Here is a 56,192-nt window from a genome sequence, read left to right on the forward strand (position 1 = left end):
GCTCCGGGCTACCGAAGAGACGATCGTACGCGAGCCGATGTTGTCGCGCGACCATACCGAACGGTTGTTGCCGTTGTTCGGTGGGAACGTCACGATCGGAGAAGAGAATGGCGTTCGCCTCATCCGGGTCATGCCGTCACAGCTCACGGGCACGGCGGTGACGATTCCGGCGGACCCATCATCGGCCGCATTCTTGTGGGCCGGGGCCGCGATTATCGCGAACAGCCGGGTGACGACGACCGACGTCTGTTTGAACGAGACGAGAATCGGGTTCTTGCGGACGCTTGAGAAAATGGGGGCGAAAGTTGAGATCGACCGCGTCCGGCCACTCGGGGAAGAGACGGTGGCGGACGTGACCGTATCGACGAGCGACCTTCATGGTGTCGAGTTGTCAGGCGCTGCCATCCCGCATCAAATCGATGAGCTGCCGTTATTTGCGCTCGTCGCCTCCCAGGCGTCGAGCCCGTCGGTCGTTCGTGACGCAGCCGAGCTTCGGGTGAAAGAGACCGATCGCATCGTGACGGTCGTGACGGAATTACGGGCGCTCGGGATCGACATTCACGAAACAGAGGACGGCTTTATCGTCAACCCTAGTCAAGTCCGAGGTGGCCGCGTGATGGCCCACGGCGACCACAGGCTGTCGATGATGTTGCAAGTGGCCGCCCTCTTGACCGAGGAGACGGTCGAAATTGAAGGAATGGAAGTATCGGACGTCAGCTACCCGCATTTCCGTGACGATTTACAACGGCTCGACCGTGAGATAGAATAACGTCAATAGCAGTTGTCGGTAGGAGGAAGATAGGATGTTAGATGAAACAGAATTAAACCATATCATTAAGATGCTTGAGACAGGCGAGACCGAACACGCCCTCATGCACCTCGAGGCGCTCGAGAAAGACGGTTCGGATGAGGACCGGTTCGCCATCGCCGACTTGTATCTCGAGCTCGGCCTCGCCGATCGTGCCGTGAACGTGCTCGCGGCGCTTTACGTCGATTATGCGGGCAACCCGCATGTCGCTTTGTCGCTCGCGGAAGCGTACCTCGATAGTGACCGTGAGGAAGAAGCAATCGCCGTGCTTGAGAAGATCGAAGCGACGGACAAGGAAGCTCACGTCCGAAGCCTCGTCTTGCTCGCCGACTTATATCAATCCCAAGGACTCGATGAAGTCGCCGTCAAAAAATTGATGGAGGCGCTCGAGGCGAACCCGGACGAGCCGCTGCTCGTCTACGGACTTGCCGAACTGTACGCCTCGATCGGCTCATTCGAACAGGCGGTCCCGCTGTATGCGCGCTTGCCGCATTTGAGACTGCCGGAAGAGATCGACTATCAAGCCGACTACGCCGAGGCGCTCACGATGATCGGCTCGTTCGAAGAGGCGCTCGATGAGTTCGAGAAGACGAAAGACCGCAACTTGAACACGGTGTTCGGGCACGCCATGACGGCGCATCGAATCGGCCGTGACGAAGTGGCTGTCAAGCAGTTCGAGGAACTACGGACGATGGACCCTGACTTCACGTCGCTCTATTTGCCGTATACAGAAGCGCTCGAGTCGCTCGGTCGAATCGACGAGGCGCTCGAGATGATTGGGCAAGGCATCGATCGTGACGATTATAACGACGAGTTGCGGACGGTGAAAGCGAAGCTGTACCTACGCCAAAGTCGAGTCGACGAAGCGGTCACGGAGTTGCGCGAAGCGCTCGCATTGAACCCGGAATCGCTTGAAGCGACGGAACTGCTCTTGTCGGTGTTATTTGAAGCGGGCGACATGGAAGCGGTCATCGAGACGATCGATGCGCTCGAGGATCATTCGACGTCGCCGCTCATGACATGGTATAAAGCGAAAGCGGCCTATGAGCTTGAAGTGTATGACCAAGCCGTCATGTTATATACGTCGATTGAAGACGTTTATAAAGAGGACGTGTCATTTGCGATGGAATGGGCTACACTGTTAGTAGAAGAAGGACAGCGAGACAAGGCACAACGAGTGCTCGAGCAAACGCTTGCGCTCTCCGTCGACGTGGACGACCGCCAAGTGCTTGAAGAGCGGCTCGATCAATTGACGGACCGTGATTAATCGATATAAAGGAGATGGGGTCATATGGTGGAGCGGAAAAAGAATTTCTTGAAGCGATTTCTCGCTCATCATACGCTTCGTAAACGAGAGGCCAAATGGATTATCGATTACTGGCTCAGACATCCGGAGAAACTCGGTAACGTCCACTTCGTGACGAACGCCTCGGTGTCCCCAAGGAGTCTCGTCATGACGGCTTATGGATTCGATGGGGAGCCGTTCCGATACCGGCGCGGCGATCTCGTCACCGTCAATCCGGAGAAGGCGTATCATGACATCCGGCTTCATGACGGGGCGATCTACGTCGAACTCAACTTTCAAGGCATGATGATCGATGAGAGTTGGGTCGACATCGTCGAGCCGAACCCGTTCGAACCGGTCGCCGAAGTGAGGGACGAAGTGTCGACATCGGCCCAGACCGTCATTCGTGCTTCTGTCGCCCAGTTTGAAGAAGAGCGGTTGCTCGTTGAGATCGACGAGGCGCTCGACCGTCGCGACGAGAAGTTGTTTCGGAATTTGACGAGCAAGCTCCATCAAGTCAGGGCTTCAAAATTATTTTAGAAAAAACAAGCGCTTCCGTTATGGGTTGCGCTTGTTTTTTGGTATATTAATGACGTAGGAATACACAATAATTTCACATTTCGTTCATAAGTTTGAACAAGCAATGAACGAAGGTGCGATACAATAGACATGATGAATCATGTCTAGAGAGGAGGGTGAGGATGAGGTTCGATAGTCAAGATGCGAAACGTTCATTGACTGAGCGTCAATACGTCGATACGCTCATCGTTCCACTCGCAGAATTGGCGTTTGATGACGAGATGATCCGCAAGGCCGAAAGTTATGAGGTCGTCCAGGCGGTAGCGCTCGAGACCGAACGACAGCTCTCTGGACGGACGATGCTCAGCCCGACGATCAGTTACGTGGACGTAGAGGCCGGTCATTCGTTAAGCCAGGCGGTCCACGACAAGGCGACGGCGTCGGGGTTCACACACGTGTTGTTCATCTCTTCAGACGTTCGCTTCAAAGCGTTCGAGTTACCGATCATCTTCGTGCCGCCGCTTGCTTTAAAAGGCATGTCGGCCGAGCAGTCGCATACGATGGTTCAAAATTTTGCGACGCAAGTCATCACCGAGCTTTCGGGCCGTTGGATGGCGACATGAAGCGGTTGACGTAGAGGTTTTATTGATATACTATTTTGTTGAGTGAGAAATTTTTGTGAAGAATGCATAAAGAATTATGGGGTTATGCACACGAATGAGGGGGGAACGAAATGGCTCAAAAAGGGTCAAAAGTCACACGCCGTCAGTTCTTAACGTACACGCTGACTGGAGTAGGTGGCTTTATGGCGGCAACATTGATCAGTCCGATGGTCAACTTTGCGATCGATCCGGTACTCAAAAAAACGGATGCGGGCGACAAAGTGCGAGTTATGAGTCTCGATGACATCACGACTGAGCCGCAACGTGTCGACTTTAAAAAACAAACGCAAGACGCTTGGTATGAATTTGAAGAAACGCTTTCGGCATGGGTCTTCAAAGATGAGAGTGGAGAGGTTATTGCCCTATCTCCAATCTGTACGCACTTAGGCTGTCAAGTAGGTTACGGCGGCGATCCGACGCGCCCGACAGAATTCTTCTGCCCGTGTCATTTCGGACGTTATACGAAAGACGGGACGAACATTCCAGGTACGCCTCCGACATCACCACTTGCCCGTTATGAAAAAGAAGAAAAAGAGGGCTTCCTATACTTGGGCAGTCCAGTCACACAGTTGTGAGAGGGGGAATAGTCGATGTTACAAAAGATTTATGATTGGGTCGATGAACGCGTCGACATCACGCCGTTATGGCGCGACATCGCTGACCATGAAGTTCCAGAACACGTCAACCCTGCCCATCACTTTTCAGCATTTGTTTATTGCTTCGGCGGTTTGACATTCTTCACGATCGTCATTCAAATCCTGTCAGGGATGTTTTTGACGATGTACTACGTTCCAGATATCATCAACGCGCACGCGTCGGTGTATTACTTGCAAAATGAGATCGCACACGGTCAAATCGTCCGTGGGATGCACCATTGGGGTGCGTCGGTCGCCATCGTCATGCTGTTCTTACATACGCTCCGCGTATTCTTTACCGGATCGTATAAGAAGCCGCGCGAGCTCAACTGGGTCGTCGGCGTCCTATTGTTCTTCGTCGTCTTGGCGCTCGGTCTCACAGGTTACTTGTTACCATGGGACATGAAAGCGTTGTTCGCGACGAAAGTTACGCTTCAGATTGCAGAGAGTGTCCCGGTCATCGGTGGCATCGCTAAGACGCTTCTCGCCGGTGGCGAGATTGTCGGTGCGCGGACGCTCACGAACTTCTTCGCCGTTCACGTCTTCTTCTTGCCGGCGGCCTTGTTCGGACTTCTCGGAGCTCACTTCTTGATGATTCGTAAACAAGGAATTTCTGGACCGCTTTAAGCCGGTACGAGGAAAAAAGGGGGAGAAACGATATGCATCGCGGTAAAGGGATGAAATTTGTGACCGACTCTCGAGTGGGAATCTCGAATCGGAAACAAAATATTGCAAAAGACTATTCAGAATACCCAGGACGCACCGAAGCGTTCTGGCCGAACTTCTTGCTGAAGGAGTGGATGGTCGGATCGGTCTTCTTGATCGGATTCATCGCTTTGACAATCGTCGAGGCACCACCGCTCCAAAATATCGCCGATCCAACGAACACGTCATACATTCCGCTTCCGGACTGGTATTTCTTGTTCTTGTATCAATTGCTCAAATATCAATTCGCAGCAGGAGATTGGATCTTGCTCGGGACGGTCATCATGCCGGGCGTCGCGTTCACCGCGCTTTTGATCGCGCCATGGCTTGACCAAGGACTTGAACGTCGCCCGGCGAAACGTCCGGTCGCGGTCAGTTTCATGTTGCTCGGTGTCCTCTCGATCGTCTACTTGACGTGGGAATCGGTACAAACGACGCACTGGGACCAAGTCCATGAGCAAGGAATCCTCGTCGTACCGGGTGAAGGTCCGGAAATCGACACGGCGGCGCCAGGTTATGAGATTTACTCGGCCCAGTCTTGTGTCAACTGTCACGGTCAAAACCTTGAAGGTGGCGCAGCAGCTCCACCGCTCGTCGGTACAGCGTATACGGCTGAAGAAATCGCTGAAATCTCGGTCAACGGGATCGGGGCGATGCCAGCCGGACAATGGGACGGTTCGGACGAAGATCTTCAAGCTATGTCTGAATTTATCGCTTCGTACGGTGAAGGCGGAGAGAACAACGAATAACGTAAGCCTAGAAGTGTAGCCCCGTCAAACGGGTTACACTTCTTTTACTTTTTTCGTCCACGCACGCTACAATAGAGAAAAAAGGATGGAACACTCGAATGATACATATGTTGCGACCACTTCTCACTCATCGCATCGTCTTAATGACGCTGTTCGTCATCAACCTGCTCGGGACGATCTACGGATACGTCTGGTACGAGCCACAACTACGTGACACGCCGCTCCTTTATTGGCCGTTCGTCCCCGACAGCCCGACAGCGTCACTGTTCTTCACGATCGTGCTCGGACTTTGGATTGCCGGGAAGAAGTCGCCGCTCATGGAGACGCTCGCGTTCATCACGCTAGTCAAGTACGGTCTATGGGCCGTCGTCATGAACGTCTTGTTCCTGCGGACGCTCGGGAGTGATGCCGATACGGTCACGGTGCTCATGGCTGTCATGCTCATGGTGTCACACGGGGCGATGGCGTTTCAGGCCATCTTGTACGCCCCGTTCATGAAGTGGACGGTCCGTTCGTTCGTCTTGACGCTCGTCTGGGTCGTCCACAACGACGTCGTCGACTATGTGCTCGGTCAATGGCCGCGTTACCCGTCACTCGCCGAACACATCATGTGGATCGGTTACGGCTCGTTCTGGCTGACAGGAATGTGTTTTTTTGTGGGATACAAGCTCATCCTACGCAGTTCGCTTGATAATAAGGTCATAAGAATGTAAAATCGAAGTATCAAATATACGCAGAGGTGATATAGAAAATGTCATTAGGTGGCTATATTTTCTATCTTGCACTGATCATGCTCATCCCGTTATGGGCTCAGATGCGAGTGAAAAGTACGTATAAAAAATTTTTACAACAACGTCTCCAAAGTGGGGTCACCGGCGCTCAAGTCGCAGACTTCATCATGAAACAGAACGGCGTGCACAACGTACGCATCGAGATGGTCGACGGATTGATGAGTGACCATTACGACCCGGTCAACAAAGTCGTCCGTTTGTCTCGGGAAGTGTACCAAGGCTCGACGATCTCATCTGCTGCGATCGCGGCCCATGAGATCGGGCACGTCATCCAAGACGCGACCGACTACAAGATGATGCGTGTTCGTCATCGCCTCGTTCCGGTCGTGAACATCACGTCGAACTTGTCGTTCCCGCTCCTCCTCGGTGGTTTCCTCCTTGGAGCGATGGGTCTCGCCCAACTCGGTGTCATCATGATGCTCGGTGCGGTCATGTTCCAGCTCGTCACCCTCCCGGTCGAATTCGACGCTTCGAAGCGGGCGATGGCGGAATTGACGAGCCACGGCATCGTGACGGCGACGGAAGAATCAGGTGCACGAAAAGTGCTCAATGCGGCAGCTTGGACGTACGTCGCGGCGACACTCGTCGCAGTCGCCGAACTCATCCGTTTGGCGCTCATCGTGTTCATGCCACGCAACGAATAGAATCAAGTGTCCCGTCCAGCGACGGGACTTTTTTGTATCGCTTTTTGAAAGGAGCAGGAGATGCCAAAACCACAGTTAACGAAGGAAGGCCGTGACCGCCTGAGCGCCCAACTCGCGAGTTTGACACATGAACGGACCGAGGCACGCGAGCGCATCAAGACGGCGCGGAAGTTTTGTGACTTTCGAGAAGACGTGACGTACGCCGAAGCGGTGGACGCTTACGATCGGATTGAAGTGAAGATTGCCGATCTCGAGCGCACGCTCGCCGAAGCCGTCATCGTCGACAGAGGTCGACTTGACGTCGTCGCGTTTGGGAGTCAGGTCGTCATTCGCGAAACACCGGATGGGGAAGAAGAGACGTATCGCCTCGTCGGTGAACTCGAGGCCGACTTGGCGAACGGGACGATTTCCGCGTCATCACCGCTCGGAACCGGGTTGATGGGAGGCGTCGTCGGTCAAAACGTCACGATCGATACACCAGGCGGTACGCTCGACTTTGAGATTGTCCGCATCGAACGATAAAGTAACGCCCCGTTCACTCGAACGGGGCGTTTTGTGTCGTGGTTTATTTTAAAGGAATTCGGTTTTCATCGAACGTGAACCCTTCACCGCCGACCTCATACACGTGGTGGAACGTGACGAAAGCGTGCGGGTCGATTTGTTTGACGATCGTCTTCAGACGGTTCACTTCATTGCGTCCGACGACGACGTAAAGCACTTCGAGTTCCTTGTTCGAATAACCGCCTTTGGCGATGAGACGTGTCGTCCCGCGGTTCATCGTCGCATGGATACCGTCGGCGATCGCCGTCCGGTGGTCGCTGATGATCATCGCGGCCTTACCGGCGTACGTCCCTTCCTGCATCGAGTCGATGACACGGGCACCGACGTAGACGGCGAGCAACGTGTACATCGCCTCACGGATGTCGAGATACGTCAAACTGAGCACGATGACGAAAAAGTCGAAGACGAGGAACGTCTTCCCGATCGACCAGCCGACGTAACGTTGGACGAGACGGGCGATAATGTCGACGCCTCCGGTCGTGCCGCCATTGTTAAAGATGATGCCGAGACCGACGCCGATGAACAGTCCGGCGAACAGGCTCGCGAGCACCATGTCATCGGTCAAGTCGATGACGAGGTTCGAATATTTGGCGACGAGCGCATACCAAATCGAAAAGCTGAACGTCCCGATGAGCGTATAGATGAACGTCGTCCGCCCGAGCAGCTTGTAGCTGACGAAGAAGAGCGGGATGTTGAGCGCCAAGTTTGTGATGGATGGCGACCAGTCGAACAAGCCGCGCAGAATCAACGTGATCCCCGTGAAACCACCTTCGGCCAAATTGTTTTGCACGTTGAAGTGATATACCCCGAACGCAAAAATGAATGAACCAATCAAGATAAAGATAATATTGCGAAAACGAATCGGTAACTGTACCGTCATTTCGTTCACCTCCCATCTAGTAGCGTACTCGAAAAACCTCTCAGTTGACTACCCTCTACATATGACATTCGTGGTTGAGTCCGATATACTTTTCACAGAAGAGGTGATTTTATGAAAATAGTAGCAATCGGGGCCCATCCGGACGATATCGAGATCGGCATCGCCGGGATGACGGCCCAATGGACACGCGACGGCATCGAGGTCGTCTACGTCGATTTGACCCGGGCCGAGCTGTCCTCGAACGGGGACGTCGACACCCGCGCCGTCGAGGCGGGACGCGCCGACGACGTGCTCGGGGTTCGTCGCCTCAACCTCGGTTTCCCGGACCGGGGACTGACCGGGGACGAGACGCAAATCGAGACGCTCGTCCGCTTGATTCGGACCGAGCGTCCGACGCATGTGTTGTATCCGTACGGCGTCGACCGCCATCCCGACCATCGGGCCTGTGCCCGGCTCGTCGAGGAGGCGCTCTTTAACGCCGGGATTCGGAAGTTCATGCAAGACGTGCCGGCATATCGACCGGACAGCGTCTATCAATATATGATTAACGCGCTCGAGACGCCTGACGTCTGCATCGACATCAGCGAGACGATGGAGACGAAGCTGCGTGCCTTGTCTGCTTATGAGAGCCAGTTCATGCCCGTGGACGGCGTCCGGACCCCGCTCACGGATGAATATATCGAACGCGTGCGGGCGCGGGAACGACATTTTGGCAGTTTGATTGGGACGACGTACGCCGAGGGCTTGATGACCGTCAAGCCGTACGCCGTCAAGAAAGCGGGGGAGCTCGCATGAAGCTACGGATCGGTGTCCTCTGTTATCCATCGGTCGGGGGTTCTGGCATTCTCGCCACGGAGCTCGGCATGAAGCTCGCCGACCGCGGCCACGACGTCCACTTCATCACGTCGAGCATCCCATTCCGATTGAATGCGTATCATCCGAACATCACGTTCCATCAGGTCGAGATCAACCAATATTCGGTGTTCCGGTATCCACCGTACGACATCACGCTCGCCTCGAAAATCGCAAGTGTGATCCAAGCGTTCGGTCTCGACGTCATCCATGCGCATTACGCCGTGCCCCATGCCGTCTGTGCCGCGCTCGGGCGTGAGATGGCCGGGACGAACATCCCGATCGTCTCGACGTTGCACGGGACCGATATCACCGTGCTCGGGGAGGATGAGGAGCTGAAGCCCGCCATCCTGTACGGGCTCCGGAAGTCGAACGCCATCACGGCCGTATCCGACAGCCTGCGGCAAGAGACGCTCGAACGGATCGGGTCCGACTTGTCCATCGACGTCATCCATAACTTCATCGACGAGACGGTGTACCGTCCGCTCGACGACTCGTCACTCCGGGAACGTTACGGCTTGACCGAGTCGGACAACGTCGTCATCCACGTCTCGAACTTCCGGCATGTGAAGCGGATCGACCTCGTCCTCGAGGCGTTCGCCCGGATGAACGTGCCGGATAAAAAACTGCTCCTCGTCGGGGACGGGCCGCTCATGGGGGCGATGCGCCGTCAAGTGAGCGAGTTGTCGCTCGAGCAAGACGTCATCTTCGCCGGGAAACAAGAACAAGTCGCCGAACTGTTATCGATCAGTGACGTGCACGTCCTTTTATCGGACAAAGAAGCGTTCGGTCTCGTCGCGCTCGAGGCAATGGCGACGGGTATCCCATCGGTCGTCTCGGATGCCGGCGGGTTGCCGGAAGTGATCACCGACGGGGCGGAAGGGTTCGTCGTCGCCCGCGGTGACGTCGCCGGGGCGACGAAGGCGCTCGAGAACATCTTACTCGACAAGGCGCTACAGGCGCGGTTGCGTGAAAACGGGTTGAAGCGGGCAAAACAGTTCGCGTCGACCGATATCGTGTCCGCATACGAGTCACTTTACGAACGGGTGGTGCGCGCATGACAGAATGGGAATATGCAAAACAGATTATCGAGACGATCAACCGCCGCGGCGGGGAGGCGTATATCGTCGGCGGCGCCGTCCGGGACTATATGCTCGGACATTTACCTGACGACATTGACATCGCGACGTCGCTCTTCCCGGACGAGGTGCTCGCGCTCTTCCCGAAGGCGGTGCCGACCGGGATTGACCACGGGACCGTAACGGTCATCATCGACCATCATCCGTTCGAAGTGACGACGTTCCGTTCGGAAGGGACGTACTCCGACTCGCGTCGCCCCGACCACGTCGCGCTTGGCGTCTCACTTGAAGAGGATTTGTTGCGACGAGATTTCACGATGAACGCGATGGCGTTTCATGACGGTAACGTCGTCGATTTGTTCGGCGGACGGCTCGACCTCGAGGCGAGAGTCATCCGTACCGTCGGGAGCCCGTACGAACGGTTCGACGAGGACGCCCTCCGCATCATGCGGGCGTTCCGTTTCATGGCCCAGCTCGACTTCACCCTCGACGAGGAACTTGTCCGGGCCGCTTCGGCGCTCGGGCATAAACTGCGCCATATCGCCATGGAGCGCATCGCCATCGAATTTGAGAAACTGATGGCGGGGCCGGCCTATAAGCGTGCGCTCTCGTCGCTCATGGCGGCCGGGATTCACGAATATTTGCCGGATATGGATCGCGGCTTATTGCAGAAGGTCGTCGACGACGACCGGAAACCGGTCAACGGGCTCGGCGGCTGGGCGCTCTTCCTCCACCATGCGGGTGACGTGAGTTGGCTCACCGCCTGGAAACGGTCGAACGCGACCAAGCGGGAGGCGGCCCGGCTCGCCGGGCTGCTCACGATCGGTCTTGACACGTTCGCCGTCTACGACACGCCCGAAGCGACGCTCGATACGTACTTACGGATGGAAGGACGGGCAGACCGGGCAATCGAGTTGAAGCGGGCGTTGCCGATTCAACGTCGCAGTGAGCTTCGTTTCGATGGCCGTGACGCCCTCTCCCTCGGGGCGAAAGGGGCGACGATCAAACATTTACTTGCCTATTTGGAGCGGGCGGTGCTCCATGGCGATCTGCCGAACGAGGAGACGACTTTACGGAAGGAGGCATGCGCATGGCTTCGACACGAGGAAAGGTCTTGAGCCTATTGCAAGACGGGGCGGTCTGGAGCGGGCAGGAGTTGGCCCGGCAACTAAATATTTCACGTACCGCTATTTGGAAACATATTGAGACGTTAAAACAAGATGGTTACGATATCGAGACGATTCCACGAAAAGGGTATCAATTGCTCGAGCAGAACGACCGCTTCGATGAGACGGCGTTCGTTTCCGTCCGACGTGGGCGTTTTGGCCAACACGTTCACGCGTACGACCAAGTCGACACGACGCAACGGATTGCCCATGAGCACGCTCAGCGTGGGGCGCCGGAAGGGACGATTGTCATCAGCGAAGAACAGACGGCCGGCCGCGGGCAACTCGGACGGCAATGGTACAATCCGAGCCGGGTGAATATTGCGGCGAGCATCATCTTGCGTCCGGATTTGCCGATTCGCGACGCGTCGAAATTGACGCTCATGGCGGCGAGCGCGTTCGCCCGCTCATTCAACCGCGAAGGAATTGTCGCAGCGATCAAATGGCCGAACGACCTGCTCTTGAACGGCAAGAAAATCGGCGGGATTTTGACGGAAATGCAGACCGAGGGTGACCGCATTCAGGCGGTCATCCTCGGCTTCGGCTTCAATGTGAATGGAGAAACGATTCCAAAGGAGCTCATCCATCGGGCGACGTCGCTCAAGCGCGAGACGGGCATCGTCCACCGACGAAGCGAATTGCTCGCTCGTTTGTTAGAAGATCTCGAGAAAGAGTACGATCTGTTCCTTGAGGCGGGCTTCTCCCCGGTTCGTGAACATTGGCTCCAAAACGCCGCCTTCATCGATGAGACGATCACGCTAACGACGGCCGGAAAGACGAAGACCGGGGTCATGCGTGGCATCTCGACAGAAGGTGCGCTCTTGCTTGAGACGGGAGCGGGCATCGAACCGATTTACTCTGCTGAAATCGCGGTTTGGAATGATTGAATGAATGCTTGACGTGGTCTATAATGAATGTGCCGGACGCTATCATAGCGAAGTGTACCGGACTGCAGACCGTCACTACCATTATTTGTCTGCCTTGATCACTTTGACAGGGACAGAAGGACACTCAACCATTGAGTTTGCTTTCATGCGCCTTCTTGTCGATAAGAAGGCGCTTTTTCTTTCCTGTCTCCCATTTAGGAGGAGAACATATGCATACGATGACATCTTTACTCAAGAAGATGAAGCAAGAAGAGAAGCTGGTCATGTTGACCGCTTATGATTATCCGTCGGCGAAACTCGCCGAAGCCGGAGAGGTCGATATCATCCTCGTCGGCGATTCACTCGGCATGGTCGTGCTCGGTTACGACTCGACGATCCCAGTCACCATCGCTGACATGGTGCACCACGCGAAAGCGGTAAGACGCGGGGCACGCAATACGTTCGTCGTCGTCGATATGCCGTTCGCGACGTATCACGGTGACTTTGACCGGACGTTACAAGCTGCACAGACGCTGTTTCAGGACGGACACGCTGACGCCATCAAGCTCGAAGGGGCAGGCGAGGTGCTCGAGACGATTGAACGGTTGACGAAAGTCGGCATGCCTTGCGTCGCCCATCTGGGACTGACACCACAATCGGTCGGCGTGCTCGAAGGCTACAAAGTGCAAGGTAAATCGCTTGAAGATGCCGAACGGTTGATTGCCGATAGCCTCGAGGCTGAGCGGGTCGGGGCGAAGATGCTCGTCCTCGAATGTGTGCCGCATCAGCTCGCCAAAAAGATCGCCGAAGCGCTGACGATTCCGGTCATCGGCATCGGCGCCGGCGCTGACGTGGACGGCCAAGTGCTCGTCTACCATGACATTTTAAAGTACGGCGTCGACCGGCTCCCTAAATTTGTCGAAGCATACGCCGATGTGAACGAAGTCGCGACAAGCGCCATCCACGAATACGTGCATGCGACGAAAGACGGCTCGTTCCCTCTCGAACGTCACACGTTCACGATGGACGAGACGTTGCTCGATACGTTGTACGGAGGGAAGGCATGAGAATCGTCACCGACCCGATGTCATTACGAGACGCGATATCGCATGATTCGACCGTCGGTTTCGTACCGACGATGGGCTACTTGCACGAAGGTCACCTCAGTCTCGTCGAGGCGGCCAAAGCGGAGAACGACCTCGTCGTCATGAGCATCTTCGTCAATCCGACCCAGTTCGGACCGAACGAAGACCTCGACCGGTATCCACGTGATTTCGATCGCGACGAGGCGCTCGCCCGCGACGCCGGCGTCGATATCTTGTTCTATCCCGACACGACGACGATGTATCCGCTTGATATGGCGCGCGTGACGGTACGCACCGGTGCCGACGTGCTGTGCGGTGCAAGCCGACCAGGCCATTTCGATGGCGTGTTGACCGTCGTATCAAAATTATTCAACATCGTGCGCCCGACCCGAGCCTATTTCGGGTTGAAAGATGCACAACAAGTCGCCTTGATCGAAGGGTATGTCCACGACTATTTCGTGCCGGTCGAGATCCGGCGTTGCCCGATCATTCGGGAGGCGTCAGGGCTGGCCAAGTCGAGTCGGAACGTCTATTTGTCTGAGACGGAACGTGTGGAGGCGGCTGAGATCAACAAGGCGCTCATCGAGGCTGAAACGGGGCTTCAAGCAGGATTGACCGTCCCGGCGGTGCGAGCAAGACTGGTTGAACGGCTGGACGCTATTCCGAACAGCACGATCGACTACGTCGAGATCGTCGATTATCCGACGTTGACGAAAGCACGCGACACATCGTATGAGCTGTTAATTGCGGCAGCCGTTCAATTTGACCGGGCCCGCTTGATTGATAACGTGATTTGGAAGAGAGGATGAATCTGATGATTCGAACATTTATGCACGCGAAGTTGCACAAAGCGACCGTTACGGAGGCGAACTTGCACTATGTCGGCTCGATCACGATCGATGAAGATTTGATGGATGCGGTCGGCATTATGGAAAATGAGCATGTGCACATCACGAACAACCATAACGGTGCCCGGATCGAGACGTACGTCATCAAAGGGGAACGAGGATCTGGTGTCGTCTGTTTGAATGGCGCAGCAGCCCGTCACTTCCAAGTCGGTGACGTCGTCATCATCATGGCGTACGGTCAGATGACGGCAGAAGAGGCAAGATTGCACCGTCCGAAAGTCGCCGTCTTGAACGAGCGCAACGAAGTCGATCAACTCTTGTATGAAGAGATCGCGCACACGATATTGTGAGGCGAGCGGGGATGTCCGATAAAAGGCATCCCCGTTTTTTCGTGTATCGTTCTATGGTAAGATGAGACAGATAGAAAGCACGAGCGTGCCGAAGATGGGATGGATGTTATGGACACTTATGTGATAGTGGATTTAGAGACGACCGGTCATTCCGTCAAATCCGGCGACGAATTGATTGAATTCGCGGCGGTTGTCGTACAAGGTAGTGAAGTGATTGAGCGCTACAGTACTTTGATTCGACCGAGTCGTCCGATCCCACCTTTCATCACGCAGTTGACGACGATCACAGATCGTGATGTAGAGGATGCCCCGACGTTTGAAGAGGTTATCCCTAGTATATGGAAGATGTTAGATGGGCGTGTGTTCGTCGCCCACAACGTCACGTTTGATTTAAACTTTTTAAATGAGAGCTTGGAACAGGCAGGGTACTTGCCGTTTCAAGGCCGAGCGATTGATACGGTTGAACTCGCCCGCATCCTTTACCCGACCCTCGAGAGCCACGCCCTCGAGTCGCTCGCCGATGTGTTCGACCTCGTGCATACGGATGCGCACCGAGCCCTCAGTGATGCCGAAGCGACAGCTGAACTGTTCATTCAACAAATCGCGCGACTCCGGGAACTACCGGTCGTGACACTCAAACAGTTGCGCCGCTTGTCAGAGTCGTGGACGAGCAACATCGAACCGTTGCTCGACGAAATCATTCTCGACATCGGCATCCGGCCGGAAGACGAGGCGACGTACGACGTTCACCGGAAGATCGCATTGAAGCGTTTGACAGACTCACATGTCGAAGCGATCGAGCGAGAACCGTTCGAGCCGTTCTTACACCGGACGATCGAAGAGACGTTGCCGTCCTTGTTCCATCAGTTTGAACCGCGACAAAGCCAGTTCGAGATGATGCGACACGTCTACAAAGCGCTCGATGATGAAACGACGCTCCTCGTCGAAGCTGGTACCGGGACGGGCAAGACACTCGCCTACTTGATTCCGAGCGCACACCATGCGCTCGAGACGAAGCGTCCCGTTGTGGTTAGCACGCACACGATCCAATTGCAAGAACAGCTGCTCAACCGGGATTTGCCGATCTTAAAAGCGATTTTTCCGGAAATCGAGTTCACGTTATTAAAAGGGCGACGCAACTATATCGACCTCCGCAAGTTTGAGGCCGTGCTCGAAGAGACGACGGACGGACTGTTGTCGGCTATGTGTAAGGCGATGGTGCTCGTCTGGCTGACAGAGACGGAGACGGGCGACTTGGAAGAGTTGTCACTCCCCGGAGCGGCGACGCAAGGACCGGCTTCGTTCAAGCGGCTCATACAGGCGGATGCGGCGTCTGAATTTGGACGTTTTGACCCGTGGTACAGCCGTGACTTCTTCACGCGAGCCGTGTTGCGATCAAAAGAAGCGGATATCATCGTGACGAACCACGCCTTGTTGTTCTCAGACCTTCAACATCAGGCCGGTATACTACCGACCGATACCCCGCTCGTCTTAGATGAGGCCCATCAAGTCGAGGAGGTCGCTTCCCATCACTTCGGGGTGACGTTCGACGCCATCCAGTTCGACCGGTTGTTCAAGTGGTTCGGGTATGGGGCCGACGGGAAGTTCCATTCTCGTCTGCTCCAACTCGCCGACTTGACGTCCGTGGCGGAAGAGACGGAAGCGTTCAGCCGCGACACCGACGTCGCGCTCGCGCAAGTCGATGCCGAGTTAGACGATTTATTGACGGCTCTTCATTCGCTCGGCAAGAAAAAAGAGCAACGCCAAACGGTGAGGTTTGAACGGGAAGGGGAGGTGTTCCGGCCGATCCGTGAAGTGGCAAAACGACTTGAGTATAAACTTCGGGCCTTGCGGATGTCTCTGCGACAAATGCACCGTCTCCTCGACGAACATAAAGAGCACATGACGTTCAAGCAGCGGGCCGTGCTTTCAGACTTGAAAGCGTTCATCGGGGATGTGCGAGAACTCGAAAGCGTGTTGTTCGAGACGATGCTCACAAAAGATGACGATGCGGTCAGCTGGGTCGAGTTGAACTTGGCGAACCGTAAGCTCACGTCCGTCTATACGCAACCGGTCGAGATCGGACCACTCCTTCATGAGCGCCTCTTCATGAAACGACCGACTGTTTTGACGTCGGCTACGATGACCGTGTCAGGACGATTTGGTTTTATCGAGCGGCGTCTTGGACTCGACGGAGAAAACGTCCGACGTGTCGTCCTTCCTTCGCCGTTTGACTTCAAGCGGCAGGCGAAGCTGTTCGTCCCGTCCGACCTTCCGCTCATCAACGAAGTGCCGCTCCCGCAGTTCGTCGCCGAAACGGCGGACGCCATCGCCCAGATCGCCAACGTGACGAAAGGGAGGATGCTCGTCTTGTTCACTTCGAACGAATTATTGCGTTTGACGCACGATGCGGTAAAAGGTCAGCTCGACGAGGCGTATACGCTGCTCGCCCAAGGAGTGAGCGGCGGGTCGCGGAGCCGATTGACGAAACAGTTCAAACGGATTGACCAGTCGATCTTGTTCGGGACGGCCAGTTTCTGGGAAGGGGTCGATATCCCCGGCGAATCGTTGACGTGTCTGATCATCGTCCGTCTCCCGTTCGCGCCGCCCGATCAGCCGGTCATGCAAGCGCGTTCTGAAAAGATTGAAGCGACAGGGAAATCATCTTTCTTTGAGCTGTCCCTCCCGCAAGCGGTCATCCGCTTCAAACAAGGGGTCGGCCGCTTGATTCGCTCGAAAGAAGATTACGGCGCCATTTTCGTATTCGATCGCCGCGTCGAGACGACACGTTACGGCAAACAGTTCCTCAACAGTCTGCCCGCCGTCGATCGAATCGAAGGACCGATCGAGACGGCCCTCTCAGAACTTGAGCTGTTTTTAGATGATAAGGAGAAGACGGGTTTAGGAAATGACAGATAACGCTAGGCAGGGCGAAATTATCGCTTTATAATAATGGGTATAGTGTTTTTGAAGGAGGATGGACCATGAATTCAAATATCGAGACGCTCGCGACCGTTCGCATCGAACCGACGGCAGACGTATACAAAATCGTCGACTTGTTGAACCGGACGCTGAAGAGCCAAGATTTGATGTTCGGTTTGGCGTTAGAGAAAAAAGTAAATGATCCGAAGAAAGAAGAGATGGTATTCACCATCTACCGGACAGAATGACACGTAAGACAAAAGTAGTGGTCGCACTCATGACGGCACTGATCGGTGTCGTCATCGTGTTTAGTGGCATCTATTGGTTCACAGTCGGACATACCGAGCGGATGAAACAAAGTTTGATCGAAGAAGCGCGTGAGCGTCTTTTGGCCGAACAACCGACCGTCGAGTCCGAACGGGCCGATTTGTATAACGGGACGAAACCGTACGTCGTCTTCGAGGAGGCGGATCGTGTCTTGTTCGTGCCGGTAGACAGCGAAGAACCAATCGAGGAGCGCGAAATCGCTTCGGTCGACTTGAATCAAGTTTGCGCCGAGTCGGTAGAGGAAACCGGTGGTGCGCTCGTCAGTTGTAAATATGGGTTCGACGACCGGGCATTGATTGAAGTTGTGACGAAAGCAGGAGCTTCATATACTTATTCGTACTACACGCTCCAAACCGGAGACTTTATTAGACGGGTCCAATTGACGGACTCACTTTGAGCAAATTGAGGGGGATCACGATGGAACATCTATTGGCAAAACGGGTTAAGCAGTTGACACCATCGACGACGCTCGCCATTACGGCGAAAGCGAAAGCGTTGAAAGCTTCAGGGCAAGACGTCATCGGTCTCGGAGCCGGTGAGCCGGACTTCAACACACCGGAACGCATCATCGAGGCAGCCTGTCGGGCGGCCCGCGACGGTGATACGAAGTATACTCCTTCAGGCGGTACGGTCGCGTTGAAAGATGCGATCATCGAAAAGACGAAACGAGACAGCGACCTCACGTTTGAACGGAGCGAGGTCATGGTCGCTTCCGGTGCGAAGCATGCGCTGTACGCACTGTTTCAAGCGATCCTCGACGAAGGTGACGAAGTCATCATCCCTGTCCCGTACTGGGTCAGCTATCCGGAACAAGTGAAGCTCGCTGACGGGGTACCGGTCTACGTCGAGACGACAGAGGCGACGACGTTCAAATTGACGCCAGAGGCGCTCGAGGCGGCCGTGACGGATCGGACGAAAGCCGTCATCTTGAACAGCCCATCGAACCCGACCGGCATGATTTACACGGAGGCAGAACTTGTCGCGCTCGCTGAAGTCGTCACACGTCATGACTTGTTAGTCGTCAGTGACGAGATTTACGAGAAACTCGTATATGGGGACGCCACGTTCGTCTCGATCGCGACGCTTCCGGGTATGCGCGAGCGGACGATCATCATCAACGGCGTATCGAAGTCCCACGCCATGACAGGTTGGCGCATCGGTTACGCGCTCGGGGACCGTTCCATCATCGAAGCGATGACGAACCTTGCCTCGCACTCGACATCAAACCCGACGTCCATCGCTCAAGCAGCCGCTGTCGAGGCGTACAACGGGCCGCAAGACGACGTCGACATGATGCGCGTCTCGTTCGAGGAACGTCTTGAGATCGTGTATGATCGGTTGATCAAAATCCCGGGCATCACATGCTTGAAGCCGCAAGGGGCATTTTACTTATACGCAAACGCTAAGGAAGCCGCGACGATGAGCGGTTACGACTCGGTCGACACGTGGTGTGAGGCCGTTCTCGGTGAGGCGTTCGTCGCACTCGTCCCAGGTTCGGGCTTCGGACAAGACGATTACGTCCGTCTCTCTTATGCAACCGAATTAAAACGAGTACTAGAAGCGCTCGATCGAGTGGAAAACTTTATCAAGCAGCACACTCGATAAGCGAAAGGATGGAAACGACAATGACAACTATTTCAATTAGCCAATTCAAAGATTATGAAGGTCAATCGATTCGAGTGGGAGCTTGGATCGCCAACAAACGTTCAAGCGGGAAGATCGCCTTCCTTCAACTCCGTGACGGGAGCGGGTTCGCCCAAGCGGTCGTCGTCAAAGCTGATGTGGCCGAAGATTTGTTCGCCCTCGCCAAAAGTGTGACACAAGAGACGTCGGTCTGGGTGACAGGGAACGTTAAATCGGACGGCGGTCGCACGCCGCTCGGTTTCGAACTTGAAGTGACGGACATGGAAGTGATCGCTGAGTCGGTCGATTACCCGATCACACCGAAAGAACACGGAACGGAGTTCTTGATGGACAACCGTCACCTATGGCTTCGTTCGCGTCGTCAACACGCGATCATGAAAGTTCGAAACGAATTGATTCGTGCGACGTACGAGTTCTACAACATGGAAGGGTTCGTCAAGATCGATCCACCAATCATCACGTCGAGCGCCCCTGAAGGCACGACTGAGCTGTTCGAGACGGATTACTTCGGGCAACCGGCCTACTTGTCACAAACAGGACAGCTATACATGGAAGCCGCAGCGATGGCACTCGGAAAAGTATTCTCGTTCGGTCCGACGTTCCGTGCCGAGAAGTCGAAAACGCGTCGTCACTTGATCGAGTTTTGGATGATCGAACCTGAGATGGCGTTCTTCGACCACGACATGAGTTTGGACCTTCAAGAACGCTACGTCTCTTATATCGCAAAATCAGCGTTGGAGAACTGTCGCAACGAGCTTGAATTGCTTGGGCGCGACTTATCGAAACTCGAGAAAGTTCAAGCGCCGTTCCCGCGTATCCGTTATGCGGACGCGATCACGTTCTTGAAGGCAGAAGGATTTGACGATATCGAGTACGGCGACGATTTCGGTGCACCGCATGAGACGGCAATCGCGAACGCGCACGATAAGCCGGTATTCATCACCCATTGGCCAAAAGAAATCAAACCGTTCTACATGAAAGTCGACCCGGAGAACCCGGAACTCGTTCTTTGTGCCGATTTGATCGCGCCGGAAGGATACGGTGAGATCATCGGCGGTTCGCAGCGTGAAGACGACTACGACCGCTTGAAAGAGGAAATCGTCAAAGAGGGATTAGACGAGACGGACGCGTACGATTGGTATCTCGAGCTTCGAAAGTACGGTTCTGTACCGCACTCTGGCTTTGGACTCGGTCTCGAGCGCACAGTCGCTTGGATCAGCGGAATCGAACATATTCGTGAAGCGATCCCGTTCCCACGTCTATTAAATCGAATTCACCCATAACCATCAATCGGGGATGACACATTGTCTTCCCCGATTGATGTGTTTAGAAAGGATGTGCGACATGGATGCACATAATATGATCAAACTGTTCGAACAAAGTCCGGTCGTCGTTCCACGTAAACTGTTCACGGACGCCCGACGTTTAAATTTGAGCCCGGTCGAGTTTTGCCTCGTCGTCCATCTGCTCGAATTGACAGGAGAGGGCATCGAAATGCCGTTGCCGAGCGAACTCGGAGAACGGATGAACGTCGCTGAGAGTGAGGCACGGGCTGTTTTGCTCGGGTTGCTGCAAAAAGAACTTGTTGCCATCGATGCGTCGGCAGAAGTGGAGCGATATAGCCTGCTCCCTCTTTTTCAAGCACTCGAAGAAGACGTCGCCCCGAAAAAGAACACACAATCGTTGAATGAAAACCTCATCCACACGTTCGAACGAGAGTTCGGGACGATCACACCGTTTGAGATCGAACAAATCGTCGGCTGGTTGACAGAGGATGGTTTTAGCGAGGAACTCATTTTAGCGGCGTTGCGGGAAGCCAAACTTCGCAACGTTCGGAACTTCAAATACATGGACAAAATTTTACGCGTCTGGCAAGACCATAACGTCGAATCGCTCGAAGATGTGGTCGACTATCAACGGAGGAACAAGTGATGTTGACGAGAGCCCAGTTGAATGAAGTGTCAGAGACGATGCGCCGCATGTTTCCAGACGCGCATTGTGAACTGACGCACCGTAATCCGTTCGAACTCGTCGTCGCCGTCGCGTTGTCGGCCCAAGCGACCGACGCACTCGTCAACCGTGTGACGCCAGGATTGTTCGAGGCGTTCCCGACGGTCGAGGCGATGGCTGTGGCTGACGTCTCCGAAATCGAGGCGCTCATCAAGCGCATCGGGTTGTATCGGAACAAGGCGAAGAACGTGAAGGCGTTATCGATACAAATTGTCGAACAGCATGGAGGCATCGTTCCGGAAGACAGGGCTTCATTAGAGGCGTTGCCAGGGGTCGGACGGAAGACGGCGAACGTCGTCCTGTCGGTCGCCTTTCATGAACCGGCTTTCGCTGTCGATACGCACGTCGAGCGTGTCTCGAAACGGCTCGGCATTTGCCGCTGGAAAGACAACGTCCGCCAAGTCGAGGACACACTCATGAAGAAGTTCCCGCGCGAGGAGTGGTCGCAGCTCCATCACCAATTCATTTTCTTCGGCCGCTATCATTGCAAAGCGCAGCGACCGGGTTGTGAAGAATGTCCGCTCCTTCACATGTGCCGGGAAGGAAAAAAACGGATGAAGTCGCGTCAAGCGACTGACCCATCGTAATCGATTCACCTTCTTGATGAAAAATCGAGAAGGTGTTTTTTATACGGCTGGGGGTATGTTTGTGGTACACTCAATTTGCAAAAAAGTGAACCCTTCATTGTAGTGAAGGATGTGAAGGAGATTGGGGAATGTTGAATCAAACACGGGTCGGGCTATATGAAAATCGATTGAACTTTATGTTGCTCGTCGTGACGAACTTCTTCGTCGGTTCGATGGTCGGGCTTGAACGAACGCTTCTCCCGGTCATCGCCGAAGAAGATTTCGGTCTCGTCTCGACGAGCGCGGCCCTCTCGTTCATCGTCAGTTTCGGGTTTTCAAAAGCGGTCGTCAATTACTTTGCCGGAGCGATCGCCGACCGATTCGATCGGAAAAATGTGTTGCTGTTCGGTTGGTTCGTCGGCTTGTTCGTGCCGATGCTCGTCATATTTGCCACGTCTTGGTGGATGATCATCGTCGCGAACGTCTTGCTTGGGATCAATCAAGGACTGACGTGGTCGATGACGGTGAATATGAAAATCGATTTGGCGAAACCGACAGAGCGTGGGCTCGCCGTCGGGATGAATGAGTTCGCCGGCTACGTCGGCGTCGCCGTCATGGCGGCCGTCTCAGGGTACGTCGCGACGACGTTCTCGAGTCGTCCCGAACCGTTTTATATCGGAGTCGCGATCGCTCTCATCGGATTCCTCCTATCTATGTTTGTCAAAGATACGAGCGTGCAGCTTGGCCTTCAAGGAAAGGGGCAGGGCACACGCAGGAGCCGTTCTGCCAAAGAAGTGTTCATCCAGACGACATGGAAAGATCGCTCACTCTCGAGTCTCACTGCGGCCGGTCTGTCGACGAACTTAAAAGACGGTATGGCGTGGGGATTGTTCCCGTTCTATTTTGCCTCGAAAGGGTTGAGCCTATCGGAGATTGGTCTGATCGTCGCCGTCTATCCGGCGGCGTGGGGATTTTTCCAACTGTTCACCGGCGTCTTAAGTGATCGAATCGGGCGGAAAGGTTTGATTGTCGGGGGGATGTTGGTTCAGGCGACATCGTTGTGGTTGCTGTTGCTCGTGAGCGACTATGGACTGTGGCTATTGGCCGCTCTGTTGCTTGGCATCGGGACGGCGATGGTGTATCCGACAATCCAAGCCTCGATCAGCGATGTCGCCGAACCGAATTGGCGTGCCTCGGCGATGGGGGTGTATCGTTTTTGGCGGGACAGTGGCTATGCGTTCGGGGCGTTATTTGCCGGCGTATTGACGGACGTATTGTCGATTGATTGGGCGATCGGTCTCGTGGCGGTCATCCCATTCTTGGCCGGTCTCGTCGCCTTCTTCCGTTTACGTGAAACATTGCCAGGATTGCGAACCGAAGACTGAACGTTGAACTATGTAAGCTTTACCTGACACGTCGGCTGCGGTCGTATGCTCGTCTAGCCACAGAGAAAAAACCGGCCCCGTTGATGACAACGGGGTCGGTTTCAGTGGTTCCACGGATGGTCGCTCCATTCGCGGCGCTTTTTCGTGATCGGTACTTTTTTGAATCCCCAGTTGCGGAAATCCTGGTCCGGACTTTCTTTACGAATGTAAATCTTGTCCTTGATTGCTTTAAAGATGCGGTTTTCATCCCCATAATGGACGAACCGTGGTTTGACTTCGATCACGCCGCGACGTACGCGCGAGAGCGGTAGACAGACGAGGTCTGCGATTTCTAGACCAGACTGATACATCGTGTTTTGCTTTTCAGAGAAGATGAACCCTTTGATTTTTTGTCGGCTCTTTTCGACATCGAGGTGGACCGTTCCTGAATTGAAAATGTCAAAGAATGCCTTTTGAATGAGTAGATTCTGATAATCGTCACGCGATTCGAGGACGACTCGGGCGCTGACCGCTTCCGTCTCTTCAAGAAATGCGTAAAACGACTTCATCAAGTGAGCGAATGCGACGACGTAAGGGTCTTTCGGCGTGGAATAGAAGTCATGCAGCTTCTGCTTATCGACTTCGACGCTGATGATCGTGCAATTGATGTCACGCAGAAAGTCCGGTAGTTTGTTCCAAAAATCGCGGAGCATGTCGATCGTGATGCCGTCTTCTTTTCCGTACGGGTGCTCAGCCTTTAAAATCTCTTTCAAATGGAGCGGGATGTTCTCGGTTTTGAACACATCACGTTTGAACGCGTACAGGCGGCGTTTCAATTCGCAAGGCATCCCGGCTTCGTCCGCGTCAATGGCGTACTTGTATTCCATGAGAACGCCCGTCAAATTGAATTGTGTGTTTCCTTTAGGTGTCCCAGTCTCGTCGACGAACATGACGTACTTCTTTTGTGTTTCCATCGTACCCCTCCAACACAGCTACATCTCATTGATGTCAAGCTTCGCTCTTTTTCTGTCTCGTTTAAAACTTTCATCAATCGGGTTTACGCCGATCGTAAAATGGCTAATTAGTAGAAGACTTATTGTAGAAAAACATTCACTGACACGGTGACAAGCTTGTGTCAATTTGAATACACAATACACTACATACTAGTTTAACACACAAGAGTTTGGTACGATATGCATTGCGGAAAATCCACGACAGAGTCGAACGACAGAACTCGACAATCAGACCTTAGACGGAAGGAACGAGTGGGCCGACCTGCTAAAATGAGATGTAGGGGTGACAGCATTGTTCCACTATCCAAACGGAAAGAAAGCGACATCGTCCAATCGGATACCGAGCCGACCCGAGACCCCGACGTATGCGAATCGGGGAATGAACTTGGAGACGCTTCTCAACGAGACGAACGAGTATTATCGGTTGCACGGCAAAGCCGTCATCCATAAAAAACCGACGCCGCTACAAATCGTCAAAGTCGATTATCCAAAGCGAAGCGCCGCCAAAGTGACGGAGGCTTACTTCAAGCAAGCCTCGACGACCGATTATAACGGGGTGTACCGAGGGAAGTATATCGACTTCGAGGCGAAAGAGACGAACAATAAAACGTCTTTCCCGCTCGGCAACTTTCATGACCACCAAATCACACACATGCGTGATTGTATGAAACATGGAGGGGTTTGCTTTGTCATCATCCGGTTTAGCCGCTATAATACGCAATATGTATTATCGGCAGACCAGTTGTTAGACTGGTGGGAACAACGCGAGACGGGACGGAAATCAATCCCGCTCAGCTATATCGAACAACATGGAATGGAAGTCCCAACCCGGGCCTTGCCTGCCGTCGACTACTTGGCGGTGCTTGAGGCGTGGCTCGATTGAATAGAAGGAGTGAAACGTGAATGGAACGAAGTCGGGTGGCACGTCGACAAGACACGACGACCAATAAACAGAAGAACACGACGAAAAAGTCGAAACCTAAAACGAAGAAGCCGATTTGGCGCCGCATTCTTTTAATTGCAACATTACTACTCATTATCGGCGTCGTCGCCGCGGGCGCTTATTCAGCCTACGCAATCGCGACCGCACCGCCGCTTGACGAAGAGAAATTGGTGAAGACGTACCCGATCCAATTGATCTCATCGAACGGGGAACCGCTCGAGAGCGGTCAAGTGCGCGAATACGTGTCGATCAACGACATTTCAGAAGTGATGCAACAAGCGGTCGTATCCATTGAAGACCGTCGTTTCTATGAACATAATGGGATTGATATTCGCCGCATCGGCGGCGCCGTCATCGCCAACTTGACAGGCGGGTTCGGGGCCGAAGGTGGCTCGACGATCACGCAACAGCTCATCAAGCAATCGATGCTCTCGAGTGAGAAGAGTCTGAAACGTAAAATCCAAGAACAATGGCTCGCCATCAAACTTGAACGTGAATATTCAAAAGAACAGATTCTTGAAATGTATTTAAACATTAACTACTACGGTTCAGGCGGTTACGGGGTGCAATCGGCCTCGAAAGCTTACTTCAACAAACCTGTATCGGAAGTGAACTATCAAGAAGCGGCGATCCTCGCGGGTCTGCCGCAACGCCCGAGTGCGTATGATCCGATCAGCGGTGACCAAGAACTCACGCGCTATCGTCAAGAGCAAGTGCTCGCCGCGATGAAGCGTGACGGTCACATCACGGAAGAGCAATACAATGAAGCGCTCAACGTCGAGATCGCGGACGTTATCTCGCCGGCCCCACAGACGGACGGCGAGTCGTACACGCGTGCGATTTACGCCCGCGTCCAAGCCGAGCTCGAAGAAGACTACGGCCTCGAACAGGCAGACATTTACGGGGCAGGTCTCAAAGTCTATACGTCAATCGATAAAGACTTGCATACGAAGTTCAACAACGACATCAAATCGAACAACGTCGATTTCATGAACGTCGAAAACGTCTTCCCGGAAGACCTGCGGATGGGGGCGACCGTCCTCAACACGAAGACGGGAGAGATCGTCGCCTTGATCGACAGCCAACAAGCGGAGCAAGGCGAAAAGAACTATCGCGACTTCTCACGCGAGAAGCGTCAAATCGGATCGACGGCGAAGCCGTTCTTCGACTACGGCCCTGGGATTGAGAACGGGCAATGGTCAACGGGTAAAGTATTAAAAGACGCACCGTTCAAAGATGAAGATTACGATCCAGTGAACTACTATGAAGGTTATCGTGGAAATAACACGATGCGTTACTTCTTGACCGTGTCAGCGAACACGCCGGCCTTGCGTGCCTTCTATGAAGTGCGTGACGAGTTCGGACAAGACGCGATCAAATCGTTCGTCGAGAACGTCGGTATTGAGCCATCGATGTCAGGCGACGAGATGAACGCCTCGAACGCGCTCGGTGCGGCCGAAGCGAGCACGTCGCAGATGGCAGCCGCTTACGCCGCCCTTGGCACGAACGGCATGTACACGAAGCCGCACTTGATTCAAAAAATCGAGTTCAACGACGGCTCGACGATCAACTCGCCGGTGAAAGCGAAGCAGGCGATGGAAGACTATACGGCGTACATGTTGACCGACATGCTCCGTGACGTCGTCAGCGCATCGAACGGGACGTATCAGCCAGGTGCTTTCCCGTACGACGTCGCCGGTAAGACGGGGACGACGAACAACGATATGGACAAATGGTTCGCCGGCTATACGACCGACTACTCGATCGCCGTTTGGACCGGACGTTCGAACGAGACGTCTGATACGGTAATGAAACCGAACTACGCCCAGTTCTACTTCGAGTATATGATGCAAGAAGTGACGAACGCGAACGGTCGCCCGGCAGCGTTCCAGCAACCGGACTCGGTGCTCTCACTCGGGAACGAGCTGTACGTCAAAGGGACGAAACCGAAAGATTTAGAACCGGATAAACTCCCCGCACCGACCGGCGCATCGATCAACTACGATATCCCGGCGGACCGCGGAACGTTGACATGGTCATATAACAAAGAAGCGGTGCAAGCGGACGGCTATCGGGACCTCTCGTTCACCGTGACGGAGAAGCGTCCGGACGGCAGTGAACGCGTCGTCGCTACGACGTCGGACACGAGTGTCGACATCTCGGGTCTAACGAACGGGACGACAACGTTCACGATCGTCGCGACGGCGACGAACCCACTCGTCGGCGAACAACAGTCGAGCCCGCTTCAGACACAGTATACGGTTCAACGAAACCAAGAACCGGCTGAAGAAGAAGAGGAGCCAGAGACTGAACAACCGGCTGAAGAGCCGGCCGAAGAAGAACAGTCGAACGAAAACAACGGCAATAACGGTAACAGCAACAACAACGGAAACGGCAATAACGATGAAACGGACTCGGAAGAGACGACGGAAGAGCCAGCGACGGAAGAAACGCCGCCGGCTGAAGAAGAGTCTGGGACCGACCTTGAGCGTCAGTCCAACTCGGAATCGTCTGAGTCAAACGAGAGCCGTGGAAACGGGAATAGCGACCGTGGAAACGGGAACGCCGACCGAAACAATGAATAACGACCGACAGGGTGATTTCGATCGCCCTGTTTTTCGTTGTCGTTTGTTATAATGGTAAGAAAGCGAATAGGATGGTGACAAATGGTACAACTCTCTCTTAAACGTAAGATGAAAGTGTTATTTGTAATCGATCGGCTGCAAGATGATGATCTTGGTCTTCCGCTACACGGCATTAACGGCTTGAAGATGGGACGCAACCTATTGGGCGATTCGATTCCGTTCGGCAAACTGCTTCATGATCAAGCTGTCGCCGAAGCAGCGGGCCATCCTCATTTGAAACGAATCGGCGTCGAGACGATGTTTCTCGGTGACGAATCATTTTATGCTGAACTGTTACGCGGGAAGCGTCAAGCGCTCTCCGCGCGTGAAGATTATTATAAAACGGTGCAACGCTACACGAAACATTTACAGGCGGTCCATTCGAAATGTACGAAGCTACATACGATCGTCTTATTCGGCCGAACGACACATCTGTTATATGCGGATGCGATCGAGCGGCTCGAAGCAGAGAACGAACATGTAGCGGCCGCCTTCAAATCGATGCACGTCCTCCGCCTCCCGGCCATCCATCGGCTCGTACGCGACGAACGGATCGAACAGGTGAAGGAGATCGTGGAGCGGCTTGCACCTTCGAAATCGTAAAAAAGAAGGTGAACTTATGCGTAAAAAGCGTTCCGTCGAAGAAATGATTCACACGTTGAAGACCGACCCGAGCTTCTCAAGCCACGTCACTCATTGGCACACGGTCGACGCGCATCCGGCGAGATATGCCGACATCCCGTCGAGCGTCCCGGCCGATCTTGTCCGTGTCTTGAACGAGCGGGGCATCCGACAACTTTACACCCATCAGGCCGAGGCGATCGAACAGACGGCACGCGGCAACTCGACCGTGATCGTCACCCCGACGGCTTCCGGGAAGACGCTCTGTTATAACCTTCCCGTCTTGTCCAAGATGATCGAACAACCGAACGCACGGGCGCTTTATCTTTACCCGACCAAAGCGCTCGCCCAAGACCAAAACACCGATCTCATGTCGATGGTCGAGGCGCTCGAAGGAGATTTGCGCTGTTTTACGTATGACGGGGATACGTCTCCAGCCGCCCGGACAAAAGTTCGAGACGCTGGCAATATCGTCATCACGAACCCTGACATGCTCCACTCTGGCATACTGCCGCATCATACGAAGTGGATTCGTTTATTCGAGAATTTAGAGTATATCGTCGTCGATGAGCTGCATACGTACCGCGGGGTGTTCGGAAGTCACGTCGCCAACGTCTTCCGTCGTTTAAAACGAATATGCGCCTACTATGGGAGTCATCCGAAATGGATCATGACATCGGCGACGATCGCCAATCCGGTCGAACTCGCCGAGCTGTTGACGGAAGAAGACGTCGTGCTCGTCGACAATAACGGTGCGCCGCAAGGGAGGAAGCATCTCATCTTCTACAACCCGCCTGTCGTCAATGAGGCGCTCGGAATTCGCCGGAGCGCCACGCTCGAGACGAAACGCATCGCTTCCAAGCTCGTCGAGGCTGACATCCAGACGATCGTTTTCGCCCGCTCGCGCGTTCGGGTCGAAGTGTTGTTGACGTATTTACAGGAACTGACCCGACGTGAACTTGGCCCGAAATCAATCGTCGGTTACCGCGGCGGGTATTTGCCATCAGAGCGGCGAGAAATCGAACGTCGTCTTCGTGACGGAGAGATCAAGGCGGTCGTCTCGACGAACGCGCTCGAACTCGGTGTCGATATCGGGCAACTGCAGGCGTGCGTCTTGAACGGATACCCGGGCACGGTGGCGTCACTTTGGCAACAAGCCGGCCGGGCCGGGCGCCGGAACTCTGAAGCGCTCGTCATCTTTGTCGCCTCGTCCTCGTCACTCGACCAACTCGTCGTCGACCAACCAGATCTCATCTTGGACCGGTCGCCCGAGGCGGCGAGACTTGACCCGAACAACTTGATCATTCTCGTCGATCACATAAAATGTGCCGCCTTCGAATTGCCGTTTCATAAAGGTGAACGGTTCGGCACGGTGGAGACGGAAGACGTCCTTGAGTTCTTGACGGACGCTCACGTCTTACACGAACGGGCCGATAAGTATTATTGGATGACCGATTCATTCCCGGCTCATGAGATCTCGCTCCGGACGAGCGATCAGGAAAACGTCGTCATCGTTGATCAGACGGCTAAACACGAGGTCATCGGTGAGATGGACACGTTCAGCGCGATGACGCTGTTGCATGACGAGGCCATCTATTTGCACGGCGCTGAACAATATCAAGTTGAAAAACTCGATTTTGAGGAAAAGAAAGCGTACGTCCGGCAAGTCGATGTCGATTATTATACGGACGCGAATTTGGCGGTCGAGCTGAAAGTGCTAGAAGAGAACAAGTCGGATGGCGTCAAGACGTTCGGTGAAGTGTCGGTCATCGCGATGGCGACGCTGTTCAAAAAGATCAAGTTCGGCACGCATGAGAACATCGGGTCGGGTCCGATCCATTTGCCGGAACGCGAGCTTCATACGACGGCGACGTGGTTCACCCTCGACGAACGGTTCGCTTACTCCGAGGCCGACATGGAAGATCAGCTCGAGGCGGTCAGTGATTTGTTGCGCCGCCTTGCCCCGCTCTATCTTATGTGTGACAGTCACGACTTATTCACGACGCTTCAGATGAAAGCGACCCATACGAATAAACCGACCGTCTTTCTCTACGACCGTTACCCGGGTGGTATCGGTTTAAGTGAGGCGCTCTATCGTGACGCCTCGACCATCTTAGATGCCGCGATTCGAACTGTCGAGGATTGTCCGTGTGTGAGCGGTTGTCCTCGCTGTGTCGGTATGGTCGGCTATGGCGACTTTAAACAGCAGGTCATCAATCAGTTGCACGCCTTGAAAGGAACGATATGAAAGCAAAATTAGCACGACTCATAAAAACGAATGAACCGAAACAAGTGACCGTATCACCCGATGAGGTCGAACAAGAGAAGTGGAAGGCGTTAGGCGGTGAGATTTTGACGTTCGAGCGCGAGTGGTGTGTCCGCCTGAAAGAAGTGTATCCGCTCGAGACGTCGTATCATGACTTCACGTACGCCGCGGCAAAACAAGCGCTATCCGTGGCGAAACATCCGTTTTTCGCTGTCGACGTCCCAGCCCGGCAAGTGCTGTTCATGGATACCGAGACGACCGGCCTTCGTGGGTCCGGAACGTCCATCTTTTTGATCGGCTTCGCGCGGGTACAGCATGACCATCTTGAAATGGTGCAGTACGTCTTGCCCCATCCGGCGTTCGAGACGGCGTTTTATTATCATTTTCTGAACGATATCGGGGACGAGGTCCGTTTTGTGACGTACAACGGAAAGTCGTTTGATTGGCCGCAAATCAAGACGCGCCACACGTTCGTGAAATCGAAAGTGAAGGCACTCCCCGCTGTTGGACACGTCGACTTGTTGCATGCGTCGAGACGTCTGTTGAAACCGACGCTCGAATCGGTATCGCTCAAAGCGGTCGAGGCCCATTTCGGACATGAGCGGACAGATGACTTGCCTGGATTCTTGGCACCGATGCATTATTTTCAGTACGTCAAAGACCGGGAACCCGAGATTTTACGACCGGTCATCGAGCACCACCATGCCGATTGCTTGAGCCTCGTCTCCCTCTACACGAGACTCACCCATCTCGTCGAAGGGGAGGGGATGTCGTTCGGAGAGGAGCGTGCGCATTGGTTGAACGATCTCGGCAACGAAGCAGCCGCTCTGCAAACGTATGAACGGCTCGAGAATCCGTCGAAACGAGCCCGTCTCCGTCAAGCGATGTTGTTGAAGCGAAATGGTCGCATCGAGGAAGCGTTACCGATCTTTGAACAAATCGGGACGATTGAGGCGTTGACTGAACTCGCCAAGCATGCGGAACATCGGCAAAAAGACATTCCCCGCGCCATCCGCTTTACAAAACAGGCGCTCGAGTTGGCTGAACAGCGTCGGACCGTCTTAAAGCAGACCGCCTTTAAAGAACAACGCGAATTGAAGCATCGTCTGGCACGATTAGAAAGGAAGAGTCTATGAAAGTCGTTGCAATCACCGGTTACCGTCCGCACGAGCTCGGCATCTTCAAAGCCGATCATCCTGGAATCGAAATCATTCAAGAAGCGTATCGTCGCAAAATCCTCGAGGCGATCGAACTTGGAGGCGAATGGTTCATTTTTAGTGGTACGAACGGTTGTGAATTGTGGGCCGGACAAGTATTGTTAGAGTTAAGAGAAACATACCCCATCAAGATTGCGGTGTTCCCGCCATTTTTGGAAATGGAGGAACGCTATAAACCGTACGAACAAGAGTTGTATATCCAACTTCAGCTCGAGGCCGACTTCTTTGAGCCTTTGACGCAGCGTCCGTACGAAGACCCGAGTCAACTTCGGGCAAAAACCGCGTTCTTTTTGGATAAAGCAGCAGGACTCATTACGCTCTATGACGAAGAGACGGGAGGAAGCCCCCGTTTTCTCGTCGAAGGGGCGAAACGGAAACATCAAATGGAGTTATTCATGATTTCACCTGAGGACTTACGGGTCATCGAAGAAGAAAAACAATGGGAACAACAATGGGAGTGAAGATGATGCAAACGGAATTAACAGCAGAAGCTATCTATAAACAAGAATTCAAAACCGCCCTCCGTGGCTATTCACAAGAAGAAGTTGACCAGTTTTTAGATGTCGTCATCCGCGACTATGAGAAGATGGCAAAAGAAATCGAGCGGCTACAGCAAGAGAACGATTCTTTGCGACGCGGTGCAACGGATCAGCCTGAGCCGGTGAAACAAGTGCAACCGGTCGCTTCGAACTATGATATGTTACGACGTATCTCAAATCTAGAAAAAGCCGTCTTTGGCAAACAGGTCGGACCGAGCGAATAACGAGAGGGGGTGGATGGGATGTTGCAAGTGTTGACGGCCGTTCCGAAAGAACCGGTGAAACGACAGACAAAAGGGCTGTTCCGTACGAAAGTGGAAGTGGTGGACCCGCCAAAATCATACACGGATGAGATTGTAGAGATCGTTCGACATACGTGTCGATTCGATTGGATGATGATTGAACATGTGGAGATTGCCTCGACTTTGTTCGATTATGTACTCGTCGGCCCGAAAGGTGTATTTTTGGTTCGAATCAATCGGACGACAGCGGCCGTTCACATCTCGAATCGGGAGTGTCGCCTTGAGACATCACTCGGTTGGAAAACCATTCATCCGCATCCGGTCACGGAACTCGAGTCGGTGACGAAGCAAGTGCGTAACCGGTTGAAGAAAGAATGCGGACAGGCCGTACCGGTCACCTCGTTCCTAATTTTCCCTGAGACGAGTCGATTGAAAGTCGAACGCGTCCGGGCCAACTGTGCGTCGTCGTTTGAGATAATCGATGATGTCATCTCCCGCACGAAGCTCGAACTGCTGACAGAGCCGATCATCAAGCAAGTCGCTTATTACTGCTCGGAGCGTCAGTTACATAAATAAGAAAAGGTGCCACACGGCACCTTTTCTTATTTTAATAGTTCTCTGGCCGCGGCCTCATCTTTACGATGGACGAACAGGGCGACACGGTCATCTAAGTTTTTTGCGAGCGGACGAAACAGTCGTCCGGTCGGCAATCCTTGCTCGACCCGGCATTCAATGCCTTTCTCAATCAAATACGCATAATCTTCAAGCAGCGACTCGCCTTGCTTACCGAACGCTTCGCCAAAACGAACCCAGCGGACGTTTCGAATCGTTCGAATCGTCACGAGGATGACGAATAGCGCACCGAGCGCAAGGATCATCACCGTTTTTAAATCATTCCATACAATATCCACATCGTTCCACCCCTTCTTTACATAATTTTATCGATGTGGACAGTTGAAAGCAACCGACTTCGCCCGTTATACTCAAAAGGAAGAGGAGGATGACTGTGAAAACGTCTATTCAATCACGCCGTGAGGCCGTGAAACTACTTGAAAGTGAGCATGTGCTCTACATCCGGATCCATAACGGGCAGACGGGGATGATCCGGTCGACCGCTGAAGGAATCATCGTCGCCATCCCGAACAGCGAGACGAACAAGATCGACTTCCGAAAACTTGAAGACATCGAGGCGTTCGAGGCGTTCTATGATTTGACGCTCTCCTCGCCAGGCATCTTGTATTACAACAAAGAAACGCTCGACTCTAAATGAGAGTCGGGCGTTTTGTCGTCTACGCGTATGGCAACCATTCACGCATCGTGTCGCGGAGCGGGGCGACCCGCAAATGTCGTTGCTTATGGAGTAAGTAGCCGTCTGGACGGATGACGAGCACACCGCGTCGCATGAAGAGCGATTTGGCGAGTTCGTTGCCTTGATCAAAGAACGGACGGCTCGTCTTCGATAACGTGATAATTTGAAAGTATGCTTGATGGGTATTTAAATAATCATAAAGCTCGGTCGAGTCACGGGCGTCGTCGTCGAGGACGAGCACTTGGAAGCGGCCGTCAGCGACTTCCGATATCTTTTGGCGCATGCCATCGTCGGTACGAATCATTTCAATCTCCGGGAATATCTTTCCTTCGGCGACACGTTGGAACGGGACACGCGAATGAGACGGGTAGGACAAGTGGAGCTGAGCGATTCGCTCGGTGATTTTTTGGTTGATCAAATTGACACGGGTGAAGACGTCGGCTCCGAGCGCTTGAAACGGTAATAAAACCGGCAGCGTCGTCTGGAGTACCTCGGTCGCCACGTTCGTCGTTTGAAGCACATTCCTGGCGACGTGCTCACGCTCATCACGATATGTCGCGACGACACGGAACGGGGCGCCGGCTTTGAGATGGAGCCAAAGCTTCCAGCCAAGATTGAACGAGTCGGCGATGCCCGTGTTCATGCCTTGTCCACCGACCGGTGAGTTGATGTGGGCGGCATCTCCCATTAAGATGACGCGGTTATGGATGAACGCATCGACCATCCGATTGTGGACGCGGAATAGCGAGAACCACTCGACTTCATCGATGTCGACAGGCATGTGACTGCGTTGCTCGACGAGTTCGCGCAATCTTGATTCGCTGAACGCCTCGTCGTTGGCGAGGTTACCGGTAATCCGAATCGTATCGTCGGTCAGTGGGAATACTTCTAGTACGCCGCGGTCCGAGAAGAAGATATGCACTTCTTCGCGTGAGATGTTCCATCTCGCCTTCATATCGGCGAGCACCCACGACTCTTTGAACGATTTACCGCTGAACGGTAGGGCGAGCATGCGTCGAATCGAACTGTTGGCCCCGTCAGCCGCGACGACGTATTTCGCTTCGACCGTCCGGGTGCGCGAGGAATCCGATTCAAGGTGGGCCAGGACACGTGACGGATAATGGGTCAAGGACATGAGCGATTCACCGCGTTTCACTTCATGTCCGTGAGCGTTGAGGGCGCGCTCGAGAATCGCTTCCGTCTCGTTTTGCCGGAGCAGCGTCACGAACGGGTACGGGGTGACGAGACGAGAAAACTCGAGTTTGGCTGTCCATTGCCCAGAAAAATATAAATTTCCTTTTTCAATCGTCCGGGCCCGGTCGAGTACTTCTTTAGCGACGTCGAGCCGGGAAAAGACTTCAATCGTCCGTGGCTGAATCCCGATCGCGCGTGAGTTGTTTGATGGTGTCGTCTTGCGATCGATGATTTCAAACGATATGCCGTATCGGGCGAGCGTCAGGGCGAGGGTGAGCCCCGTCGGTCCGGCACCGACAATCAATACGTCAACTTGTTGGTCCACATCTACCATCTCCTATCGTTAATATTGATATTTCCGTCATCGGCCACGTTTAAACGAGGAGACAACGGTGGAAGTGTAGAAAAGAAGAACAGTGAGGTGAAACGAATGAAATATTCGTCAATCAATGAAGCAGAGCTTCGCAACAGCTTTTCCATGGAAGAGAACTACGAGCAGTCCGCTGCCGTGTTGATCCCGTTGATCGAGCGAGAAGGGGTCTGGCACGTCATCTTCGAAGTACGGGCCCATACGATGCGACGTCAACCAGGGGAGATTGCTTTTCCCGGGGGACGACTCGATCCTGGAGAGACGCCGGTCGAGGCGGCAGTGCGGGAGACGAGTGAGGAGCTCGAGATGAAGATTGGTGAAATCGAAGTCATCGGTCGACTGCAACCACTCGCCACCCCGCATCGTCAACTCATCTATCCGTTCGTCGGCATCATCTCGACTTTGCCGGACGTGCACATGACGGAAGAAGTCGATCATTTGTTCACCGTACCGGTCGATACGTTACTCTACTTGGACCCGTTCCACGGTGAGATGGAGTGGACGATGAACCCGGCTCAAAATATACCATTCGATCGCATGGCGAACGCTAAAGCGTACGAAAAACGGGTAATTAAAATGAGAGAACCTTTTTATGAACATGAAGACTACATTATTTGGGGGTTGACTGGAAAAATATTGTCACAATTCATTAAACACATAAAAGAAAACGTATTCAAACCGATATAATTTCGTTATAATGATAGAAACAAATTTAAGATTGGAAGTGAATGGGTGTGTCTGTAGAATTCGCTGTGGGTGATATCGTCAAGTCTACTCGTGAAGGATGGGTCGCTGAAGTGACTGCCGTATTGACGAATACGGTCATCGGAGACGTTTCCATAATGGAAGAATTTCAACAACTCGGTCTCGAGTTTGAGAAACAAGTTTTACTAAAAACAGAATTGGAACTAATCGAACGCGCCAGCTGACCTTTTTTTAGAAAGGGATGATTCAGGTGTCCATTGACAAAAAAGTACGTGAATGGAAAGAGGCGGGTTTGCTAGACGAAGTGACGGGTCAACGGCTCGTCGATTACGAACATGAGCGATTGGCGGTGCGTGAGAAACGCGAACACAAACCGCCGATTCTCGTGATTATCGGGTCGATTCTGCTCGCTCTCAGTCTGTTTAGTTTCGTCGCCGCGAATTGGCAAGCGATTCCGGACCTGCTTAAAGTATCGATTTTCCTTATCTTTATGGTCGCCATGTATGTGACAGCAGAACAACTTCAGACACGGGCTCCGCGTTACGTGACACTGTTTCGTGTGCTCGGCATCGTATTTTTCGTCGCCACGATGATTGTCATCTTCACCACGTATAACTTATCCTCGCAAATCCCGCTCTTATTTTGGCTCATGTTCGCTGTGGCCGTCCTGCATAAACTGATTTATCAACATCCGATTTTTACGTTCATCACCGCTTTGGCCGCGTTTTTAGCGAATACGAATAGTTTTCAAGGGGTCGGGCTGACATTGATCATCCTAGGTTTTGCGATCACATGGGTGTGGTTTCATTATGTGGACAATGAGATTGACCGAATCTTCGCCTGGTTCAGTTTTTATGGGCTTTTGATCACGGTCGGTCAATATGCCAATTACGAAGGCCGATTTTGGCCGATTTGGGCGCTCGTCATCCTTCACGTGCTGTTTCTCGTCTATCGTGAACGGGCCCAGTGGAATTACTTGTACTTGTTCGTCGCGGCTGTCCTGTCCATCGGTTATTTGATTAATGCGACGGAAGGATGGTTGTCACAACGCCAACCGTCCGTGCTCGAAGCGACAGCCTTGTCCGCTATCCTCGTCGGGGTGTATTTGTTGCATCGACGTCCGGAATTAGTGTGGGTGAGTTTGCTCGCTGTCGTCCCATTCTCGTTGTTCGAAGATAGTGGCATCTTACTCGCCATCTTTTTAGAAGTGGTGGCGCTCGGCTATCTCGTCTGGCAAGACCACAATCGAAAACCGATCGTGCTTGCGTTCATTTATTTCTTGCTCGTTCAAATGACGATTTACTTCATCTATGTGTGGGACCGTCTCGACATCTCGCTCTTCTTCTTGATTGGTGCGCTCATCGTATTCGCGTTGTCGCTTGCATTGTGGTGGCGTAGCCGGACGAGAGGAGATGTACGGACATGAAACGCATGACACCTTGGCTGTTGCCGATTGTTCAAGTGCTTATTGCCGTCGGTTTCGTTTTACTCGTATATGCCGTGACGTGGTTTGGACAAACATACACGTTCAAGGCAACCTCTTACGAGCCATATGATCCATTTTTCAGTGATTCGATTTATTTGGAGTATGAGTCGTTCAAAGGACGACAAGACGTCGACCCCGGAACGGTGTACGTCACGTTCAAGACCGATGAAGATGGATTTGCGACCGTCGACCGGGTCAGTTCTCGTCCGTTCTTTGGCGGGACGCGGGCGAACTATTTCGATCGACAAGTGTATGTCGACGACTTGAGTTCATACAGGGTCCCGGAGAGCAAAGTCGAAAATATTCGAGGCAAGAAAGAATTTGAAGTCGATGTCGATGTAGCCCCGTGGGGAATGGTGCGGGCCCACGAATTGCGTCCGATTGATGCCAATTAAGTTTGACAAACAGATTACAGATTCGTTACACGACATGTTGTAACGGGTCTGTAATTTTTTTCGAAAAGAGCACTACCGCAACGTTTTTATTAAATATTACAATCTGTAACCGGATTGACGGTCATATGTCAGAAATATTTCACTTCAAGCGAACAGCTACTTTAAGCCGTTCTATCATGGTAAATTAACACCTGTTCGTTACATAACGCGAAAGGTGCTAACCTACTATGAAGCAACTCATTAAATATATGTTGACCGTCTTGTTTGCCATTGCCGGTGCTCTCGTCGTCACGACGACCGCTGACGCCGCCCAAATCGGAATCGGGACGGAACAAAAAATTGTCCAAAATCCACTAGAATTAGAACGACAGGCAATCGAACTGGCGGCGGAACAAAAACGTCTCGCTGAACAGGAACGTCTTGCCGAAGAAAAACGAATTGCGGAAGCGAAACGCCTTGCCGAAGAAACAGCGCGACAAGAAGCCGAGCGGAAAGCTGAAGCAGAAGCAAAACGCCTCGCCGAACTCGAAGCTAAGCGCAAGGCAGAAGAAGCCGAAGCCGCACGTCTCGCAGACGAGCAGGCTCAAGGAGCGGAACGCCGTGCCGAAGAGGCTCCGGTCGCTCAGCCGATGGCGACGAAATCGACAGGACGGGTCATTCAAGTCGAGTCAACAGCTTATACGAACGATGCGGCCGATAACGGTACGTATGGCGGACGAGTCTTGACTGCGACCGGGCATGACGTGACAGACTCGATCTTCTACAACGGGATGCGAATCATTGCCGTTGATCCGACCGTTATCCCGCTCGGTTCGAAAGTCCATCTCGAGGGGATTGGTGATGCGATCGCGCTCGATACAGGCGGACGCATTAAAGGAAACATCGTCGATTTGCTCGTCGATACGAAACAAGAGGCCATTCAATGGGGCCGACGCCATATTCAAGTAACTGTCTACTGACCAAGGTTCTTCCGAGAGGGAGAACCTTTTGTTGTTTAATAAAGTCAAAAATCGGGCAAATTATTATTTGACTTTCCATTATGGAATGCGCCGAGGAGGGATTGTGTTGATAGAATTTCAAAACGTTTCCAAGCGTTACGACGACGGGACGTTGGCCGTCAAAGAGTTGACGTTGACGGTCCAAAAAGGGGAAATCTTCGTATTGATCGGACCGTCCGGGTGCGGGAAGACGACGACGATGAAAATGGTCAATCGCCTCATCGATCACACGGACGGGAAAATTTTGATTGATGGACGTGAGATTTATCAGTTTGATATTTATGAGCTTCGTCGCAACATCGGTTATGTGTTGCAACAAATTGCCTTATTCCCTCATTTAACAGTCGAAGAGAATATTTCGGTCGTGCCGGAATTATTGAAGTGGCCGAAGCAAAAGACGAAAGATCGCGTGACCGAACTGATGGAAATTGCCGGGCTCGACCCAGTGCTCCGTCAAAAGAAACCGACGGAACTGTCCGGTGGCCAACAGCAACGCGTCGGGGTATTACGCGCGCTTGCCGCCGACCCGGAAGTCATCTTGATGGATGAACCGTTCTCAGCGCTCGACCCGATCAGTCGCGGTCAATTACAAGATGACGTGAAACGATTGAACGACGAGCTTGGAAAAACGATTCTGTTCGTCACCCATGATATTGAGGAGGCGATGAAGCTCGGCGATCGCATCGCCCTCATGCGAGACGGGAAGCTCGTCGTCGTCGGGACGCCTTCAGAGATTCGGGCGAGTGATGACCCGTTCGTCCTTGAATTCACACAACGCGGAAGAGGTGAGGTCGATGCTTGAAACGTTTCAAAATCGCCGCGGAGAGCTCGTTGAAGCGCTCATCGAACACTTACAGCTCTCTGTCGTTTCTCTTTTAATCGCGGTGTTGATCGCTGTGCCGCTTGGAATTTGGCTCACACGCCGTAAGAAAGTCGCAGAGACGGCAATCGGTGTCACAGCAATCATTCAAACGATCCCGTCCTTGGCCTTGCTCGGTCTCATGATTCCGCTCGTTGGGATCGGGGCGCTGCCGGCGACAATCGCCCTCGTCTTGTATGCACTCCTGCCGATCCTGCGCAACACGTTCACGGGATTGAACGAGGTCGATAAGTCATTGCTCGAAGCGGCACGTGCCTGCGGGATGAAACCGAATCAAAGTTTGCTGAAGGTCGAACTCCCGCTCGCACTGCCTGTCATCATGGCGGGGATACGGACGGCGATGGTGCTCATCGTCGGAACGGCCACGCTCGCTGCTCTCGTCGGGGCCGGTGGTCTCGGGACACTCATCTTGCTAGGGATCAACCGGAACGATAATTACTTAATCCTGCTCGGCGCGATCCCGGCTGCCATTCTCGCCCTATTGTTTGATTTCTTGCTTCGTCAAATGGAAGGCGCGACTGCGACACGTAATCGAACGAAACTCATCGCAGTTTCCTCTATCCTTGCGTTGATTATCGCGGCCCCGCTCGCGTTTGGCCGGACGCAACAGACGGACCTCGTCGTCGCCGGTAAGCTAGGACCAGAACCAGAGATTTTAATGAACATGTATAAACTGCTCATCGAAGAAGAAACGGATTTAAGCGTCTCAGTCAGACCGAACTTCGGCGAGACGACATTCGTCTGGGGGGCGCTCCGCTCCGGCGATGTCGACATTTATCCGGAATTCACCGGGACGGTACTCGCCAGCCTCGTTGACGAGACACCGAACTCGAACGATGCGCAAGAAGTATACGAACAAGCGCGTGACGCCTTGGCTGAAGACGGTTTCGTCTTGCTCGAACCGATGCAGTTCAACAACACGTACGCGATTGCCATTCCGCGAGATTACGCGGAAGCAGAAGGCATCACGACGATTTCTGATTTACGGAACGTCCAAAACGATATTCAGGCCGGGTTCACGCTTGAATTTACGGACCGTGAAGACGGCTATCCAGGATTACAGCAAGCTTACGGCCTTGATTTCCCATCAGTGACGTCGATGGAGCAAAAGCTCCGCTACCGGGCCATCGCCCGTGGAGACGTCAATCTTGTCGATGCGTATGCGACCGACCCGGATATCGCCGAAAACGATCTCGTCGTCTTAGAGGACGATCAACAGTTCTTCCCACCTTATCAAGGTGCGCCTTTGTTGAAAGCTGAGACGCTCGAAGAACATCCTGAAATCGAGGACGCCCTCAATCAGTTGGCCGGTCTCATTACGGATGAAGAAATGTCCGAGCTGAATCGACGCGTCGCCTACGGGAATGAACGCGCCTATGACGTGGCGAAAGACTTCTTAGAGGAAGCAGGGTTGTTATGAAGGCACTCGTCATCTCGAACCCGTCATCTGGGACGTCCGAGACGATGCTCGGGGAGGTCGTCGCCACGGTCGAGTCACTGTACGATGAAATCCATATTCAAAAGACGTTAGCCGAAGGGGACGCCTCACGACTCGCTCAAGCAAGTAAATCGTATGATCATTTACTCGTCATTGGGGGAGATGGGACGCTCCATGAAGTCGTCAACGGGTTGATGCATCTCGCCAAAGACGAGCGGCCAAGCATCGGGTTGATTCCAGGCGGTACGTGCAACGACTTCGCACGTGCCCTCGCGCTCCCGGTCGAACCGGTGGAGGCTGCCCGCATCATTAAAATGAACCATACGGAAAGTGTCGACGTCATGCGCATCAATGAACGTTTTGGTCTCAACTTTGTCGGTGTCGGCTTGATTGCCGATGCGTCGAGACAGATCGACCCGATTCAAAAAGAGACGCTCGGTTCCATCGGATATTTTTTGGCGACGATTCGCCAATTTCGAGAGCTTGACCCGTTCAACGTTCGAATCGAACGGGACGGGGACATCGTCCATGATGGGGCGGTCAGCTTTTTATATATCGGGAACGGGGCTTACTTGGGCACGGTTCCGACGAAGCTACCGACCCAATCGTTCAACGATGGGCTCGTGGAAGTCGTCCATAGCTCGGCGATCGGCTTCCCGATGATCCGTCAGTTGCTAGCGCAACAACTCGGGCTCGAACAATCGTCCGACGAATGGGTGCATCTCCAAATGAGCGATCTGACAATCCGATTGGAAGAGCCACAACTCATCGATGTCGATGGGGAACATTTCACAACCGATGAATTGCATATTGACGTCCTTCCGAACGAGCTGGCTTTCTTCGTGCCGACCCATGAAACCGTTTAAAGAGAAAAGAATTCAGACTTTTCTCTTTTTTTTGTTGTCCTCGATTCTGAACCGTGTTAGTATTTCACTATTATTATGAAAATGAAATGAAAACAGGAAGTAGGGATAGGAATGGCGCAAAACTCGTTCGCCTCAAAAATTGGATTCATCTTAGCGGCCGCAGGGTCGGCAATCGGTCTCGGAGCGATATGGAAATTTCCATACGTAACCGGTACAAGTGGAGGCGGCGCCTTTTTGCTCATGTTTTTGGCATTTACGCTTTTGCTCGGATTACCACTTTTAATCGGTGAGTTCATCGTTGGACGTTCGACACAACGGACGGCGTTGCTCGCATTTAAAAAGCTTGGCCACGGTCGCTGGACGTTGATCGGTTACCTCGGTGTCATCGCATGTTTCTTATTGCTCTCATTCTACAGCGTCATCGGCGGTTGGGTACTCATTTATGTCGGTCTCGGTTTGAGCGGGACGCTCAGCGGTCGTTCACCTGATGAATTCGGCGCCGTCTTCGGGGACGTCGTCTCGACGCCGGGCATCGCGGTGTTCGGACAGTTCTTGTTCTTGTTGATCACGCTCTTGATCGTCTTAAAAGGTGTTGAAGCCGGAATCGAGCGTATGAGCAAGATTTTAATGCCGCTTCTGTTCGTCAGCTTCATCGTGCTCGTCATCCGTTCCTTGACGCTAGACGGGGCGATGGAAGGGGTCCGTTTCTTCTTACAACCTGACTTCTCGGCACTCACAGGAGAATCGGTGTTGTTCGCGCTCGGGCAAGCGTTCTTCTCGCTTTCGCTCGGTGTGGCGGCGATGCTGACGTACGCGTCTTACATTCAGACGAAAGGGACGCTCAACCGCTCGGCCAACATGATCGTCCTGTTGAACATCACAGTATCGCTACTAGCCGGTCTCGCGATTTTCCCGGCAGTGTTCGCGTCAGGGCTTGACCCGGCGGAAGGCCCGGCGCTTCTGTTCGTCGTATTACCTGCCGTCTTCAACCAAGTGCCGCTCGGCGGCTTCTTCATGGTACTGTTCTTCTTACTGTTCACGTTCGCCTCGATCACGTCATCGATTGCGATGCTTGAAGTCGTCGTTGCTGGTGTGACGGACCGCTTGAACGAGAAGAAACAGACGTTGTCAAAACGAAACGTGACGCTCTTGTCCGCTGCGGTCGTGTTCGCAGTCGGAATTCCGTCCGCGCTCTCGTTCGGTGTGATGAGCGAGATGCAATTCTTAAATGGGCGCACGTTCTTCGATTCGATGGATTACATCGTTAGTTACATCTTAATGCCAACAGGCGCGTTGCTCACATCAATCTTCGTCGGATATATCGTCGACCAACGCATCTTGCAAGAAGAAATTCAAACTTCAGACACAGGTAAGAAACTATATCCGGTATGGCGTTTCTTGATTCGCTATGTCATCCCGGTCACAGTTGCCATCGTTATGGTGTCGACGTGGCTCAACACGTAAGCAAGGGGCTCTCCCCTTGCTTTTTTTCGTACTTGCGACCGAGAGAGTGAGGCGAATCGTTGTGCTAAGCTTAGAAAGATGACGAAACTTTTTTTGACGGGTGACGTAAGGTACAATAGAAGTATCACGAGACGAGGTGAAACGAATGAAGACATGGATGAAATGGGCCTTAACCGGCGCAGTTTTATATTTTGCCATCAGTGTGTTTGATTTTTCTTGGCTGTTCATCATCGTCGGGGCACTCGTTTTGAACGAGGTGTGGTCGACAAACAAACGACGGAATCGCAATCCGGCCCCGATAGCCAAACGAGCGAAAAAGAAACTGTTACTCGACGAGGAAGAGACGTTCGTCGGGTCACGCATCTTGAAACCGATAGAGGAACCGGCTCCGGCCCGTCAGTTCGAGGCGACCGACGACTTAGAACTTCAATTTTTGCAACGAACGATCGAGCAAGGATACGAGAAGTTGCAACAAATCGACCGCGTTCTTCCCGAAATTAAAGACATCGAGGTCCGGCGTGAGATGAAGGCGGTATCGAAAGAAGCGCATGACCTATTCGCCGAACTGTTCGAGAACCCGCAAGACGCCAAACACGTCCGCGACTTGTTCACATTTTACTTGGACTCGCTCGTATCGGTCGTCTTGAAATTTAAAGAATTAGAAGGAAAACGTGTCGTCATTCAAGAAGAGACACGAGAGCAGCTGATCACGAATATGCGACTCATCGTCGACAAGTTCAAAGAACAGCGCGGCCGTCTATTAGAAGACGACGCTGTCGACTTTGAACGGGAATTGATCATGATGGAACGCGTATTGGCAGATCAACCAGAAGGGAGAAAAAAACATGACTTCATCGAATGAAACGAACTGGCAGTCATGGCCAGAAGAAGAACTCACTTCGGAGACGAAGACAAAAACAGAGACCGAGACGGAGTCGATTTCTGACCCGTCGATGGATTGGTCGGCGATGACGGCGAAGCACGAGGTGCCAGCCATCCAAGTAAAGCCTGACGTCCCAGACCAACACCGTGAGCGAATCACACGTCTCGCTGAGTCGATTGACATCAAAAAGACGGATTCCGTCATGTTGTTCGGTTCGAGCGTACAGCGCGAGCTGTCCCAATTCTCTGATCAAATCTTGACTGAAGTCCGGATGAAGGATGGCGGCGACGCCGGCAAACTGTTATCCGATTTGATGCAAAACGTCCGTAAAATGGACCCGGACATGCTTCAACCGGAGAAAAAGAGCTTCGTCGACAACTTGCCGCTCATCGGACGAGCGAAGAAAAAGGCGGAGAACTATAAGCTCCAGTTCGAGAAGATGAACGTCTATCTCGAAGAGGTCATCCATAATTTAGATCGTGCCAAGTTCGGTCTCATGAAAGATATCACGATGCTCGACCAGATGTATGACAAAAACAAACGGTACTTCGAAGAGTTGAACGTGTATATCGCAGCGGGGGAGACGAAACTTGATCACGTCCGCGACCACGAGATCGCGCCGCTTCGTCAAGAAGTGGAGCTGTCGAGAGACCAAGTGAAACTGCAACAACTGAACGACATGATTCAATTGGCCGACCGGTTCGAGAAGAAGTTGCATGATTTGAAGCTCAGTCGGACGATCAGCTTGCAAATGGCGCCTCAAATCCGCGTCATTCAGCAGAACAACCAAATCTTGGCCGAAAAGATCGAGTCCGCTGTCGTCAACACGATTCCGCTTTGGAAAAACCAGGTCGTCCTCGCGCTCAGCCTGACGCGTCAAAAGACGGCGCTTCGGATGCAGCAAGACGTGACGAAAACGACGAACCAATTGCTCGAGCAAAACTCGAAGATGTTGAAAGACTCTTCGATTGAGATTGCGAAAGAGAACGAGAAAGGCATCGTCTCGGTCGAATCATTGAAAGTCGCACACGAGAACTTGTTGTCGACGCTTGACGAGACGCTCCGCATCCAGCAAGAAGGGAAGCAGAAACGTCGTGAGGCCGAGCGTGAACTCGACCGGATGGAACATGAGTTGAAAGAAAAAGTCATCGAAATCGCAGCAAAAAACAAAGAGTTACCGAAAGATACAGGGTATTGACCGGGGAAAGTCTGAGCAATCGGACTTTCCTTTTCCTTAAGGAGGATACATATGGAGAAACAACGATTATGGGATGAGACGTGGTTACAGTTCGCCGACATGATGGCCGAGCGTCACTCGAAGTGTGCCTCAAAGAGTGTCGCTTGTGTCATCGTCAAAGACGAGAAACCGATTTCAATCGGGTTGAACGGTACGCCGTCCGGTCACACGAACTGTAATGAGATTTTTTTGAAACGAGACGACGGTTTCTATAAACGAGCGGAATATGTACGTGACGAGACCATCGATTTGATGGAGCCCGCAGTGCAACTCGTCCATGAAGGTGTGACATTTGTTAAATGTCACGACCCGTATGAGCATCACAACTGGTCGAAACAACATGAGATTCATGCCGAGATCAATGCGATCGGGAAACTCGCCGCCGATTCGACGAACGCGTTCGGGGCGACGGCGTACGTCACACACTCGCCTTGCCACGCTTGTTCTCTCGCCCTGATTGCGTCGCGTGTCGCTCGCGTCGTCTACGCAGTCGGATATGAGCACGGCGACGGGCTTGATTTGATGCGAGAGAGCGGGATTGAAGTCGTTCACATGCCACTTGAAAAAAGTTATAAAAACACATTGTAAACGTTTACATTCGGTGTTATATTATTAATGTACTGCCAATGGTGTTTTACTCTTCCATTATTCGCCCCTCCTCGGAGGGGCCTTTTTTTGTCACTTATTCAATTGTGTCCATCCGGTGAGACAAAGTTTACACATAATGTTCAATATTTCACAAACTATTCCCGTCATCGTCTTTTATAATAAAAGTAGATAAACGAGAGGGGATATGGAACATGGAAAAACTAGTTCGTTTCACTGACGGTGCCTATGAAGTGGAAGCAGTAATCACACTTGAGGAAGTGTGGGAAGATAAATTCGCGATCGGGACGCATAAAGAATTGGCGGTCAAAGCGCTCAAGATTAACGGGAACGACATCTCGGAGATGAAGCACGTCCGCGCGCTGCTCCGTTACTATCCGACGCTCGGTGTGTCGGGCATCTTGCTCGCGCTCGACGATGCGGCAGCAGAGATTGTCCGCATGTCGGGGGACACGGACCCGGCCTTACAATTCGTCGAACTCGTGGCGTTACAGATGGACGAAGCCGCAACGAAAGAGTTGAAAGAGTTGTATGCAGCGATGACGGTATAAAGATGGCCTCTGTGCCATCTTTTTTCATTTTATACTTGCAACACGTAATCAGTGTGGTATTATAATCAATAGATGAAGAAATGGAACGCCATATCGTTATCGACAACCAAACATGGGGATCTAGATAGCTAGATCGCTGTTAAAGAAGCCACGTTCAACGGAACGTGGCTTTTTTTTGTATATCTTCAAAATTACGACCGACATCCATCGCGACGTGAGCGTCAGAACCGAGGACGAGCGGGATGCCGAGTGTGATTGCTTCTGTGGCGACGGCTTCCGCGTACACTCGGCCGCAATCCACTTTTCGAAGGCCAGCCGTATTCAAGTCAAGACCGAAACCGTGGGCTTGAATCGTTCGCAACAGGCGCTTCTCAACGTCTTTGACGTGTTCACGCTCCCATACATACTGTTTTTCGTATTTGATCGGCAAATCCAAGTGTCCGATCCGCTTCACGTTCAATCGTTCCCATTCAAATTTAAGCCCAGCCTCGAGTGATTCATAGTAAGCACGCACGACCGCCTCGAACGAGCCGAGACGCTCGACGAGCACATCAAACGTCTCGAGCGAGAAATCGACCGGGAAGTACTCGTCTTCTATGAGAAGGAAATGTTGCGACAAGATCGTTTCGTCTAGGGCTGCGGCATACGGCTCTAATAAGGAAATCGTCTCTTCAGCGAATCCGGGAACAAAGTCAATCTCTAGGCCGACACGGATATCGAGCTCACCGGCATACGACTGTTTGAGTTGTTGAATCGCGTCAAGATAACGAGGGAGGACATCGAGTGCCATCGCTGAATCCTGATCCGGGACCGGGTCGGTGAACCGTTTCGGGAACGGGGCGTGTTCGGTGAACGTGATCGTCTTCAAACCGCGTGCACGGGCAGCCGCGACGTACGCCTCTAACGCGTCCCTCGAGCCGTGCGGACAAAAGGGGGTATGGATGTGGCCATCATGGGTAAAGTCAATCATCGAGCAACCTTCCTTTCGAGTTCGCCGGTTGACAGCACCGGCTTCGTTTGATAAATTTAACACACTACTTTAGTTTGGTAAAGTGATAACAAGATAAAGGGTGATATAGATGATTTGGTTCAATACGAAAGGTTCCATCCCGGAAGGATGGCACGAATTAGAAGATAAGGACGTCGTACGTCCGAAACAATGGATGCTCTCTTTCCTCGAACAGGCGACGACGAACGGATATCGCGTCATCGAGCCGCCGCTTGTCGAGTACTATTCGCATTACCAAGATCTCGCTTTATTCGATGAATCGGCCTATTATCGGTTGTTCGGCAACGATGGGGAGTTGCTCGTCATGCGACCGGACTATACGCTTCAAATCGCACGGAAACTAGCGGATGGTAGCGAGCCGATGCGTGTTGCCTATGCCGGTGCCGTATACCGCAGGACCCCAAAACATTCGGGCCAGCCGCACGAACGGCAACAACTCGGACTTGAATGGATTGACGGTGAGGCGGCCGACACGGAATTGATTGAATCGTTCTTATCGATGACAAAAGACATCATGCCTCGCCGAGGATTGCGCATCCAAGTCGGCTCGGCCGCACTCGTCGCATCAATCGCCGAGGCGGCAGGCATACCGGAACGGACGCTCAGACAATATTTGGCGCTCCGAAACCTCGAGTCGCTTCGCGAGCTTGCCGTGACGTATGACTATCCACTTATCGCCAAATTGCCATTCTTGATTGGCGATTCGGCCGTTGAAGAATTGAAACAAGAAGCCGATTCGAGCCTGACGGGTAACATTGAAGACGTCGAGCGTGCCGTCTTGCATTTGCGGGCCATCGGATTGAACGCTTCCTATGATTTTGGACAGACTGGCGATTTCGATTATTATTCGGGACTGACCGTCACTGGAACGATGGACGGGCGCCGTGTCTTGTCTGGCGGACGCTACGACTCGCTTTATGGCCACTTCGGTCAATCGCGTCGCGCGTTCGGGTTATCACTCGATTTAGAACAGTTAGGTGAGGTGATTTCATGAAAGTAGCAATCGCGAAAGGTCGCATCGAAAAAGCGGCACGAGACTATTTCGAACAAGTCGGACTGACCGTCTGGCCGGAGAAACGCGGCCGTGAGTTGACGGTCGAAGTCGACGGGCACGAGTTCATCTTCGTCAAAGGCGACGACGTCTATAAATACGTCATGCACGGCGCGGCAGACGTCGGTATCGTCGGCGGTGACATTTTACGTGAGAAGACACCTGGTGTCCTCGAAGTCGTCGACTTGCCGTTTGGCCGTTGCCGCATGGCGGTATGCGGTCCGAAACAACGGAAGAACGGGACGAAGAAGTTGAAAGTCGCGAGCAAATATCCGAACATCGCCATCTCGCACTTCGCATCGAAACGACAAAACGTCGAAGTGATCGCATTGAACGGGTCCGTCGAACTCGCTCCATTGACCGGCCTTGCCGACTGCATCGTCGACATCGTCGAGACGGGGGCGACGCTTCGGGCGAACGACCTTGAAGAATATGAGACGATTTTTGATATTAACGCCAAGTTCATCACGAGTGAGACGGCGCTCGCGAACGATCCGGACGAATTGAAGGCATGGATTCGTCGTCTCAGCAAGGAGGAAGGCGCATGAGCTCACAAAACCGGACACGACGTGAAACTTGGGCCGAAGCGGTCAAACCGATCCTTGAGGCCATCGAGGCGAGAAGAGACGAGGCACTCCTCGAATACACGGTTAAGTTTGATGGCGTCAACCAAATCGAAGCTGTCGATTTGACTACGTTCACACCACCGACGGAATATGACGAGCTGACGGACGCGTTGACGCTCGCCGCAGAGCGGATTCGTGCGTTCCACGAACGCCAACGCCGGGACGACGACGTCTTCGAAGACGAGATGTTCCGACTGGGCCGCCGTTACATGCCGCTCGACTCGGTCGGGGTGTACGTTCCGGGTGGGACGGCTGTCTATCCGTCTAGCGTCTTGATGAACGTCATCCCGGCAAAAGTGGCCGGCGTGAATCGTGTCGTCATGGTGACACCGCCAAAACCGGATGGAATTGACGTCTCCTTATTGATTGCCGCTAAAATCGCCGGGGCCGATGAATGCTATCTCGTCGGTGGCGCCCAAGCGGTCGCGGCGCTCGCGTTTGGCACGGAGACGATTCGGCCGGTCGATAAAATCGTCGGGCCAGGGAACGCCTACGTCGCCACCGCCAAAGCGCTCGTCTCTCACATCGTCGGAATCGATTCGGTGGCAGGACCTTCCGAAGTGCTCATTATCGCCGACGAGACGGCTAATCCGAAATGGGTCGCGGCCGACCTCCTCGCCCAAGCCGAGCACGACGTCGAGGCGACGGCGCTCGCGCTCGTCTCGACAGACCGGATGGCTCGCGCCGTCAAGGAAGAGCTCGCACGTCAACTGAGCGACCTCCCCCGACGAGACATCGCCATCGAGGCGCTCGAACGCGGTGGTGTGGTCGTGAAGTCAAAAGATGAGGCGATTCGCCAGGCGAATGAGATGGCGGCCGAACACGTCCAACTCGCCGTCGAGAATCCGGACGATTATATGAGACAAATTCGTCACGGCGGTTCATTCTTCCTTGGTCACGAGGCGGCCGAAGCGTTCGGTGACTATATTGCTGGACCGAACCATGTCCTGCCGACGAGCGGGACGGCTCGATTCTCGAGCGGGCTGTCGGTCGATGACTTCTATCGGCGTCAGACGTTCCTGCAAATGACGGAACTCGACGAGACGGTGACACGGGCCGCCATCCGGATCGCCAAACAAGAACAGTTAGAAGGGCATGCTCGAGCGATGGCGGCCCGATTGGAGGATCTATGAGACAACGATACGAAACGATTCCGCGTTACGTCCCACATGCGGTCAAGGGACATGCGTTAAATCAAAACGAGAGCCAATACGAACTTCCCGAGCGAATCCAAGACAAGATTCGTTCAATCGACTTGACCGGTTTAAGCCGTTATCCGGTCGAAGAGTTGATTCGCTTGAAACAACGTTATGCCGAATACGCGGGCGTTGAAGCGAACCAATTGATGGTCGGCAGCGGCAGCGATGAGTTGCTCGCGATACTTTGCCAGGCACTTCTCGACGTCGATGACGTCGTCGTCGCACCGCTTCCGGACTTTTCGATGTATGGCATTTATGCACACATCGCTCGAGGGAACTTCGTGCAGCCGGATGAGGACGGATTATCGTTCCAATCACTCGTACAGACGATCGAGGAGAACCATCCGAAACTCGTCCTCGTCTCAAACCCGAACAATCCGACGGGGAAAATGTGGACGCTTGACGAGCTCGCGATGGTCGCAGAACGGGTGCCATATCTCGTCGTCGATGAGGCGTATATTGACTTCACGATGGACGATTCGTTCAAACCCCGTCTCGCTGATCATCGAAACGTCATCATTCTTCGAACGTTGTCAAAAGCGTTCGGGTTGGCGAATTTACGGATTGGTTTCATGATTGCGGACCCGGCATTGATCGAGAACATCGACCGCTTTCGCTCACCGTTCAACGTGAGCGGACTGAGCGCGGCCGTTGCGGCCGTCGTCTTAGAGGATGTGGCCTACATTCGTGACGCTGTCGCGTACCATAATGAACAACGTGAAAAACTGAAACCATTACTGGCACCGGTCGGGAAAATCCTCCCGAGTCGGGCCAACTTCTTATACGTCGTGACACGAGACAGTGAAGCGTGGGCGAGTCGGTTTCTTGCCAACGGGGTCCACGTCCGGGCCTTCTCCGATGGCATCCGTGTCAGTGCCGGGACGGATGAGGCGTATCGATTGATTCAACAAACGATAGAAGAGGTGAGTTCACTTGAGAACAGCTGAAACGAAACGCGAGACGAACGAGACAAAGATTGAACTGAAGTTAGATTTGAACGGGACGGGACAAAGCGATATTCAAACGGGCGTCGGCTTCTTCGACCACATGTTGACGTTGTTCGCTTTCCATAGCCAAATCGATTTATCGGTTCACGTCGAAGGAGATACGTGGGTCGATGCCCACCATACGGTCGAAGACGTCGGGATCGCCTTAGGACAGATGATTTTGGAGGCGCTCGGTGACAAGGTCGGGATTCGCCGCTACGGTACGAGTTACCTCCCGATGGACGAGACGCTCGCACGCAGTGTCGTCGACGTGTCGGGCCGGCCGTTCCTCGTGTTTAACGCCGACATCAAAAATCCTAAGCTCGGTGACTTTGATACAGAGCTTGCCGAGGAGTTTTTCCGCGCTGTCGCGATGAACGCCCGACTGACGCTGCATCTTGAGGTGCTATACGGCACGAACTCACACCATATGGTCGAAGGGTTATTCAAAGCGTTCGGTCGCTCGCTCGCCGAAGCGATTGGACAGGACGGGTCGAACCGCCTGCCTTCAACGAAAGGACGGATCGAAGGATGAACGTCGCGGTCATTGATTATGGGATGGGGAACGTCTTCAACGTCGAACGGGCGCTGAAAGCAATCGGTTGTCACGTCGTCATCACGAACGATGCGACGGAAATTGAGGCGGCCGATGCGATCTTGCTACCAGGTGTCGGCGCTTTCCCGCAAGCGATGGCGTCCCTCCATGCGACGGGACTCGTGCCGTTGTTGAAACGGATGGCGACGGAGAAACCGTTCCTCGGGATTTGCCTCGGCATGCAACTGTTGTTCGACTCGAGCACAGAAGGAATGTTGACCGAAGGACTCGGACTCATCGAAGGACGCGTCGAACGGATGCGAGCGAAGCGGTTGCCGCACGTCGGATGGAACTCGATTTTACGCGATGAGGACGTGTACTTCGTCCATTCGTATCACGTCGTGACCGCTGAGGCGAATATCGTCGCCTCAGCCGACTATATGGGCGAGCGCGTCCCGGCGATCGTACAGGACGGTCTTGTCACGGGGATGCAGTTCCATCCAGAGAAGAGCGGGACGTTCGGATTACGTTTACTAAAAGAATGGAAGGAGTCGGTCGAGCGTGAGATTACTACCGGCAATTGATTTAATCGATGGTAAAATCGTCCGTCTGACAGAAGGGGATTTTAATACAGAAGAACAGTACGGTGACCCATACGAAAAGTTGAAAGAGTGGCAAGGGCGTGTCCCGATGCTCCATTTGATCGACCTCGAGGGAGCAAAGGCGGGCGAGCCGAGACACCTTGACGTCGTCCGTTTCGCGAAAGAATGCGGATTTTTCGTCCAGACGGGCGGGGGCATCCGTTCAGTCGAAGCACTCGATGCTGTCATGGAGACCGGGGCCGACCGCGTCCTACTGGGGACGAAGGCGTTCACGGATCCCGATTTCTTGGATGCGGCGCTCGCCAAATACGGCGACCGCATTGCCGTCGCGCTCGATGCGTATGACGGGATGGTCGCCGTCAACGGCTGGCAAGAGGCGACGACGTTACGTGATATCGAGGCCGCGAATGATTTGGTCGCCCGTGGCGTGAAGACGATCCTTTACACAGATATCGGTTCGGACGGCAAACTGAACGGCCCGAACCTCGAGCGGATGCGCGCGCTCCGTGAGGCGGTCACGGTCACTCTCATCGCTTCAGGCGGGGTGACGACAGAGGCAGACGTCCAGGCACTAAGCGACGCGCAGATCGATGAGGCCGTCGTCGGCAAGGCGTTGCTTTCAGGAAAAGTCAGTCTCGACCAGTTGATCGAGTGGGAGGCGCGCCATGCTTAAACGACGCATCATCCCATGTCTTGATGTAAAAGAAGGACGTGTCGTCAAAGGCGTCGAATTCGTGGCGCTACGCGATATCGGTGACCCGGTGGAAATCGCGAAATATTATGACGCCTCCGGGGCCGACGAGCTCGTCTTTTTGGATATCACGGCCAGCACCGAGCGGCGCCAGACGATGCTCGACGTCGTTAGCGCCGTCGCCCGGAAAGTGTTCATCCCGCTCACGGTCGGTGGTGGTATCCGTTCGTTAGAGGACATCTCTTCGCTCTTGAAGGCAGGGGCGGATAAAGTCTCACTCAACACGCTCGCCGTCGAATCGCCTGATTTGATTAAACAGGCGGCCGAACGTTTCGGGTCTCAATGTATCGTCGTCGCCATCGACGTTCGCTTCGAGGACGGGGAGTACTTCGTCTACACGTATGGAGGCAAACAGAAGACGGAACTGCGCGCCATCGACTGGGCGAAACGAGTCGCCGAACTTGGGGCAGGGGAACTGCTCGTCACGTCGATGAACCAAGACGGGAAACAGAGCGGGTATGATTTGGCCATTCTCGAGCTTCTCCGTGACGCGGTCGATATACCAATCATCGCCTCGGGTGGGGCCGGCAACGCGAGTCACGTCGTCGATGCGCTCGAACGTGTCGATGCGGCGCTGCTCGCTTCGATTCTACATGACCGGAAAACGACAGTGGAAGAGGTGAAGCACGTATGCAGCGAACACAACTTGCCGATGCGGTTCGTTACGACGACAGTGGATTGATCCCGGCGATCATCGTGTCGACGGAAGATAACGCCGTACTCATGCTCGGCTATATGAACGATGAAGCGATTCAACAGACGCTTGAGACGAACACGGTCACGTTCTGGTCGCGCTCAAAAGGGCGGCTTTGGATGAAAGGCGAATCGAGCGGGAACACGCTCGAACTTGAAAGCATTCATGTCGACTGCGATCAAGACGCGCTCCTCGTCCGCGTCCGGGCCAATGGGCCGACGTGTCACACGGGTAATCGAAGTTGCTTTTTCACGGAGGTGGAAGGATGATTCACGAGTTAGAGAAGTTGATTCAGGAACGGAAGACGACACCGAAAGACGGGTCGTATACGACATATTTGTTCGAGTCAGGCGTCGACAAAATCGCCAAAAAGTTCGGCGAGGAATCGTTCGAGGTCGTGATTGCGGCATTGCAGGATGAGGACGTCGTCGAAGAGGCGGCGGACGTGATCTATCACTTGCTCGTCTTGCTCGCGGCGAAAGGTGTCTCGCTTGAAGACGTCGAGACGCTTCTCAGTGAGCGCCATGGGACGACAACACCGGCGAAACCACGCCGTGACGTCGAAGACTGGTAAGACGAGAAAGGAACGAAGCCTCAAGGCTCCGTTCCTTTTTTTAGCGATTGACCGAGGCGGCCATGCGGATATACGTATGACGCCGACCGCGGATGGCAATCGATAACGCTTGAATATTTTCCGGTGTGGCGATGCCTGACAGTCCAGCGTCCCCGATATGAAACACGTCCGTCCCACCACGTTTCGAGGACAAGGCGATTTCCCGAATCGTCGCCTCGTCGGCTCCTTCTTGTGAGGTCCCGATGGCGGCGACGACGAGTTTGCTCAGCGCTTGAATGTCGCGGGTGACTTCGAAAAACTCGTCTTCGCGAACACCAGGGACGGTACCTGGTGCCGGAATCAAGATGATATCGGCCCCGGCTTCAGCAAAGCGAGTATAAGCCTCGCGGTCGAGCACTCGGCCGACACCGGCTTGATGCATCTTGCCGGCGATGATGACTCCGGCAAACTCTTGACGGGCGCTGATGATGGCTTGCTCGATCGCCTCATTCGTCACGCCGGTGTTCGGGTTGCCGGTCAGACAAATAAAGTCGATGCCAAGTTCAGACGCTTTCGCGAACGCTTCACGTGTCGCGAGCCGTCCGTGCTTGACGTCATGCATTTCAGAAGACTTCTCGGAGAAGTCGACCGGTTCTAAATTGACACCGATCGGCAACCCGACGAGCCGTTTCAACTCTAAAATCGGATTGTCTGACATCGTTTCTTCCGGGTCGTTACCGAACAAGGCGTGACTTTCCAGTCCTTTCACGTACGGGTGAAACACGTCAAACATGTTGAGTAGGATCATATCCGCACCGAAGGCTCTGGCAAGTTCCGCATTCGTCACCTCGGGATACAACGGTTGGACGGTCGGGATGACCTCCGCGAGGACGGTGCGTCCTTCGGCTTTTCGAATGGACTCAATCAAATCGCTGCGGTTGAACGTCAAAAAGTCGCTGGCTCTGCAATCTAGAATACGTTTCATCTGTCAATTCCTCCTCAAGTTCGTCAACATCCTATT

61 protein-coding genes and 2 pseudogenes are annotated in these 56,192 nt (G+C 53.4%); 57 read left to right on the forward strand and 6 right to left on the reverse strand.

Annotated features, from left to right (window positions below; genetic code table 11):
* From L971_RS09520 to L971_RS09565, 10 genes and pseudogenes are all read left to right on the forward strand, one after another.
* Positions 1-769, forward strand: a pseudogene (locus tag L971_RS09520) (3-phosphoshikimate 1-carboxyvinyltransferase); the annotation flags it as partial.
* A gap of 34 nt (positions 770-803) precedes the next feature.
* Positions 804-2,075: a tetratricopeptide repeat protein gene (locus L971_RS09525; protein ID WP_047375551.1), complete on the forward strand. Its 1,272-nt coding sequence runs from the start codon at positions 804-806 to the stop codon at positions 2,073-2,075.
* A gap of 24 nt (positions 2,076-2,099) precedes the next feature.
* Positions 2,100-2,633 carry a ReoY family proteolytic degradation factor gene (locus tag L971_RS09530; protein WP_024370187.1) on the forward strand — a complete coding sequence of 178 codons (534 nt, stop codon included), beginning with the start codon at positions 2,100-2,102 and terminating at the stop codon, positions 2,631-2,633.
* Positions 2,634-2,794: 161 nt separating this feature from the next.
* Entirely contained in the window at positions 2,795-3,235 is a 441-nt protein-coding gene (locus tag L971_RS09535) for a DUF2487 family protein (RefSeq protein WP_029335321.1), read from the forward strand.
* Between the two features lie 110 nt (positions 3,236-3,345).
* Entirely contained in the window at positions 3,346-3,849 is a 504-nt protein-coding gene (locus tag L971_RS09540) for a ubiquinol-cytochrome c reductase iron-sulfur subunit (protein ID WP_029335318.1), read from the forward strand.
* A 15-nt stretch (positions 3,850-3,864) separates the two neighbouring features.
* A complete protein-coding gene (qcrB, locus tag L971_RS09545) occupies positions 3,865-4,536 on the forward strand; it encodes a menaquinol-cytochrome c reductase cytochrome b subunit (RefSeq protein ID WP_024370190.1) in 672 nt (223 codons plus the stop codon).
* 32 nt (positions 4,537-4,568) lie between these two features.
* Positions 4,569-5,363 (forward strand): menaquinol-cytochrome c reductase cytochrome b/c subunit, encoded by a 795-nt coding sequence (locus L971_RS09550; protein ID WP_029335316.1) that lies wholly within the window; start codon positions 4,569-4,571, stop codon positions 5,361-5,363.
* A gap of 98 nt (positions 5,364-5,461) precedes the next feature.
* Positions 5,462-6,076, forward strand: a complete 615-nt coding sequence (locus L971_RS09555; RefSeq protein ID WP_029335314.1) for a DUF1405 domain-containing protein — start codon at positions 5,462-5,464, stop codon at positions 6,074-6,076.
* A 38-nt stretch (positions 6,077-6,114) separates the two neighbouring features.
* A complete protein-coding gene (locus L971_RS09560) occupies positions 6,115-6,798 on the forward strand; it encodes a zinc metallopeptidase (RefSeq protein ID WP_024370193.1) in 684 nt (227 codons plus the stop codon).
* 60 nt (positions 6,799-6,858) lie between these two features.
* Positions 6,859-7,320, forward strand: a complete 462-nt coding sequence (locus L971_RS09565; RefSeq protein WP_047375553.1) for a GreA/GreB family elongation factor — start codon at positions 6,859-6,861, stop codon at positions 7,318-7,320.
* Between the two features lie 43 nt (positions 7,321-7,363).
* On the opposite strand, the gene L971_RS09570 is transcribed toward L971_RS09565, so the two are convergent.
* The gene (locus tag L971_RS09570; protein WP_024370195.1) at positions 7,364-8,239 is read right to left on the reverse strand and encodes a YitT family protein; all 876 of its coding nucleotides are present in this window, start codon (positions 8,237-8,239) and stop codon (positions 7,364-7,366) included.
* A 111-nt stretch (positions 8,240-8,350) separates the two neighbouring features.
* On the opposite strand from L971_RS09570, the gene bshB1 reads away from it, so the two are divergent.
* The 15 genes from bshB1 to L971_RS09645 all read left to right on the forward strand — a co-directional run bounded on the left by bshB1 (position 8,351) and on the right by L971_RS09645 (position 23,339).
* Positions 8,351-9,034: a bacillithiol biosynthesis deacetylase BshB1 gene (bshB1, locus tag L971_RS09575; protein WP_024370196.1), complete on the forward strand. Its 684-nt coding sequence runs from the start codon at positions 8,351-8,353 to the stop codon at positions 9,032-9,034.
* Entirely contained in the window at positions 9,031-10,152 is a 1,122-nt protein-coding gene (bshA, locus tag L971_RS09580) for an N-acetyl-alpha-D-glucosaminyl L-malate synthase BshA (protein ID WP_047375555.1), read from the forward strand. The genes bshB1 and bshA overlap by 4 nt, the downstream gene beginning before the upstream one ends.
* Positions 10,149-11,288 carry a CCA tRNA nucleotidyltransferase gene (locus tag L971_RS09585; RefSeq protein WP_047375557.1) on the forward strand — a complete coding sequence of 380 codons (1,140 nt, stop codon included), beginning with the start codon at positions 10,149-10,151 and terminating at the stop codon, positions 11,286-11,288. Before bshA ends, L971_RS09585 begins: the two co-directional genes overlap by 4 nt.
* Positions 11,261-12,223 (forward strand): biotin--[acetyl-CoA-carboxylase] ligase, encoded by a 963-nt coding sequence (locus L971_RS09590; protein WP_052200350.1) that lies wholly within the window; start codon positions 11,261-11,263, stop codon positions 12,221-12,223. Before L971_RS09585 ends, L971_RS09590 begins: the two co-directional genes overlap by 28 nt.
* A 209-nt stretch (positions 12,224-12,432) precedes the next feature.
* Positions 12,433-13,269: a 3-methyl-2-oxobutanoate hydroxymethyltransferase gene (gene panB, locus L971_RS09595; protein WP_047375560.1), complete on the forward strand. Its 837-nt coding sequence runs from the start codon at positions 12,433-12,435 to the stop codon at positions 13,267-13,269.
* Positions 13,266-14,096, forward strand: coding sequence for a pantoate--beta-alanine ligase (gene panC, locus L971_RS09600; RefSeq protein ID WP_047375562.1), 831 nt, complete (start codon positions 13,266-13,268; stop codon positions 14,094-14,096). The genes panB and panC overlap by 4 nt, the downstream gene beginning before the upstream one ends.
* Before the next feature lie 5 nt (positions 14,097-14,101).
* Complete coding sequence (gene panD / locus L971_RS09605) at positions 14,102-14,485, forward strand: aspartate 1-decarboxylase (RefSeq protein WP_024370202.1); 384 nt, start codon at positions 14,102-14,104, stop codon at positions 14,483-14,485.
* Between the two features lie 108 nt (positions 14,486-14,593).
* The gene (dinG, locus tag L971_RS09610) at positions 14,594-17,404 is read left to right on the forward strand and encodes an ATP-dependent DNA helicase DinG (RefSeq protein ID WP_052200352.1); all 2,811 of its coding nucleotides are present in this window, start codon (positions 14,594-14,596) and stop codon (positions 17,402-17,404) included.
* 65 nt (positions 17,405-17,469) lie between these two features.
* Positions 17,470-17,655: a YpmA family protein gene (locus L971_RS09615; RefSeq protein WP_016509977.1), complete on the forward strand. Its 186-nt coding sequence runs from the start codon at positions 17,470-17,472 to the stop codon at positions 17,653-17,655.
* A 29-nt stretch (positions 17,656-17,684) separates the two neighbouring features.
* On the forward strand, positions 17,685-18,131 hold the full coding sequence (locus L971_RS09620) for a hypothetical protein (protein WP_231557591.1): 447 nt from the start codon (positions 17,685-17,687) through the stop codon (positions 18,129-18,131).
* A gap of 20 nt (positions 18,132-18,151) precedes the next feature.
* Positions 18,152-19,339 carry a pyridoxal phosphate-dependent aminotransferase gene (locus L971_RS09625; protein WP_029335289.1) on the forward strand — a complete coding sequence of 396 codons (1,188 nt, stop codon included), beginning with the start codon at positions 18,152-18,154 and terminating at the stop codon, positions 19,337-19,339.
* Positions 19,340-19,359: 20 nt separating this feature from the next.
* A complete protein-coding gene (gene asnS, locus L971_RS09630; RefSeq protein ID WP_369793371.1) occupies positions 19,360-20,661 on the forward strand; it encodes an asparagine--tRNA ligase in 1,302 nt (433 codons plus the stop codon).
* Positions 20,662-20,722: 61 nt separating this feature from the next.
* Positions 20,723-21,310, forward strand: coding sequence for a DnaD domain-containing protein (locus tag L971_RS09635; RefSeq protein WP_024370207.1), 588 nt, complete (start codon positions 20,723-20,725; stop codon positions 21,308-21,310).
* On the forward strand, positions 21,310-21,975 hold the full coding sequence (gene nth, locus L971_RS09640; RefSeq protein ID WP_047375569.1) for an endonuclease III: 666 nt from the start codon (positions 21,310-21,312) through the stop codon (positions 21,973-21,975). Before L971_RS09635 ends, nth begins: the two co-directional genes overlap by 1 nt.
* Positions 21,976-22,103: 128 nt before the next feature.
* Positions 22,104-23,339, forward strand: a complete 1,236-nt coding sequence (locus L971_RS09645; protein WP_197053173.1) for an MFS transporter — start codon at positions 22,104-22,106, stop codon at positions 23,337-23,339.
* Positions 23,340-23,440: 101 nt separating this feature from the next.
* Here the strand turns inward: L971_RS09645 and L971_RS09650 are convergent, their stop codons facing one another.
* On the reverse strand, positions 23,441-24,292 hold the full coding sequence (locus L971_RS09650) for a DUF3800 domain-containing protein (protein ID WP_051151328.1): 852 nt from the start codon (positions 24,290-24,292) through the stop codon (positions 23,441-23,443).
* A 322-nt stretch (positions 24,293-24,614) separates the two neighbouring features.
* Between L971_RS09650 and recU the strand changes: the two genes are divergently transcribed.
* From recU to L971_RS09690, 8 genes are all read left to right on the forward strand, one after another.
* A complete protein-coding gene (gene recU / locus L971_RS09655) occupies positions 24,615-25,214 on the forward strand; it encodes a Holliday junction resolvase RecU (RefSeq protein ID WP_081977076.1) in 600 nt (199 codons plus the stop codon).
* Between the two features lie 20 nt (positions 25,215-25,234).
* Entirely contained in the window at positions 25,235-27,859 is a 2,625-nt protein-coding gene (locus L971_RS09660) for a transglycosylase domain-containing protein (protein WP_047375570.1), read from the forward strand.
* 81 nt (positions 27,860-27,940) lie between these two features.
* The gene (locus L971_RS09665; protein WP_024370213.1) at positions 27,941-28,501 is read left to right on the forward strand and encodes a hypothetical protein; all 561 of its coding nucleotides are present in this window, start codon (positions 27,941-27,943) and stop codon (positions 28,499-28,501) included.
* Between the two features lie 16 nt (positions 28,502-28,517).
* Positions 28,518-30,767 carry a DEAD/DEAH box helicase gene (locus tag L971_RS09670; RefSeq protein ID WP_024370214.1) on the forward strand — a complete coding sequence of 750 codons (2,250 nt, stop codon included), beginning with the start codon at positions 28,518-28,520 and terminating at the stop codon, positions 30,765-30,767.
* Positions 30,764-31,921 (forward strand): ribonuclease H-like domain-containing protein, encoded by a 1,158-nt coding sequence (locus L971_RS09675; protein ID WP_047375572.1) that lies wholly within the window; start codon positions 30,764-30,766, stop codon positions 31,919-31,921. The genes L971_RS09670 and L971_RS09675 overlap by 4 nt, the downstream gene beginning before the upstream one ends.
* The gene (locus tag L971_RS09680) at positions 31,918-32,463 is read left to right on the forward strand and encodes an SLOG family protein (RefSeq protein WP_024370216.1); all 546 of its coding nucleotides are present in this window, start codon (positions 31,918-31,920) and stop codon (positions 32,461-32,463) included. The genes L971_RS09675 and L971_RS09680 overlap by 4 nt, the downstream gene beginning before the upstream one ends.
* A 5-nt stretch (positions 32,464-32,468) precedes the next feature.
* Positions 32,469-32,765 carry a cell division regulator GpsB gene (gene gpsB, locus L971_RS09685; protein WP_228617751.1) on the forward strand — a complete coding sequence of 99 codons (297 nt, stop codon included), beginning with the start codon at positions 32,469-32,471 and terminating at the stop codon, positions 32,763-32,765.
* An 18-nt stretch (positions 32,766-32,783) separates the two neighbouring features.
* Positions 32,784-33,359: an NERD domain-containing protein gene (locus L971_RS09690; protein WP_024370218.1), complete on the forward strand. Its 576-nt coding sequence runs from the start codon at positions 32,784-32,786 to the stop codon at positions 33,357-33,359.
* A 26-nt stretch (positions 33,360-33,385) separates the two neighbouring features.
* Here the strand turns inward: L971_RS09690 and L971_RS09695 are convergent, their stop codons facing one another.
* Positions 33,386-33,694, reverse strand: coding sequence for a hypothetical protein (locus L971_RS09695; protein WP_024370219.1), 309 nt, complete (start codon positions 33,692-33,694; stop codon positions 33,386-33,388).
* A gap of 95 nt (positions 33,695-33,789) precedes the next feature.
* Here L971_RS09695 and L971_RS09700 point away from each other — a divergent pair, with 95 nt between their 5' ends.
* Positions 33,790-34,053, forward strand: a complete 264-nt coding sequence (locus tag L971_RS09700; RefSeq protein WP_024370220.1) for a hypothetical protein — start codon at positions 33,790-33,792, stop codon at positions 34,051-34,053.
* 19 nt (positions 34,054-34,072) lie between these two features.
* Here the strand turns inward: L971_RS09700 and L971_RS09705 are convergent, their stop codons facing one another.
* On the reverse strand, positions 34,073-35,620 hold the full coding sequence (locus tag L971_RS09705) for an FAD-dependent monooxygenase (protein WP_051151330.1): 1,548 nt from the start codon (positions 35,618-35,620) through the stop codon (positions 34,073-34,075).
* A gap of 96 nt (positions 35,621-35,716) precedes the next feature.
* Here L971_RS09705 and L971_RS09710 point away from each other — a divergent pair, with 96 nt between their 5' ends.
* The 13 genes and pseudogenes from L971_RS09710 (at position 35,717) to L971_RS09770 (ending at position 47,165) form a co-directional block, all read left to right on the forward strand.
* Positions 35,717-36,343 (forward strand): CoA pyrophosphatase, encoded by a 627-nt coding sequence (locus L971_RS09710; protein ID WP_047375573.1) that lies wholly within the window; start codon positions 35,717-35,719, stop codon positions 36,341-36,343.
* Positions 36,344-36,384: 41 nt separating this feature from the next.
* Positions 36,385-36,585 carry a DUF2187 family protein gene (locus L971_RS09715; RefSeq protein ID WP_024370223.1) on the forward strand — a complete coding sequence of 67 codons (201 nt, stop codon included), beginning with the start codon at positions 36,385-36,387 and terminating at the stop codon, positions 36,583-36,585.
* Positions 36,586-36,602: 17 nt separating this feature from the next.
* Positions 36,603-37,787 carry a DUF2157 domain-containing protein gene (locus tag L971_RS09720; RefSeq protein WP_024370224.1) on the forward strand — a complete coding sequence of 395 codons (1,185 nt, stop codon included), beginning with the start codon at positions 36,603-36,605 and terminating at the stop codon, positions 37,785-37,787.
* The gene (locus L971_RS09725) at positions 37,784-38,242 is read left to right on the forward strand and encodes a GDYXXLXY domain-containing protein (protein ID WP_024370225.1); all 459 of its coding nucleotides are present in this window, start codon (positions 37,784-37,786) and stop codon (positions 38,240-38,242) included. Before L971_RS09720 ends, L971_RS09725 begins: the two co-directional genes overlap by 4 nt.
* 227 nt (positions 38,243-38,469) lie before the next feature.
* Positions 38,470-39,201 carry a 3D domain-containing protein gene (locus tag L971_RS09730; protein ID WP_081977077.1) on the forward strand — a complete coding sequence of 244 codons (732 nt, stop codon included), beginning with the start codon at positions 38,470-38,472 and terminating at the stop codon, positions 39,199-39,201.
* Positions 39,202-39,307: 106 nt separating this feature from the next.
* Positions 39,308-40,024 (forward strand): annotated as a pseudogene (locus L971_RS09735) (ABC transporter ATP-binding protein); the annotation flags it as partial.
* Positions 40,025-40,034: 10 nt separating this feature from the next.
* Positions 40,035-41,540, forward strand: coding sequence for an ABC transporter permease/substrate-binding protein (locus tag L971_RS09740; protein WP_047375576.1), 1,506 nt, complete (start codon positions 40,035-40,037; stop codon positions 41,538-41,540).
* Positions 41,537-42,424, forward strand: a complete 888-nt coding sequence (locus L971_RS09745; RefSeq protein WP_024370229.1) for a diacylglycerol kinase family protein — start codon at positions 41,537-41,539, stop codon at positions 42,422-42,424. Before L971_RS09740 ends, L971_RS09745 begins: the two co-directional genes overlap by 4 nt.
* Before the next feature lie 111 nt (positions 42,425-42,535).
* Complete coding sequence (locus L971_RS09750; RefSeq protein WP_024370230.1) at positions 42,536-43,888, forward strand: sodium-dependent transporter; 1,353 nt, start codon at positions 42,536-42,538, stop codon at positions 43,886-43,888.
* Positions 43,889-44,033: 145 nt separating this feature from the next.
* Complete coding sequence (locus L971_RS09755; protein WP_024370231.1) at positions 44,034-44,750, forward strand: 5-bromo-4-chloroindolyl phosphate hydrolysis family protein; 717 nt, start codon at positions 44,034-44,036, stop codon at positions 44,748-44,750.
* Positions 44,734-45,969 carry a toxic anion resistance protein gene (locus L971_RS09760; protein ID WP_024370232.1) on the forward strand — a complete coding sequence of 412 codons (1,236 nt, stop codon included), beginning with the start codon at positions 44,734-44,736 and terminating at the stop codon, positions 45,967-45,969. Before L971_RS09755 ends, L971_RS09760 begins: the two co-directional genes overlap by 17 nt.
* 51 nt (positions 45,970-46,020) lie before the next feature.
* Positions 46,021-46,596, forward strand: a complete 576-nt coding sequence (locus tag L971_RS09765) for a deaminase (RefSeq protein ID WP_024370233.1) — start codon at positions 46,021-46,023, stop codon at positions 46,594-46,596.
* 212 nt (positions 46,597-46,808) lie between these two features.
* A complete protein-coding gene (locus L971_RS09770) occupies positions 46,809-47,165 on the forward strand; it encodes a hypothetical protein (protein ID WP_024370234.1) in 357 nt (118 codons plus the stop codon).
* 154 nt (positions 47,166-47,319) lie between these two features.
* Here L971_RS09770 and hisJ read toward each other — a convergent pair whose 3' ends face one another.
* The gene (gene hisJ / locus L971_RS09775; protein ID WP_047375578.1) at positions 47,320-48,135 is read right to left on the reverse strand and encodes a histidinol-phosphatase HisJ; all 816 of its coding nucleotides are present in this window, start codon (positions 48,133-48,135) and stop codon (positions 47,320-47,322) included.
* A gap of 109 nt (positions 48,136-48,244) precedes the next feature.
* Between hisJ and L971_RS09780 the strand changes: the two genes are divergently transcribed.
* Genes L971_RS09780 through hisE form a run of 10 tightly spaced genes read left to right on the forward strand, consistent with a single transcriptional unit; the run spans position 48,245 to position 55,192 of the window.
* On the forward strand, positions 48,245-49,168 hold the full coding sequence (locus L971_RS09780; RefSeq protein ID WP_024370236.1) for an ATP phosphoribosyltransferase regulatory subunit: 924 nt from the start codon (positions 48,245-48,247) through the stop codon (positions 49,166-49,168).
* Complete coding sequence (hisG, locus tag L971_RS09785) at positions 49,165-49,773, forward strand: ATP phosphoribosyltransferase (RefSeq protein ID WP_024370237.1); 609 nt, start codon at positions 49,165-49,167, stop codon at positions 49,771-49,773. Before L971_RS09780 ends, hisG begins: the two co-directional genes overlap by 4 nt.
* Complete coding sequence (hisD, locus tag L971_RS09790) at positions 49,770-50,984, forward strand: histidinol dehydrogenase (protein WP_047375580.1); 1,215 nt, start codon at positions 49,770-49,772, stop codon at positions 50,982-50,984. Before hisG ends, hisD begins: the two co-directional genes overlap by 4 nt.
* A complete protein-coding gene (locus L971_RS09795) occupies positions 50,981-51,997 on the forward strand; it encodes a histidinol-phosphate transaminase (protein ID WP_047375582.1) in 1,017 nt (338 codons plus the stop codon). Before hisD ends, L971_RS09795 begins: the two co-directional genes overlap by 4 nt.
* A complete protein-coding gene (gene hisB / locus L971_RS09800; protein WP_024370240.1) occupies positions 51,984-52,571 on the forward strand; it encodes an imidazoleglycerol-phosphate dehydratase HisB in 588 nt (195 codons plus the stop codon). The genes L971_RS09795 and hisB overlap by 14 nt, the downstream gene beginning before the upstream one ends.
* Positions 52,568-53,155: an imidazole glycerol phosphate synthase subunit HisH gene (gene hisH, locus L971_RS09805; RefSeq protein WP_024370241.1), complete on the forward strand. Its 588-nt coding sequence runs from the start codon at positions 52,568-52,570 to the stop codon at positions 53,153-53,155. The genes hisB and hisH overlap by 4 nt, the downstream gene beginning before the upstream one ends.
* Positions 53,133-53,846, forward strand: coding sequence for a 1-(5-phosphoribosyl)-5-[(5-phosphoribosylamino)methylideneamino]imidazole-4-carboxamide isomerase (gene hisA / locus L971_RS09810; protein WP_024370242.1), 714 nt, complete (start codon positions 53,133-53,135; stop codon positions 53,844-53,846). The genes hisH and hisA overlap by 23 nt, the downstream gene beginning before the upstream one ends.
* On the forward strand, positions 53,839-54,606 hold the full coding sequence (gene hisF / locus L971_RS09815; protein WP_024370243.1) for an imidazole glycerol phosphate synthase subunit HisF: 768 nt from the start codon (positions 53,839-53,841) through the stop codon (positions 54,604-54,606). The genes hisA and hisF overlap by 8 nt, the downstream gene beginning before the upstream one ends.
* Positions 54,555-54,887, forward strand: a complete 333-nt coding sequence (gene hisI, locus L971_RS09820) for a phosphoribosyl-AMP cyclohydrolase (protein WP_024370244.1) — start codon at positions 54,555-54,557, stop codon at positions 54,885-54,887. Before hisF ends, hisI begins: the two co-directional genes overlap by 52 nt.
* Positions 54,884-55,192 (forward strand): phosphoribosyl-ATP diphosphatase, encoded by a 309-nt coding sequence (gene hisE / locus L971_RS09825; RefSeq protein WP_024370245.1) that lies wholly within the window; start codon positions 54,884-54,886, stop codon positions 55,190-55,192. The genes hisI and hisE overlap by 4 nt, the downstream gene beginning before the upstream one ends.
* A 40-nt stretch (positions 55,193-55,232) precedes the next feature.
* Here the strand turns inward: hisE and L971_RS09830 are convergent, their stop codons facing one another.
* A complete protein-coding gene (locus L971_RS09830; RefSeq protein ID WP_024370246.1) occupies positions 55,233-56,156 on the reverse strand; it encodes a hypothetical protein in 924 nt (307 codons plus the stop codon).
* Positions 56,157-56,192: the final 36 nt, after the last annotated feature.

The organism is Exiguobacterium sp. ZOR0005 (assembly GCF_000798975.1).
GTDB lineage: Bacteria > Bacillota > Bacilli > Exiguobacteriales > Exiguobacteriaceae > Exiguobacterium > Exiguobacterium aurantiacum.

What these genes read in the sequence shown, in the direction of transcription:
- L971_RS09620 (WP_231557591.1), top strand. Translation starts at nt 17,685, where the DNA reads ATGACGGCACTGATCGGTGTCGTCATCGTGTTTAGTGGCATCTATTGG.
- L971_RS09690 (WP_024370218.1), top strand. Translation starts at nt 32,784, where the DNA reads ATGTTGCAAGTGTTGACGGCCGTTCCGAAAGAACCGGTGAAACGACAG.
- hisJ (WP_047375578.1), bottom strand. Translation starts at nt 48,135, where the DNA reads ATGATTGACTTTACCCATGATGGCCACATCCATACCCCCTTTTGTCCG.
- L971_RS09540 (WP_029335318.1), top strand. Translation starts at nt 3,346, where the DNA reads ATGGCTCAAAAAGGGTCAAAAGTCACACGCCGTCAGTTCTTAACGTAC.
- bshA (WP_047375555.1), top strand. Translation starts at nt 9,031, where the DNA reads ATGAAGCTACGGATCGGTGTCCTCTGTTATCCATCGGTCGGGGGTTCT.
- hisH (WP_024370241.1), top strand. Translation starts at nt 52,568, where the DNA reads ATGAACGTCGCGGTCATTGATTATGGGATGGGGAACGTCTTCAACGTC.
- L971_RS09755 (WP_024370231.1), top strand. Translation starts at nt 44,034, where the DNA reads ATGAAGACATGGATGAAATGGGCCTTAACCGGCGCAGTTTTATATTTT.
- L971_RS09645 (WP_197053173.1), top strand. Translation starts at nt 22,104, where the DNA reads ATGTTGAATCAAACACGGGTCGGGCTATATGAAAATCGATTGAACTTT.
- L971_RS09635 (WP_024370207.1), top strand. Translation starts at nt 20,723, where the DNA reads ATGGATGCACATAATATGATCAAACTGTTCGAACAAAGTCCGGTCGTC.
- L971_RS09750 (WP_024370230.1), top strand. Translation starts at nt 42,536, where the DNA reads ATGGCGCAAAACTCGTTCGCCTCAAAAATTGGATTCATCTTAGCGGCC.
- hisG (WP_024370237.1), top strand. Translation starts at nt 49,165, where the DNA reads ATGAAAGTAGCAATCGCGAAAGGTCGCATCGAAAAAGCGGCACGAGAC.
- L971_RS09585 (WP_047375557.1), top strand. Translation starts at nt 10,149, where the DNA reads ATGACAGAATGGGAATATGCAAAACAGATTATCGAGACGATCAACCGC.
- L971_RS09740 (WP_047375576.1), top strand. Translation starts at nt 40,035, where the DNA reads ATGCTTGAAACGTTTCAAAATCGCCGCGGAGAGCTCGTTGAAGCGCTC.
- L971_RS09660 (WP_047375570.1), top strand. Translation starts at nt 25,235, where the DNA reads ATGGAACGAAGTCGGGTGGCACGTCGACAAGACACGACGACCAATAAA.
- asnS (WP_369793371.1), top strand. Translation starts at nt 19,360, where the DNA reads ATGACAACTATTTCAATTAGCCAATTCAAAGATTATGAAGGTCAATCG.
- L971_RS09565 (WP_047375553.1), top strand. Translation starts at nt 6,859, where the DNA reads ATGCCAAAACCACAGTTAACGAAGGAAGGCCGTGACCGCCTGAGCGCC.
- L971_RS09770 (WP_024370234.1), top strand. Translation starts at nt 46,809, where the DNA reads ATGGAAAAACTAGTTCGTTTCACTGACGGTGCCTATGAAGTGGAAGCA.
- hisD (WP_047375580.1), top strand. Translation starts at nt 49,770, where the DNA reads ATGAGCTCACAAAACCGGACACGACGTGAAACTTGGGCCGAAGCGGTC.
- L971_RS09760 (WP_024370232.1), top strand. Translation starts at nt 44,734, where the DNA reads ATGACTTCATCGAATGAAACGAACTGGCAGTCATGGCCAGAAGAAGAA.
- L971_RS09525 (WP_047375551.1), top strand. Translation starts at nt 804, where the DNA reads ATGTTAGATGAAACAGAATTAAACCATATCATTAAGATGCTTGAGACA.
- L971_RS09530 (WP_024370187.1), top strand. Translation starts at nt 2,100, where the DNA reads ATGGTGGAGCGGAAAAAGAATTTCTTGAAGCGATTTCTCGCTCATCAT.
- L971_RS09715 (WP_024370223.1), top strand. Translation starts at nt 36,385, where the DNA reads ATGGGTGTGTCTGTAGAATTCGCTGTGGGTGATATCGTCAAGTCTACT.
- L971_RS09830 (WP_024370246.1), bottom strand. Translation starts at nt 56,156, where the DNA reads ATGAAACGTATTCTAGATTGCAGAGCCAGCGACTTTTTGACGTTCAAC.
- nth (WP_047375569.1), top strand. Translation starts at nt 21,310, where the DNA reads ATGTTGACGAGAGCCCAGTTGAATGAAGTGTCAGAGACGATGCGCCGC.
- L971_RS09795 (WP_047375582.1), top strand. Translation starts at nt 50,981, where the DNA reads ATGAGACAACGATACGAAACGATTCCGCGTTACGTCCCACATGCGGTC.
- qcrB (WP_024370190.1), top strand. Translation starts at nt 3,865, where the DNA reads ATGTTACAAAAGATTTATGATTGGGTCGATGAACGCGTCGACATCACG.
- L971_RS09560 (WP_024370193.1), top strand. Translation starts at nt 6,115, where the DNA reads ATGTCATTAGGTGGCTATATTTTCTATCTTGCACTGATCATGCTCATC.
- L971_RS09725 (WP_024370225.1), top strand. Translation starts at nt 37,784, where the DNA reads ATGAAACGCATGACACCTTGGCTGTTGCCGATTGTTCAAGTGCTTATT.
- L971_RS09675 (WP_047375572.1), top strand. Translation starts at nt 30,764, where the DNA reads ATGAAAGCAAAATTAGCACGACTCATAAAAACGAATGAACCGAAACAA.
- L971_RS09745 (WP_024370229.1), top strand. Translation starts at nt 41,537, where the DNA reads ATGAAGGCACTCGTCATCTCGAACCCGTCATCTGGGACGTCCGAGACG.
- L971_RS09680 (WP_024370216.1), top strand. Translation starts at nt 31,918, where the DNA reads ATGAAAGTCGTTGCAATCACCGGTTACCGTCCGCACGAGCTCGGCATC.
- L971_RS09615 (WP_016509977.1), top strand. Translation starts at nt 17,470, where the DNA reads ATGAATTCAAATATCGAGACGCTCGCGACCGTTCGCATCGAACCGACG.
- panC (WP_047375562.1), top strand. Translation starts at nt 13,266, where the DNA reads ATGAGAATCGTCACCGACCCGATGTCATTACGAGACGCGATATCGCAT.
- L971_RS09765 (WP_024370233.1), top strand. Translation starts at nt 46,021, where the DNA reads ATGGAGAAACAACGATTATGGGATGAGACGTGGTTACAGTTCGCCGAC.
- dinG (WP_052200352.1), top strand. Translation starts at nt 14,594, where the DNA reads ATGGACACTTATGTGATAGTGGATTTAGAGACGACCGGTCATTCCGTC.
- panB (WP_047375560.1), top strand. Translation starts at nt 12,433, where the DNA reads ATGCATACGATGACATCTTTACTCAAGAAGATGAAGCAAGAAGAGAAG.
- L971_RS09665 (WP_024370213.1), top strand. Translation starts at nt 27,941, where the DNA reads ATGGTACAACTCTCTCTTAAACGTAAGATGAAAGTGTTATTTGTAATC.
- L971_RS09550 (WP_029335316.1), top strand. Translation starts at nt 4,569, where the DNA reads ATGCATCGCGGTAAAGGGATGAAATTTGTGACCGACTCTCGAGTGGGA.
- panD (WP_024370202.1), top strand. Translation starts at nt 14,102, where the DNA reads ATGATTCGAACATTTATGCACGCGAAGTTGCACAAAGCGACCGTTACG.
- L971_RS09555 (WP_029335314.1), top strand. Translation starts at nt 5,462, where the DNA reads ATGATACATATGTTGCGACCACTTCTCACTCATCGCATCGTCTTAATG.
- L971_RS09670 (WP_024370214.1), top strand. Translation starts at nt 28,518, where the DNA reads ATGCGTAAAAAGCGTTCCGTCGAAGAAATGATTCACACGTTGAAGACC.
- L971_RS09650 (WP_051151328.1), bottom strand. Translation starts at nt 24,292, where the DNA reads ATGGAAACACAAAAGAAGTACGTCATGTTCGTCGACGAGACTGGGACA.
- hisF (WP_024370243.1), top strand. Translation starts at nt 53,839, where the DNA reads ATGCTTAAACGACGCATCATCCCATGTCTTGATGTAAAAGAAGGACGT.
- L971_RS09780 (WP_024370236.1), top strand. Translation starts at nt 48,245, where the DNA reads ATGATTTGGTTCAATACGAAAGGTTCCATCCCGGAAGGATGGCACGAA.
- L971_RS09570 (WP_024370195.1), bottom strand. Translation starts at nt 8,239, where the DNA reads ATGACGGTACAGTTACCGATTCGTTTTCGCAATATTATCTTTATCTTG.
- L971_RS09710 (WP_047375573.1), top strand. Translation starts at nt 35,717, where the DNA reads ATGAAATATTCGTCAATCAATGAAGCAGAGCTTCGCAACAGCTTTTCC.
- gpsB (WP_228617751.1), top strand. Translation starts at nt 32,469, where the DNA reads ATGCAAACGGAATTAACAGCAGAAGCTATCTATAAACAAGAATTCAAA.
- L971_RS09730 (WP_081977077.1), top strand. Translation starts at nt 38,470, where the DNA reads ATGAAGCAACTCATTAAATATATGTTGACCGTCTTGTTTGCCATTGCC.
- L971_RS09625 (WP_029335289.1), top strand. Translation starts at nt 18,152, where the DNA reads ATGGAACATCTATTGGCAAAACGGGTTAAGCAGTTGACACCATCGACG.
- L971_RS09720 (WP_024370224.1), top strand. Translation starts at nt 36,603, where the DNA reads ATGATTCAGGTGTCCATTGACAAAAAAGTACGTGAATGGAAAGAGGCG.
- hisI (WP_024370244.1), top strand. Translation starts at nt 54,555, where the DNA reads ATGCAGCGAACACAACTTGCCGATGCGGTTCGTTACGACGACAGTGGA.
- hisE (WP_024370245.1), top strand. Translation starts at nt 54,884, where the DNA reads ATGATTCACGAGTTAGAGAAGTTGATTCAGGAACGGAAGACGACACCG.
- bshB1 (WP_024370196.1), top strand. Translation starts at nt 8,351, where the DNA reads ATGAAAATAGTAGCAATCGGGGCCCATCCGGACGATATCGAGATCGGC.
- L971_RS09535 (WP_029335321.1), top strand. Translation starts at nt 2,795, where the DNA reads ATGAGGTTCGATAGTCAAGATGCGAAACGTTCATTGACTGAGCGTCAA.
- L971_RS09705 (WP_051151330.1), bottom strand. Translation starts at nt 35,620, where the DNA reads ATGGTAGATGTGGACCAACAAGTTGACGTATTGATTGTCGGTGCCGGA.
- L971_RS09590 (WP_052200350.1), top strand. Translation starts at nt 11,261, where the DNA reads ATGGCTTCGACACGAGGAAAGGTCTTGAGCCTATTGCAAGACGGGGCG.